The 57,671-nt window shown below is 61.6% G+C and carries 49 protein-coding genes (1 of these 49 running past the window's edge); 30 read left to right on the forward strand and 19 right to left on the reverse strand.

Annotated features, from left to right (window positions below; all coding sequences use genetic code 11):
• Window positions 1-249: 249 nt before the first annotated feature.
• Window positions 250-1,602 carry a ParB/RepB/Spo0J family partition protein gene (locus FDP28_RS19135; protein WP_144663193.1) on the forward strand — a complete coding sequence of 451 codons (1,353 nt, stop codon included), beginning with the start codon at window positions 250-252 and terminating at the stop codon, window positions 1,600-1,602.
• Between the two features lie 346 nt (window positions 1,603-1,948).
• Here the strand turns inward: FDP28_RS19135 and FDP28_RS19140 are convergent, their stop codons facing one another.
• A complete protein-coding gene (locus tag FDP28_RS19140; RefSeq protein ID WP_144663194.1) occupies window positions 1,949-2,356 on the reverse strand; it encodes a hypothetical protein in 408 nt (135 codons plus the stop codon).
• 436 nt (window positions 2,357-2,792) lie between these two features.
• Between FDP28_RS19140 and mobF the strand changes: the two genes are divergently transcribed.
• Complete coding sequence (gene mobF, locus FDP28_RS19145; RefSeq protein WP_144663195.1) at window positions 2,793-7,277, forward strand: MobF family relaxase; 4,485 nt, start codon at window positions 2,793-2,795, stop codon at window positions 7,275-7,277.
• 56 nt (window positions 7,278-7,333) lie between these two features.
• Window positions 7,334-8,740, forward strand: a complete 1,407-nt coding sequence (locus FDP28_RS19150; RefSeq protein ID WP_144663196.1) for a HEPN domain-containing protein — start codon at window positions 7,334-7,336, stop codon at window positions 8,738-8,740.
• A gap of 167 nt (window positions 8,741-8,907) precedes the next feature.
• Here the strand turns inward: FDP28_RS19150 and FDP28_RS19155 are convergent, their stop codons facing one another.
• Both FDP28_RS19155 and FDP28_RS19160 read right to left on the reverse strand, forming a co-directional pair.
• Entirely contained in the window at window positions 8,908-11,457 is a 2,550-nt protein-coding gene (locus FDP28_RS19155) for a DEAD/DEAH box helicase (protein WP_186313721.1), read from the reverse strand.
• Complete coding sequence (locus FDP28_RS19160; RefSeq protein WP_186313722.1) at window positions 11,454-13,145, reverse strand: site-specific DNA-methyltransferase; 1,692 nt, start codon at window positions 13,143-13,145, stop codon at window positions 11,454-11,456. The genes FDP28_RS19155 and FDP28_RS19160 overlap by 4 nt, the downstream gene beginning before the upstream one ends.
• Before the next feature lie 261 nt (window positions 13,146-13,406).
• On the opposite strand from FDP28_RS19160, the gene FDP28_RS19165 reads away from it, so the two are divergent.
• Window positions 13,407-14,087: a hypothetical protein gene (locus tag FDP28_RS19165; RefSeq protein WP_144663199.1), complete on the forward strand. Its 681-nt coding sequence runs from the start codon at window positions 13,407-13,409 to the stop codon at window positions 14,085-14,087.
• 327 nt (window positions 14,088-14,414) lie between these two features.
• On the opposite strand, the gene FDP28_RS19170 is transcribed toward FDP28_RS19165, so the two are convergent.
• Entirely contained in the window at window positions 14,415-15,053 is a 639-nt protein-coding gene (locus FDP28_RS19170; protein ID WP_144663200.1) for a hypothetical protein, read from the reverse strand.
• Window positions 15,054-15,330: 277 nt separating this feature from the next.
• Here FDP28_RS19170 and FDP28_RS19175 point away from each other — a divergent pair, with 277 nt between their 5' ends.
• Window positions 15,331-16,281 carry a hypothetical protein gene (locus FDP28_RS19175; RefSeq protein WP_144663201.1) on the forward strand — a complete coding sequence of 317 codons (951 nt, stop codon included), beginning with the start codon at window positions 15,331-15,333 and terminating at the stop codon, window positions 16,279-16,281.
• A gap of 86 nt (window positions 16,282-16,367) precedes the next feature.
• Complete coding sequence (locus tag FDP28_RS19180; RefSeq protein WP_144663202.1) at window positions 16,368-17,534, forward strand: hypothetical protein; 1,167 nt, start codon at window positions 16,368-16,370, stop codon at window positions 17,532-17,534.
• A gap of 1,201 nt (window positions 17,535-18,735) precedes the next feature.
• Here FDP28_RS19180 and FDP28_RS19185 read toward each other — a convergent pair.
• The 10 genes from FDP28_RS19185 to FDP28_RS19230 are packed head-to-tail and all read right to left on the reverse strand — an operon-like array spanning window position 18,736 to window position 29,790.
• Entirely contained in the window at window positions 18,736-19,317 is a 582-nt protein-coding gene (locus FDP28_RS19185; RefSeq protein ID WP_144663203.1) for a hypothetical protein, read from the reverse strand.
• A complete protein-coding gene (locus FDP28_RS19190; RefSeq protein ID WP_144663204.1) occupies window positions 19,314-20,393 on the reverse strand; it encodes a peptidoglycan DD-metalloendopeptidase family protein in 1,080 nt (359 codons plus the stop codon). Before FDP28_RS19190 ends, FDP28_RS19185 begins: the two co-directional genes overlap by 4 nt.
• Window positions 20,386-21,024: a hypothetical protein gene (locus FDP28_RS19195; RefSeq protein ID WP_144663205.1), complete on the reverse strand. Its 639-nt coding sequence runs from the start codon at window positions 21,022-21,024 to the stop codon at window positions 20,386-20,388. The genes FDP28_RS19190 and FDP28_RS19195 overlap by 8 nt, the downstream gene beginning before the upstream one ends.
• Window positions 21,021-22,844, reverse strand: coding sequence for a type IV secretory system conjugative DNA transfer family protein (locus FDP28_RS19200; protein WP_144663206.1), 1,824 nt, complete (start codon window positions 22,842-22,844; stop codon window positions 21,021-21,023). The genes FDP28_RS19195 and FDP28_RS19200 overlap by 4 nt, the downstream gene beginning before the upstream one ends.
• 13 nt (window positions 22,845-22,857) lie before the next feature.
• Window positions 22,858-24,441 carry an ATP/GTP-binding protein gene (locus FDP28_RS19205; RefSeq protein ID WP_144663207.1) on the reverse strand — a complete coding sequence of 528 codons (1,584 nt, stop codon included), beginning with the start codon at window positions 24,439-24,441 and terminating at the stop codon, window positions 22,858-22,860.
• The gene (locus FDP28_RS19210; RefSeq protein WP_144663208.1) at window positions 24,441-26,060 is read right to left on the reverse strand and encodes a hypothetical protein; all 1,620 of its coding nucleotides are present in this window, start codon (window positions 26,058-26,060) and stop codon (window positions 24,441-24,443) included. The genes FDP28_RS19205 and FDP28_RS19210 overlap by 1 nt, the downstream gene beginning before the upstream one ends.
• Before the next feature lie 3 nt (window positions 26,061-26,063).
• Entirely contained in the window at window positions 26,064-27,587 is a 1,524-nt protein-coding gene (locus FDP28_RS19215; protein ID WP_144663209.1) for a hypothetical protein, read from the reverse strand.
• Between the two features lie 3 nt (window positions 27,588-27,590).
• Window positions 27,591-28,259 (reverse strand): hypothetical protein, encoded by a 669-nt coding sequence (locus tag FDP28_RS19220; RefSeq protein ID WP_144663210.1) that lies wholly within the window; start codon window positions 28,257-28,259, stop codon window positions 27,591-27,593.
• Window positions 28,259-28,618: a hypothetical protein gene (locus tag FDP28_RS19225; RefSeq protein ID WP_260842542.1), complete on the reverse strand. Its 360-nt coding sequence runs from the start codon at window positions 28,616-28,618 to the stop codon at window positions 28,259-28,261. Before FDP28_RS19225 ends, FDP28_RS19220 begins: the two co-directional genes overlap by 1 nt.
• The gene (locus FDP28_RS19230) at window positions 28,615-29,790 is read right to left on the reverse strand and encodes a MinD/ParA family ATP-binding protein (RefSeq protein WP_144663211.1); all 1,176 of its coding nucleotides are present in this window, start codon (window positions 29,788-29,790) and stop codon (window positions 28,615-28,617) included. Before FDP28_RS19230 ends, FDP28_RS19225 begins: the two co-directional genes overlap by 4 nt.
• Window positions 29,791-30,093: 303 nt before the next feature.
• On the opposite strand from FDP28_RS19230, the gene FDP28_RS19235 reads away from it, so the two are divergent.
• The 13 genes from FDP28_RS19235 to FDP28_RS19295 all read left to right on the forward strand — a co-directional run bounded on the left by FDP28_RS19235 (window position 30,094) and on the right by FDP28_RS19295 (window position 42,015).
• Entirely contained in the window at window positions 30,094-30,426 is a 333-nt protein-coding gene (locus FDP28_RS19235; RefSeq protein ID WP_222120660.1) for an ArsR/SmtB family transcription factor, read from the forward strand.
• An 89-nt stretch (window positions 30,427-30,515) separates the two neighbouring features.
• Window positions 30,516-30,743 (forward strand): hypothetical protein, encoded by a 228-nt coding sequence (locus FDP28_RS19240; RefSeq protein ID WP_144663213.1) that lies wholly within the window; start codon window positions 30,516-30,518, stop codon window positions 30,741-30,743.
• Between the two features lie 406 nt (window positions 30,744-31,149).
• Entirely contained in the window at window positions 31,150-32,187 is a 1,038-nt protein-coding gene (locus FDP28_RS19245) for a hypothetical protein (protein WP_144663214.1), read from the forward strand.
• A gap of 272 nt (window positions 32,188-32,459) precedes the next feature.
• A complete protein-coding gene (locus FDP28_RS19250) occupies window positions 32,460-33,386 on the forward strand; it encodes a ParA family protein (protein WP_144663215.1) in 927 nt (308 codons plus the stop codon).
• A complete protein-coding gene (locus tag FDP28_RS20640) occupies window positions 33,383-33,739 on the forward strand; it encodes a ParB family protein (RefSeq protein ID WP_186313723.1) in 357 nt (118 codons plus the stop codon). Before FDP28_RS19250 ends, FDP28_RS20640 begins: the two co-directional genes overlap by 4 nt.
• A gap of 171 nt (window positions 33,740-33,910) precedes the next feature.
• Window positions 33,911-34,762, forward strand: a complete 852-nt coding sequence (locus tag FDP28_RS19255; protein ID WP_144663216.1) for a hypothetical protein — start codon at window positions 33,911-33,913, stop codon at window positions 34,760-34,762.
• Window positions 34,763-34,829: 67 nt separating this feature from the next.
• Window positions 34,830-35,750: a hypothetical protein gene (locus FDP28_RS19260; protein ID WP_144663217.1), complete on the forward strand. Its 921-nt coding sequence runs from the start codon at window positions 34,830-34,832 to the stop codon at window positions 35,748-35,750.
• A gap of 54 nt (window positions 35,751-35,804) precedes the next feature.
• Window positions 35,805-36,686: a hypothetical protein gene (locus tag FDP28_RS19265; RefSeq protein ID WP_144663218.1), complete on the forward strand. Its 882-nt coding sequence runs from the start codon at window positions 35,805-35,807 to the stop codon at window positions 36,684-36,686.
• A 412-nt stretch (window positions 36,687-37,098) separates the two neighbouring features.
• Entirely contained in the window at window positions 37,099-37,386 is a 288-nt protein-coding gene (locus FDP28_RS19275; RefSeq protein ID WP_144663220.1) for a hypothetical protein, read from the forward strand.
• A gap of 585 nt (window positions 37,387-37,971) precedes the next feature.
• Window positions 37,972-38,499: a hypothetical protein gene (locus FDP28_RS19280; protein WP_144663221.1), complete on the forward strand. Its 528-nt coding sequence runs from the start codon at window positions 37,972-37,974 to the stop codon at window positions 38,497-38,499.
• A 688-nt stretch (window positions 38,500-39,187) separates the two neighbouring features.
• Window positions 39,188-39,775 carry a recombinase family protein gene (locus FDP28_RS19285; RefSeq protein WP_144663222.1) on the forward strand — a complete coding sequence of 196 codons (588 nt, stop codon included), beginning with the start codon at window positions 39,188-39,190 and terminating at the stop codon, window positions 39,773-39,775.
• Between the two features lie 671 nt (window positions 39,776-40,446).
• Window positions 40,447-41,298, forward strand: coding sequence for a F510_1955 family glycosylhydrolase (locus FDP28_RS19290; protein ID WP_397321070.1), 852 nt, complete (start codon window positions 40,447-40,449; stop codon window positions 41,296-41,298).
• An 87-nt stretch (window positions 41,299-41,385) separates the two neighbouring features.
• The gene (locus tag FDP28_RS19295; protein ID WP_144663224.1) at window positions 41,386-42,015 is read left to right on the forward strand and encodes a vitamin K epoxide reductase family protein; all 630 of its coding nucleotides are present in this window, start codon (window positions 41,386-41,388) and stop codon (window positions 42,013-42,015) included.
• A 113-nt stretch (window positions 42,016-42,128) separates the two neighbouring features.
• Here the strand turns inward: FDP28_RS19295 and lpdA are convergent, their stop codons facing one another.
• The 4 genes from lpdA to resB form a co-directional block, all read right to left on the reverse strand.
• Window positions 42,129-43,496 (reverse strand): dihydrolipoyl dehydrogenase, encoded by a 1,368-nt coding sequence (gene lpdA, locus FDP28_RS19300; RefSeq protein WP_144663225.1) that lies wholly within the window; start codon window positions 43,494-43,496, stop codon window positions 42,129-42,131.
• 291 nt (window positions 43,497-43,787) lie between these two features.
• Entirely contained in the window at window positions 43,788-44,669 is an 882-nt protein-coding gene (gene lgt, locus FDP28_RS19305; protein ID WP_144663226.1) for a prolipoprotein diacylglyceryl transferase, read from the reverse strand.
• Between the two features lie 169 nt (window positions 44,670-44,838).
• Window positions 44,839-45,951 (reverse strand): c-type cytochrome biogenesis protein CcsB, encoded by a 1,113-nt coding sequence (gene ccsB / locus FDP28_RS19310; RefSeq protein WP_144663227.1) that lies wholly within the window; start codon window positions 45,949-45,951, stop codon window positions 44,839-44,841.
• Entirely contained in the window at window positions 45,951-47,612 is a 1,662-nt protein-coding gene (gene resB, locus FDP28_RS19315) for a cytochrome c biogenesis protein ResB (protein ID WP_144663228.1), read from the reverse strand. The genes ccsB and resB overlap by 1 nt, the downstream gene beginning before the upstream one ends.
• Window positions 47,613-47,905: 293 nt before the next feature.
• Between resB and FDP28_RS19320 the strand changes: the two genes are divergently transcribed.
• The 11 genes from FDP28_RS19320 to FDP28_RS19370 all read left to right on the forward strand — a co-directional run bounded on the left by FDP28_RS19320 (window position 47,906) and on the right by FDP28_RS19370 (window position 56,262).
• Window positions 47,906-48,517, forward strand: a complete 612-nt coding sequence (locus FDP28_RS19320) for a TlpA family protein disulfide reductase (protein ID WP_144663229.1) — start codon at window positions 47,906-47,908, stop codon at window positions 48,515-48,517.
• A 91-nt stretch (window positions 48,518-48,608) separates the two neighbouring features.
• On the forward strand, window positions 48,609-49,847 hold the full coding sequence (locus FDP28_RS19325) for a cytochrome P450 (protein WP_260842543.1): 1,239 nt from the start codon (window positions 48,609-48,611) through the stop codon (window positions 49,845-49,847).
• Window positions 49,848-49,942: 95 nt separating this feature from the next.
• On the forward strand, window positions 49,943-50,317 hold the full coding sequence (locus FDP28_RS19330) for an ArsR/SmtB family transcription factor (RefSeq protein ID WP_144663230.1): 375 nt from the start codon (window positions 49,943-49,945) through the stop codon (window positions 50,315-50,317).
• Complete coding sequence (locus FDP28_RS19335) at window positions 50,314-52,266, forward strand: heavy metal translocating P-type ATPase (protein ID WP_144663231.1); 1,953 nt, start codon at window positions 50,314-50,316, stop codon at window positions 52,264-52,266. The genes FDP28_RS19330 and FDP28_RS19335 overlap by 4 nt, the downstream gene beginning before the upstream one ends.
• Window positions 52,263-52,772, forward strand: a complete 510-nt coding sequence (gene lspA / locus FDP28_RS19340) for a signal peptidase II (protein ID WP_144663232.1) — start codon at window positions 52,263-52,265, stop codon at window positions 52,770-52,772. Before FDP28_RS19335 ends, lspA begins: the two co-directional genes overlap by 4 nt.
• Complete coding sequence (locus tag FDP28_RS19345; protein WP_144663233.1) at window positions 52,769-53,518, forward strand: cytochrome c biogenesis CcdA family protein; 750 nt, start codon at window positions 52,769-52,771, stop codon at window positions 53,516-53,518. Before lspA ends, FDP28_RS19345 begins: the two co-directional genes overlap by 4 nt.
• Before the next feature lie 50 nt (window positions 53,519-53,568).
• Window positions 53,569-54,168 (forward strand): cadmium resistance transporter, encoded by a 600-nt coding sequence (locus FDP28_RS19350; RefSeq protein ID WP_144663234.1) that lies wholly within the window; start codon window positions 53,569-53,571, stop codon window positions 54,166-54,168.
• 240 nt (window positions 54,169-54,408) lie between these two features.
• Entirely contained in the window at window positions 54,409-54,546 is a 138-nt protein-coding gene (locus tag FDP28_RS19355) for a hypothetical protein (protein ID WP_397321069.1), read from the forward strand.
• On the forward strand, window positions 54,546-55,238 hold the full coding sequence (locus tag FDP28_RS19360; RefSeq protein WP_144663235.1) for a DsbA family protein: 693 nt from the start codon (window positions 54,546-54,548) through the stop codon (window positions 55,236-55,238). The genes FDP28_RS19355 and FDP28_RS19360 overlap by 1 nt, the downstream gene beginning before the upstream one ends.
• 19 nt (window positions 55,239-55,257) lie before the next feature.
• The gene (locus tag FDP28_RS19365; RefSeq protein ID WP_144663236.1) at window positions 55,258-55,872 is read left to right on the forward strand and encodes a copper resistance CopC family protein; all 615 of its coding nucleotides are present in this window, start codon (window positions 55,258-55,260) and stop codon (window positions 55,870-55,872) included.
• A gap of 9 nt (window positions 55,873-55,881) precedes the next feature.
• Window positions 55,882-56,262 (forward strand): thioredoxin family protein, encoded by a 381-nt coding sequence (locus FDP28_RS19370; protein ID WP_260842544.1) that lies wholly within the window; start codon window positions 55,882-55,884, stop codon window positions 56,260-56,262.
• 1,384 nt (window positions 56,263-57,646) lie between these two features.
• Here FDP28_RS19370 and FDP28_RS20905 read toward each other — a convergent pair.
• Window positions 57,647-57,671 carry the end of a hypothetical protein gene (locus FDP28_RS20905; protein ID WP_260842545.1) on the reverse strand. It continues 281 nt past the right edge of the window, so 25 of the gene's 306 nt are visible here — the last part of the coding sequence; its start codon lies off the right edge, out of view — the gene reads right to left on this strand; its stop codon occupies window positions 57,647-57,649.

The raw sequence follows: 57,671 nt of genomic DNA on the forward strand, positions 1-57,671 counted from the left end.
GACGAAACCACAGCCTTCACCCCACCCGCAGAGCTCGCTGCTTGACTTCCTAAACACGTGAGATGTCTGCGTCGCTTCTTTCCTTTCGAAGATTTCCGCCACCTTGCCCAGGGGAGGAGACGCCTCCGTCGGCCCCGTAGAGCACTTCGTGCCAGCAACGAAAAACAACTGGAGGGGAAGGGGAGCTGGCCGGTCACCTGAGCCGCCCCACCCGCCAACCATTTCGGCAAAGAATGGAGCACCACCACAATGAACGCAGCACCCACACTGGAAATGCTCGATCCCACCACCCTGACCGTGGACGTTAACGTCCGCAAAGACGCAGCCCTGACGGCTGACTTCATCGCTAGCATCAAAGAGCACGGCGTCATGGAACCGGTGATCGCCCACCGCAAGGACGACGGCACGGTGCACGTGCTGATGGGCCAGCGCCGCACCCGCGCCGCTGTCGAAGCCCAGCGCACGGAAATCCCGGTGATGATCATCGAGAGCCCGGAGGAGGCCGAACGGATCGTCACGCAGGTCGTGGAGAACATCCAGCGCGCCGAACTGACCGAAGCCGACGAAGCGGACGCCTACCACCAACTGTCCCTGATCGGCGTTTCAGCGGCGGCGATCGCCAAGAAGACCGGACGGAAAAAGACCACCGTCGAGGGAGCTTTGAAAGCCAAAGCATCCGAGGCCGGGACCGCCGCCCTGGGCAGGGGATGGAGCATCGAAACTGCCTTGATCATGGCCGAGTTTGAGCAGGACGAGGCCGCGACGGCAGACCTCGAATCGGTCCTCATGGACGAACCCGACCAGCTGTTCCACGTCGCCCAGCAGATCCGGGATGACCGGGCACGCGAGGCCGCCCTCACCAAACTGATCGATGGGCTGAAGGCCGAGGGCAAAACCATTGTTGACTACGCCGGGCACTACGCCGACGAAGAGAACCTATTCGTTTCGGCAGCGAACCGGGCCGACGGGGAACCGGCCACCGACGAGGACGCGAACGCTGCCTTTGTCTCCACCGACTACCGGGGCGAGCACAGTGTCAGACTGGTGATCACTGGTTGGAAGGAACTGGGATTCACCCCGCGGCACGAACGCTACGACGGCGGTAGCAATGTCCAGAAAGGACCGATGACCGAGGAACAGAAGGCCGAACGAAAAACCCTGATCGCCAACAACAAGGCCGCAGAGTCGGCCACCATCGTAAGGCGTGAGTTCGTCAGGAACCTGTTGGCGAAAAAGCAGGCACCGAAGGGCTGGCAGCATTTCACCGCCTACGCGCTCACGCACCACCCTGAAACGGCCAGCGGCTATGACGGGAAGGTGGCCGCTGACATGGTTGGAGCGAAGTCCGACGAGACGGACCGGTGGGGATGGAACCCGTTGCGGGATCACGTGGCCAAGTCCACGGCCCGGCCCGAGTTCTCTCTGATCGCGCTGGTTTGCGCCGGGTATGAGAAGACCATCGCCAAAGACTCATGGCGGCGGCCCAGCCAGAACCACCGGGACTATCTGAACCAGTTAGTCGAGTGGGGATACACGGCGAGTGAGACCGAGCAAATGATCATCGACAGCGGAAAACCCGCCGAGGAAACCGAAGCGGCATAAGAGAACCTTGCCGGGCGGAACCCCCGCCCGGCAAGGCACCGAGCCACTAACCACATCGTCGGCCTGGAACCGTTTCGTGCGCGGGCGGTCCGCCGCTCCGGGGCGAACCACAGCAGCCACTCACCAGCGGCGGACCGCCAACAACGCACCCACCGCCCACGAAAGACACTGCCGCGGATCCCGGAGAATCCACGACACCCCACCAAACCCCTGGTTGCGATTCGTTCACACATCTTCAGCTAAGCTGAAATCAATAGGTTTCCTTTTTTGCCGAAGGACACGAAGGGCCGGCTACCAAGCCGGCCCTTCGTGTTTAAGCCTGTGAATCACTCGAGGTGAATGCCTCTCAGGCAGCCTCTGCCTCAGATTCCTCGGCACCCTCGGGAGACTCTTCCGCGGGGCTCTCGGTTGTGTCCGCTGCGGCGGACACCATATCGGCGAGCCGCTTGACCTCGGCCCCGCTCAGACCTAGACGCGCCGCCACATCCGACTTCGCAGCCCCGGAGTCGAGCATCGCTTTGACAGTACGCGCGGACCCAAGCACAGCGGCTTCGGCATCGGTTTCTGCCTTCGCCAGGATCGCGTCAGCCTTCTGTTGCGCCTCGGCACGGACCTGCTCGGCCTGCTCCTGCTGTTCAAAGAATTCTGCGGCCATTTCAATCAGGCGTTCGTGCCGCTCAGTCATTTCCCTGGCCTTGGCGCGAGCCTTCTCCCGCGCCGCCAACTGCTGTGCTGATTTCCGTGGTGTCGCCATGACTGGTTTCCCTTCCCCTGGGGTTGCCCGTGCCACGACCCTACGGCGGGCGCCGCACTTGGTGGCACGGGAGGCGGCGATGCGCCGCAATGGTCCTCGCTTACGCTCGGGCTGGTCATGCCCTGGTTGTCCACACGTGGACAGCTCCGAGATAAGGACGGTCTCTCCGCTGCCCACCCGGGGATAACCAGGGCGACGGTTCCACACAATCGAACGCACCGTGGAGAACGAAAAGCGTGTTACCCACCGCCCATTCTCATGTGCAGAACCGCATCAAACCTTGATGGCCCGATCCTACCCTTTTTCGTTCCGTTCCATTGAGCACCGCTCGCAAGCTCACATCGGCCAATTCCACAGACCCAAAAAGCGCAATATCTGTCACACCTCATGCATCATCGACAAGTGAGGCCATTTCGCCGGTAAGCTGGGTTCCGTGATGACCGTGCACAAGCTCAGTGCCGGCGACGGATACACGTACTACACACGTGAAGTCGCCAGCGGTGATGAGCTGCGCGCAGGCAACCGTGATCTGGGCGATTACTACACCGTCGACGGCAACCCGCCGGGCCAATGGGGCGGCGGCGGAGCGTCGAATCTGGACGTTTCAGGGGAAGTCACCGAAGACCAAATGGCCGCCCTGTTCGGTGAAGGACTCCACCCGAACGCCACCGCCATCCTGGCAACAGACCCCAAAGCGGACGTGGCCCTGGGCCAGCGATACCGCAGGACACAGCAAAAAGACAACGAACTTCAAGCGCGCATCAACCGCGCCACCGGCGACTACCAGCGCATGAACCACCGCGAACCAGATGCGGACAACCGGCGCCTGATCCGGACCAAAGAGGGCGCCCAGTACTTCCGCGAGCTCAACGGACGGAACCCCGCCGACAAGGAAGAACTCGGGCAGTTCATCACCGCCCAAACCAAACCAGCAGCACAAACCGTCGCCGGATACGACCTCGTGTTCGCGCCCGCGAAGTCAGCGTCCGTGCTGTGGGCCATCGGCGGTGAAGAGGCGCGCAAGGAGATCGAAGCCGCCCACAACGAGGCCATCGAAGAGACCATGGCCTACCTCGAACAGGAAGCCACCTTCACCCGCCGCGGCCGCAACGGCGTCCGCCAGGAAGACGTTGACGGCGGGCTCATCTACACCAAGTTCCGTCACTACGACTCCCGCAACGGAGACCCGCAGCTGCACGACCACATCGTGGTCTCCAACAAGGTCATGGGCGCTGACGGGAAGTGGTCCAGCCTCGACGGTCGGCTGCTCTACCAGTTCAACGTGGCCGCCTCCGAGATGTACAACAGGGTGGTCATGGAGAAGATCTGCACCCGCCTCGGTGTCGGGTTGAAGGAACGCAAAGTCACCGGTGACCGGCCCGTCATCGAGATTGCCGGCGTCGACGTCGCAGCCATCGAAGCAGCCTCTTCCCGTCGTGCCGGCATCAAACCCGTCATGGATGAACTGACCGCCGAGTTCACCGAAAAGCACGGCTACGCACCCACCAAGAAGCAACTGATTGCCCTGGCCCAGCAGGCCACCCTGGACACCCGCCCGAGCAAGAAAGAAGCCCGCCAACTCTCCGCCCTTGTCGGCGAATGGATGGAAGAACTCGGCAACATCCCCGGCGTCGTCGTCGGCCCTGCAGCCCTCGAGAAAGCACGCGCGCACCGGCACGACGCACGGGCCGAGGACGCCCAAGGAGACGGTCTTCCGTGGATGGTTGCCCACGCTGACGAGATCGATCCGATCCTCGAAGCACAAGGCGTTATTGAACGCCTGGAGCAAACCAGGGGCGTGTGGGGAGAACACCACATCAGGGCCGAAGCAACCCGCCGGCTGGGCTCCCGCCTCGGTGAAATGCCCATCCCCAAGGCACTCCTGGAACAAGTCACCGCCCGTGCCACGGACCAGTTTTCCCTGCGCATCACACCCGAAACCCGCACCCCCGACATCGACGCGCTCCGCCTAGCCAACGGCGGATCCAAGTACGGCAAACCACACTCCACCCTCTACACCTCAGTCGGGATCCTCCACAGCGAAGACCGGCTCCTCACAGCCGCGCAAAGCGTCGTCATCCCCGCCGCCACCGTCGATTCCTTTGACGCTGCGTTGGCCCGACAAGAGAAGACGTTCGACGCAGGGCAGCTGCGCATGGCCAAAGAGTTCGCCTGCAGCGACCGGCTGCTGCTGATCGGAGTCGGCCCAGCCGGTGCAGGTAAGACCACAGCACTGAAGCTCGCCGCTGACACCGTCCGTGAAGCCGGCGGCCGCGTCTTCGGACTGGCACCGACCGCCGTGGCCGCGGCCGTGATGGGAACCGAACTCGGAGCCACCGCAACCACCATTGACTCCTTCGTTCTCGCCCACACCAACGGCACCCAGGATGAGAAGAACACGCCCAAACCCGGCGATGTGATCATCATCGACGAGGCAGGAATGGTCGGAACGCAACGGTTTGCCGCTGCCGTCACCATCGCAGAGCAGCACGGCGCCGTGGTCCGTGCCCTCGGTGATGACCAGCAGCTCTCCGCCGTCGGCTCCGGCGGCGCGCTGCGCCTTTTGAAGAACACCGTCGGCGCAGTCCACCTGGAGGACCTGCACCGGTTCCGGAACGCCGACGGCACCGCGAACGAGGCAGAAGCAGCAGCCACCCTGGCCCTGCGAGAACCCCCGGTTCACGGCGTCGATGACCCTTGGACGTTCTACCGGGAGAACCGCCGCGTCGTCGGCGGGGACGCCGAAACCATGACGGCCCAGGTGTTCGAGGCGTGGCAGAAAGACACCAACGCAGGCAAGCACTCCATCATGATGGCCTTCGACAACGCCACCGTCACCGAACTGAACGCCCGCGCCCAGGCATACCGGATCGCCACCGGCGAACTCGACCCGGACACCTCGGCAGCCCTGCTGCGCGACGGGCTGACCGCCCGCGCCGGGGACATCATCGTCACCCGCGAGAACAACCGCCGCCTCGCGACCAACCGGGGCAAAGACTTCGTCAAAAACAACGACGTCTGGAACGTCCTCACCACCCACGAAGACGGTTCCCTGACCGTCCGGCACCACGGCCACCAAGGCACCATCACACTCCCCGCCGACTATGTGCGCGGCAAAACGATGCTCGGATACGCGGCAACGATCCACCGCACCCAGGGCGTCACGTGCGACACCGTGCACGCCCTGATCAGCTCGGGACTGTCCCGCGCCCTGGCCTACGTCGCCGCCTCCCGTGGCCGGTACTCCAACAAGCTCTACGGCATCGTCGGCGACGGAGAATCCATGGAGGACGTGCTGACAGCCGTGGCCGCCAACCACGACGGGAACCTCACCGCGCACGAACAGATGGATGTCGCCCGCGCCCAAGCCCGGTCCCTCCCGGACATGTCCGCTCAGTACCGGGACATCGACGCCCAGGCCAACGAGCTGCGCATGGCCAACATCGCCCGCCGTGAACTCGGCGAAGGCATCGCCGGGACGTTCACGAAATCCCCCGCCTGGGGAGCAGTGGCCACGCACCTGCGCGCGGCCGAGAACGAAGGCTTCAACCTCGCCCACCTGCTCAAAGACAGCGTGAACGAGGAAGACTTCGGAGCGTCCGAGGATCCAGCCGCCGTTCTGGCCTGGCGTATCGAGGACCGCCTCGACCGGTGGCGAGCACGCGCTGCCGAACCCGGTCGCCGGCCCCTTGAATCCATCACCGACGAAGCACTGGAACGCCTCAACCGCCGCGCAATCAGCGAGCTGATGCGCGCCAAAGCCGAAGCAGCGCGCACACCTGGTGCCGAGACCCCGGACCGGAAAGAACTCACGCGCAATTGGATGGCCGAAGGGAAAGATACGCCGTGGCAGCGGCGCCTCCACGGCCACCTCAGCGACGATGACCTGGCAGCACGGCTCCGCTCCGCACAGCAACAGGCCCGGACGGATACGACCATCAACGACCCCGCAGCGGCACGTAAAGCACAGTGGGTGGCATCGTCCCTGCACAAGGAACAATCGCTTCGGGAGCTGATGCGCCCCGATGCCCGGGCAGATGAAGCCTACGAACGCGGCGCACTGAGCAACTACCGCCGGGACGAGAACGCACCCAAGGTAGAAGCAGCCGCGCAGATCCACCGCAGGATCCGTGCTGAAATCGAACTGCGCCGCCAACTACCAGCCCCCGTCAGCATCGAGGCAGCAGCTGACCGGCTGCCGGCATGGATGGCACCGGCCGACGTCGTCACACATGACGACACCCCGGCCCTGTGGCGGACAGAACTGGCTGCCCGCCGGGAAATCATGGCCACCGAAGTCACCCGGCTTGGCGCACAGCTCGCGGCCGAAAGCCCAACCTGGGCAACTGCCCTCGGACCGGTTCCGTCCGATCCCGCGCGCCAGCAACAATGGCGGCAGCTCGCCGTGGAAATCTCCACCTACCGCGACATGTACCGGATCCCAACCAGCCAGGCGGCACCCGTCCCGGCTGACCACCAAGACAAGGGTCTTGGGTCAGAGCTCAGCCAGCGGGTCACGGCCATGCACAAGTACACGGCCCAGACCGCCAAGGAACCCTTGTCGCCGGATGACGCGTCACTCATGGCCGAGGCCGCCCAGGTCGAAGCCATCGTCAAGGAAACCCCAACACCGGCCGAAGACGTCGTTGACCACCTCCAGCAGGAACGCGGCACGGAAGCGCAGCTCAGCCCCGCCCAGGAACGCGCCGAACGCATGGCCGCACTCGCCCGCAAGGTCCGGGAGAACCGAGCCAAGCGCAAAGGACAGGAACCCGTGGGTGGGAATACTGAGGCGGTCAGGGAAGCTCTGGATCAGATCAAGGCACGCCGTGCTGAGGAGGAGGCTCGACGTGCAGAACCCCAGCAAGCGAACGACCCGGGCCCGCAACAGGACCGCCGCGGCCCTGGACATAACCTGTAGAGATGGATCCTTTTGAGGTGCTGGCCCGTCGCACCTCATAGACTCTTGGGAGCACGATGACCGACGAAGTTTTTCCTGAACACAAAGAACAACCAGGCGTCTTTTGGGTTAAGGACGGCAACGAGATTGCTGGGACGGTCGAGTATACGGAAGACGGCTACACTCTCAGGCTTACTGGCTTTTGCTTTCCACCAGCGCAAGTTGAAATCCTCGGTGATGGCGCTATTCGATACGGTAGGGCTCCGGATAAGATCGCAGCCGACTTCGCGGCCAGGGTGATTTTCGGCCGCCTCAGCGATGAATCGCTGGTCACTTTCCTGGACGCTCATATGCAGCCCGGTCCGGCCTTGCCGTTCAAGGACCGTCAGGTACTCCAAGGTCAGCGACGCCTGCACGGGGCACACATATCAGGTGAAGATGAAGAAGTTGACGGAATCCGCTGGTCTTGGCCAATTCCTGCTTCGGCGGTCAACTGGACAACAGAAACAGAGGTTGCGGGCCCCGTTCCAGGGCAGCTGGCACCGTGGACACATGACCAGAACGCCGGCCTGACTTTCATGGCCAGAACCCCGTCGCCCTTGGAAATGCTGATACAGGATGTCCAGTCGCCGGCTGCGCAGCTTCTTGGGCTCTGGACCCAAAAACAGGCGCCTCTGCCCCTGGTCACCGAGATCTTCCTTGTGGGGCCGGGGTGGTGTTCTTATGTTCACAAGGAGCAAGAGGAACAAAAGTTCCTTCGGTCGAGCGCATTAGTCCCCCTGGGAAAGCTGGGGATGGAGGAAATGGCTTCATGGCTGGTGCTAGCGGCGAAACTTAACCCGTTCCCGTACATCGCCAACCTTAAGCCAACTGTTGTGCAGGTCGATGCGCAGGTTTTAGTGACGGCGCTGGAGGGGTTGCATCGCAGGTTGCACATCAACGAGCGACCGTTTCATGAAGTGAGTGTGCGAGGGGTGGAGCGTGCCATGAAGGCCGCGCGCCTGGCTGGTGTCCACGCGCTGGTAACTGAAGGTCTGACGGATGAAAGTGTCGCGAACAAGGTTCTGCGTGACGCGCTGAGCTATGTGGACCAGCCCAGCTATCACGCAAGAATTGTTCAACTGGTATCTCCAGTGTTGGAGATTGCTCCTGGTGTGTGCGGACCGGAACTGGAGCCCTGGCTGGCGATCGTCAAGAAGATCCGCAACGACCAGAGCCACCAGTTGCTTGGGACCTTCAGTGCTGCGGAACTCGGGCCCTACTTCGTTGCCACAACCTCCTGCAAGTGGGTGCTGGTCCTTCGCATTCTCCTTGAGATTGTTTCCCCCGAGGATCTCCGGGGAGCAGTGAGGAACTCCCAGAGCTTCATGTATGCCCTTGCCAACATGGACGAAGAGCACGTTTGGGCTGAACAGGGTGCGTTGGGAACATTCACCGCAGTCGAAGCGGACAGCGATGACCATGCGAACAGCGGCCACCTTTAGGCTGTCGCCCTTCCAACAACTCCCTCAACGAGAGATGTCTGGCCCATTGTTCATGAGGCTCCGCAAACACGTCAGAGCCAGCGCCCGACCCGCATTCATGAAGGTGGCGACTACGAGGTAGTGACGTCATGGCGGCCAGACTGATGCGGACAAGGGCAGTGAGCGGTCTATTGGCCAAGTCGCTTAAGGGCCGCCCATGATCCCCGGGCAGTCTTGATATCCGATTCGGTGACTAGCAGGTATCTCCAGGTGTCTGACGTGATGCCTGACGCGTTTACCTTGTTCACGTATCGTCTTGCAGCCTCCCGCTTAGCAATGACCTCGTCACTAGTCACTTGGTTATCAGCTTTGGCCTCGATGATCCAACGAAATCCGTCCTGGGACGCCGCTACAAAATCAGCGTTGTATCGGCGTCCGGACGATGCCCATACGATGGAAAGATCGTCATTGAGCAGCCGGCACCACTCGGTTATCTCGTGAGTTTCGTCAAGGAGGATGGCCAAATCACGTTCGGGCGCGGAATCGAACCAGTTCACTGCGTGAACTGATCGTTGCCATCCCTCGTATGCCTGTCCTCGGTCGAAGGGACCGTGCCGGTTCCCGGTTACAGGTCTGGTATTCCGGCGAATCGCATTGATTGTCGAAACGGACACAACTTCCTCAAACTGGGGCGCTGACGCGAAACGCCTGTATTCCTTGTTGATTGCGTCTAGGAGCAGAGCAGTAGCCCTACCTAAGTACGCTGAAAGGAGGGTGTCCGCACCGCCGTTCAGGCCTTCAAGGAAGGCATCGAGAATTGGCTCCACGGCGCGGCGCTCGACATCACCTTGATCTTTGCGCGCCGCGACAATCCCGAGCCCGAGAACCGCGTCAGTCAAGATGGCGTGTAGCTCAGACATGGTGAAGACCAAGCCCGATGCTTCGACTCTGTCAACCGCTTCGGTCGTCCTAATTCGAGTCGACTTCATGCCCATAAACGGATCTGTGTACACCTCCGCTGTCACTACTGTGCGTCGTAGTGTGTCGTCGGGGGAGGTTTGGAGCCGTTCACCGAGTTTGCGGAACTGCTCGTGGTCAGTGATATCGGTCAGCGAAAACGTTGACTTTACCGCGACAGGTCGAAGCAGTGGAATCTGTATCGGGTGCTTCGGCGCGATCTCTGTGTTGAAACGAAAGTGCTGAGCCGCGGCTGCCTCCCCCCGTGCGTCAATGGTTGCAAGCGCCGGGGTTCCAGAAGGGATCTCAGATAGGTCTGGGGCTAAGAGTTTCCCGGCAGAGCTGGTCGACATACCGCTTCCGCCAGGTTGGTCTTGCGTCCAGCTCGGGAGTTGCGACTGTCCAGACTGGGGAAGGACAGGGGTCTCGACTGTTTCCGTCTCGCGAACCACCACTACATTTCCCTGAGAATCGGTTCTCAGAGATGCCCGAATCTTATGGTCCATGAACTGTTCGGAGAAGACGCTTTTTCGCCGCAGTAGATCCTCGTACTTGTCGTGCGCCAGGACTTCCAAGGTGTCCAGCATTTCGATACCCGTGTATTCGCCGAATGGGAGGCGCAAGCCGCGCCCCAGGACCTGTTCGGTCAGGACGTCAGACAATGACGGTTGGGTGGATAGAAGGACGTAAACGTTCTTGACGTCCCACCCTTCTTTCAGCATCTGTACCGAGATGACGATGCGGATCGGGGAATCTGAGTGCTCAATGTCCTGGAGCCGACGGAGCTCAGTCTCTTCTTTCGCGGCGGGTACTGACTTCGAGTGAACGATCAGAACGGAATCGCGGTAGCTTCCACCCTTAAAGTCCGGAGACCGCACAATATTTGCCCATTGCTCTGCTTCAGTGATGTCGCGAGCCACAACCAGCATGACCGGATTGATTCGGGGTACACCTTTTGCCTGTGACCACTGATCTGACAGTTCGCGTTTACGCTCAAGGAGCGTAGTACCGTCCAGCAACTTGGTAACGGGATCATTTTTGTCGTCGCGGCGCCCGACTATGACAGGTGTCTTGACGTATTTACCCGCGATCGCGGCAGCAAGTGGATACCGAAAGATGATCTGATCTTCGGGAGTGGACTTGTGGGGGGTGGCTGTTAGGCCGATGAGCGCCCAAGGGTGCAGTTCGCGGACCGCTGCAGAGAACTGTTTGCCGTAATATGCGTGGTGTTCGTCCGCGAAGATCACCAGGTCGGCGGCTTCTTGCATCCGCTGGTACAGGCCGGAGCCAAGCCCTTCCTGGAAATCGTGGGTGCGTCGGCCCACTTTCGTGGATGGTTTCAGCAAGGATTGAACTGTAAAGACGTACAGCTTCACTCTGGAGTCGTCCTCCATGGCCGAAGCCATGGAGGGCGTGTTGAAGTTATCAGCGGTGACCACCACCAGGGGGGCGTTCATCCCCTTCGTAATTGATTTGGGATTGCCTGGCGTGAGTTGGGCGACCGTCTTTTCGAGAATCGTTCGTGAAGGAGCTACAAGGGCAAAGTTCCGTATGCCAGGGACGAGGGCCAGATACTCCAGTGCCCCTGCAAAAATGAACGTCTTACCCATACCGGTTGCCGAGTCCACGACTCCTTCGAAGGGTGCCGAGCGCTGTTCGATGTCAAAATGGCGAAGGAGCTCGAAGGCGATGGACTCGATGGCATCACGGTTTGGCTCTCGCAGATCCAGCCGCTTGGAGACGGCCGTAAGAGCGCCGAGGTCTATGTGGACAGAATTCACCGCACAGTCTCCTTGCTTTCCCCGCCAGTCAGGACGACGCTTGGCCACTCAATGACAGTTCCGCCGGATTGAAAGGACCGCCGGTAGTCATCGAGGATCGACTGTGGGATTTTCTTAACGTTCGATCCCAGCCGTAGTTCAGCCAGTGCAGCATGGCAGTCAGGGTCAACAGCAGTCCCAAAAACAGTCAGCAGCTCTTCTTCGTCGAGCCAAGAGACAAGTAGGTCTAGAACTTCTGGGTTGAGCAGGCCGTCAACAACGGCTAGCCGCGTTTTACCTTTTCGTCCACAAAACGGGGCCCCATCGGGATCGTAGGAAAAGGATGCCTGTGCTGCTACGGCCTCTGCCAATTTGCCGGCTGTTGCCCAGGAAGCGACAACGACGCGATCATCTTCTGTTCGCTCGAACATGGACGGGTGAACATCGAGTACCCGGAAACCGCCCCCGCCAACCCATCCATTCGACTTGGTGACCCCGGAGTCATCCCTACCTTCTACTACTGCTTTCAGGCGAGGCAGTATGAAGTTCTCCACCGTGTCCGGAACGCGCTCGATGGCAACCCATCGGCGTCCAAGTTTCTGCGAGACGGCGGCAGTAGTCCCGGAGCCGACGAAGCAGTCAAGAACGATGTCACCCGGGTCCGTCGCAATTTTTACTATGCGTTCAATGAGCTGCTCCGGCTTCTGAGTGTCGAATCCACGGCGCTCTTTTGACTGCGAATTCAGCACTGTTATATCTGTCCAGAGGTCACCTACCGCGACTCCACCGTCTTTGTCCAGATAACGCTTGAAACGAGGCGTTCCACCGCCCTTAGGAAGCTGGATGTAACCAGCAAGAAGGAGTGCATCTAGTTTTTCACGCGTGGTCATGGATACGGCTTCGGAACCAAGTATTTCGGTGGCCTGAGGTGCGCGCCAATGCAGTCCTTTTGCCGTGACATCTACCCCTTGCCAAGGCTCGCCGCTGTCTCCGTTACGAATCCCCGCTGCCGTTAAATCACCGAGAGTGTAGGGGCCTCGTTCGTCTGCGGCCGAGTACTTGCTTTTCAGATACTTCTCTTCATAGGGAAGAAGTATGGGACGGAACTTTGTATCAGCGCTCTTGGCGTAAACGAGGAGCGTGTCGTGCATGGTTCCTAGGTTCCGTACGGCCGCCGACTTGCCCGTGGTCCGCCGCCAGATGACGGTGTTGCGATAGTTGTCCGCTCCGAAGACCTCGTCCATGACCAGACGTGCGCGGTGGACTTCCGAGTTGTCCAAGTGAAGCCAAACGACGCCGTCGTCTGCAAGAAGCCGATTTATTTGGGTGAGTCGATCACGCAACATCGTGAGCCAGACCGAGTGTTCCAGAGCGTCGTCATACTGTTCAAAGGCGCGGGCTGTATTGAAGGGGGGATCAATGTAGCAAAGGCGGACTTTACCAACGTACTCGTCTCGAAACTCAGGTAGTGAAGCGAGCGAGGAAAGCCCGTGGAGAGCGTCGCCTCTGATCAACAAGTTGTCACTTGCGCGTCGAGTCTCAGGTGCAGTGTCGCCGACGCTTGTCACGCTGTTGAGTAGGCGGATCTCAGCGACTCGGTGATCGTGGGGGTCAACCCACTCGAAGGTGTCACCACCATCGTGTGCCAACAGCCTACGATCTTTGTTGGTCCACGTAAGTTCGAGCCGCCCTTGATAGTGCGCCGTCATGACTCTCCTTAGTAAGTCGCCCCACCTGACGTGGACTTCTTGCTTCATCGCCTTTCGTGCTCTCACTTTGGGAAGGGAGAAGGCGAACTTTCCAACCCTACATCTGGCGGGATGAAGGGTCGTACGCTGCGGAATGGATGCATGCTCATCCAGCGCCCGGGCGCCGGGTAGCAAAAGGGAGTCTGGGAGGCCGCGGAAAGCTGAACGGCAGGTGCCTCGCCTGGAATGTTAGAGGACTTCTGGCCGTGATTTAGTATGTCCATGATTTTCGAGCTCCTTGAGACCCTTGCGGCCATCGACCCCAACGAGCAGGCCCAGCGTGCTGCTGACGCAGCTTGGGAATCCGCGCGGTGGGCATTTTGGATGCTCTTGGTGACCGTCGGCCTCTTGGTTGGTGCATTCCTTGCCGCTCTGTACGCCAAGAGGACCTGGGAAGCCACGAATGCGCAGCTCAGTATGGCCCGCCGAATGGAGACTGAGCGTGAGGCCAGCAGCGTCTCGGCCTGGCTTCAGGACGCCAAAGGGAGCGACCCCGCTGTCGAAGTCTTCGTTCGCAATGGTAACGGCGGCCCTGTCTACGATGTCGAGTGCCGGATTCTGGCCAAGAGAGCAAATCTGACTATGCCCACAGATGTGGTCCGGACTCATTCGTATGTCGCGCTCGGACCAGAGGACATGCGGGCCACCGCAGTCAACTATGCCTTCAACATGTCTCCCAACGAATACGTCTTCAGTCATAAGGACCCTAAGGATGGTGTGCGGTACACGCGGAACAAGACAACCAGTGTGTTCTTTGAATCGGACAACGAATGGAAAGTTTGGGATGGCCGGCCCGGTACGGACGGCCTAGCAGTCGACCTGACTTTCAGAGACTCCGCAGGCCGTTCTTGGCGGCGGGACTGGCACGGTCAACTTGCCCAGATCCAAGGCGAGGAAAGCTAAGTAATCAGGGCAGTCACATGTCCAGCAAAGCCGCAGCGCGCTGGATGCTGCATCTTTCCAAACTGTCAGCCCGATAAGCTATAGCCTTCCAGGGGTCACGGGGACGCCCGTAAGCCAGTAAAGCTCCCCGAAAGACCCTGATAACTACCGAAGTGAGCGGGACGGACGGAACGCAGGAGCGGGACGGCAGCGAGAGCAGGTAGGCTCAGAGTAGGGTCGTCCCCTGTAAGTGTTGTGCTGGATAGTGCAGTGCTGGTGGGGGTGGCCCTACTTCTGTATTCACCAGCACTCGGCAGTGGAAAGGGCAATACAGAGGCATCAGCTCCGCTACTGAGCGGTTCCCGGTCGATAGGATGAGCTTTCGATACTCAACGACCCAGCCTCGACCCTGTCAGCAGCGAAGCGAGGAGTGTTCGTGGCCAGCAGCTTTACCGCCTCGCCCAGATCGAGGCCCTGTATCAGCATCAGTTGGACGTTAGACGTGACATTCTGAACAGCAAGCTGCTCCGCTTCCTCCCGCCGTGTCGAGAACGACTCGTCCGACTCACCGAGCTCTCTGCTCACGTTGGCAGATAGCTTTTGTAGTTCCGCGGCTACAAGTTTCGTGAGAACCGCAATATCCTCAAGCTCTTTCTGGGCTTGCTCTGCGGTGATATTTACCGCGTCGGCTGTGGCACCAGCCGCAACCCCGTGGGCCAGATCAATAGCTGTCGAGGGGTCGACGTCAGTGACTTTTGCGTCTTCGGGGGCGTGGTCACGCGGCACGCTGGACTTTCTCTGAGTTACGCGCTTCCAAATACTCTTAGCGGCCGCCTTCATCCAAGCTATGGCTCGGGGACGGCCAGTTTCGTCCCACCACAACCTAATCTGTGGCTTAGCTTCATCAGCCACATCCTTCAGGAACTGAACGAGAAGGTCCTGAAAGAATTCGCTCCATCGACCTGCGCGGCGGTTGTCTTCCGGCATTTGGTCAGCATGTTCATGCGGAGGCGTCGGCAGCGTCGGCTGATCTTCGCGGCTCAGGGGATCCCAACGGGTGCCCTGTCGGCCAAGGTACGTTACGTTCCACCAATCGTCGGGACCTTTACGGACCTGGTATTGAGTGGGCTCTTTTCGCGGTGATTCTGTCACGTCTGCCTCCCGGGGCTGTGTCGATGCATCGGGGCGTGAAACAACGTGCCGCCCAATGCTCTGATCATAGTTTCGCCTTTGAGAATCTACTGTCATACCGCATGATGCCTCTATGGGACTTAGGGACGGCGCGTCCAACGGGCTTCGCATGCGGCTTGAGGGTGTTGGAGTCAGACCGAATCTGGCTTTCGCGATTGGTCAGGTGGCCTACCTGCCAGAGAAGAAAATTCCCCAATGGATTGCACCACCAGTCGTGTCAAGGTCAGAGGTGACCTGGCTGGTGTCCGAATATGAGAAGCAACTTCGAGCGACGCCAGCAGGTCTGGCTTCGATCGCTTTGGTCCAGGGAATGTGCACAAGGATCTTTGGAACCAACGGAGAAGCCATGTTTGTGGGCTCCTATCCTGAGTTCTCCGAAGATCGTTGGCACGAGACGGTCCAGCAATTTCCCGAATACCGCGCCGCCTCGGAGATCCTCCACCACGCTGACTCTGGACTGGAAGTAGAAATGGCCAGCCCAAGCCGGACAACCGCGATACGTCCATGTGTGCGGATCCCTGAGATCTCAGAAGTGTTGGAGCTGTCAGCCTTCGAGGAACACCAGCAATCGATGGCGGCTATGTTCGTGGAAAACGGTGGAGAGCCGGACATCCTCTGGCCTTTGGTGGACCAGTATCTCCAGCCGATGATTTTCCGATACCCGTTGAGGTCCTACATGACCAGCGAAGACGTTTCCGGGGCCTGGCTTGTAGAACGATATGTTGCCTATGTTGCTAAGGGCTTCACCCTCGCTGAACTGTCGGACCAGTTCTTTTCTTCCGGTTCCATCGGCTCCTCCGAAAACGAGGCTTTCAAAGAGTTCATCTATACCGCTGTGGCGGATTTCTACGCCCTCATTATGTGCGCGATAGAAACCGCAGGAAGGGAACAGCTCGTCGCCATAGATGGAAACGCGGTCGAGCTTGACCCGCTGGAACTGATCAGATATTGCGCCATCCTCGACGAGGTCGTATCCGCGCATGACGCAAACGACCCGCTGCGCTTGATCTTCCGAGAAAGCTGAGATGCCCTACATAGAATCCCGGTCCCGGCCTACCAGTGAGGAAGCCCCGATAGTATTTAGGCTTCCGAAAGAAAGGGCATGGTCCATTGGGGGGAATGCATGGCTTCGGCCTGAAGGACAGGCCGCTGGCTGAGCTGTACCGGACGACTACTGGACCTGTGGCCTTCATTGATGAGTCCTATAGGGAACCCCTGCATACGGATGAACGGCCGTTCTATTCGATGTCGGCCGTCATCGTCGGCCGTGACCAGGGAGCCCTTGTCAGGGATGTCCTGATGGACATTCCGGGCAGCACCTACTGGCACACCACCGAGGCGTACCGAACCCCAGCAGGGAAACGGGTCATCAAGGAGATGATCGACTACATTGCCGGTGCTGCGGAGTACAACATCGTCACGGTGCAGACCCAGATCCGCAAAGACGACCCTTCCATGAAGACCGCACGGCATGAATGCCTGGGTGCTTTGACGAAGGAGCTCACGCGTGGTTCCGGCCCAAACGCTGTACGGCTCTTGGTGGTCGAGTCCCGCAATGCCCGTGCGCACCCGGGCGGAGACGCCGATGACGCCAACGTGCTCAAGCAGTTGCGTTCTGCCGGCAGTATCGATCGTCTCGTGCATGTCCATCACACGTCCCCGAGCAGGGAGCCGCTGTTGTGGGCGGCGGATCTGAGCGTGTGGGCGTTCCGTCGGAACTTGGCTGTCGGCGATAAGCAATGGTTCGAACCGTTGCAGGATATCTCCACGGTGTTGCACGTGGACGGCGCGGATGTGTCCGTTAAACGAAGCAACCCCCATCTGCCGCAGCAAAGTCCGGGGGTCCAGCAGACGGTCTCCCATGAATCCGGCCGTGGCCGGGGCAGAGGGCCCGCTGTTGCTTCTGGATCAAGTGTAGTGTTTGACGGCTCCGAAAGCGAAGCTCTGGCTCGGATTCGGCGCATCGCCGGGGCCGCTGGGAAGACCGTGGAGCAGGAGGTGACGTTGGCCGTGGCCACCAACGAACCCCGCCGCCTGGTCGCGGCCGCGAACGCCTACCTCAGGCAGTCACGCCAACCAGGTGCGCCCGCCAAACCGCGCACGGAAGAGGCCATCGCCCAAGCAGCTCAGACGATCATGAAGCCTGAAGGATCTCAGAAGGTCAAAGCCGCGTTGGAGCAGCTGCGCCAACAACGGGCGGTTGAGGCAGGGAATCGCAGCATAGATACAACGGCGCCGAAGCAGCAAAGTGTCCACCGTCCTGGACATCAGAGATAACCCGGATGGTGGACGCGCTACGAATCATTTGACCATCCTGGAGAGAGAAGAGCCCGGTCGCACAGGTATAACCCTGACTGGCCCGGACTCGGATAGAACCGTCATGAGCCAGGCCCTTGATTATGCCGAACTGGAACATGTAAACCGGGGTCAACGACTGGCGAAGGGGACGAAACATGAAAGCTCAATTTGCGGTATTCGCCATCTGTGCCGTACTTCTGGCTGGCTGTGCCTCGTCCCCGTCGGTTTCCCCAACCACAGCGGCACCTCAAAGTAATGACTACATGGCACCCCCGAACGCCACAAACCAGTCTGCAAGCGCTCCTGAACCCTCAGGACCGGGCACGTATTTGGTGGGTATCAAAGACGCAACGGTTCTCCTGCAAGTGCCGGCAGCGCAGCAACCTGATGCCGAAACCCTGGCCGTGCTTCAACTTATTGGCGTCGTGCCAGGCTCTTGGATTAGCGCCGATATAGACAACCGTAAGGGGCAGGATTCGGCCGTTCTCAACGTTGTAGCGCTGAGTACTCCGGAGGGTAAGCGCATTGAATACAAATCCCTGCCCGTGGTGTCTAACTCAATCCAAACGTCAGGCATGGCTTCCGATCTGCAGCGCCGTTACGTGACGTGGTCGAACGCGCAGCGATCATCAGCACACGCAGGAGAGCGAGTCACGGTGTGGCTAATGTCTACCGAACCGGCCCCGGGGGAATTTGTTCGTGTGGACGCGGCCTCGGGCACTGCTGGACCGAACACGAAAGCGGTGAAGCAATCGCCTTAGCCCTTTGAGATGCGAACACGGGCCACGTCCCCCACGATGGTTCTTGGTTCGGGCCTGATGTGGGTATGGATGACATTCAAGGAATAACTGTCAGTCTGAACCTCGCGACGGCTGTGCTGAAACTCGTTTCAAAGGTCGTGGAGGTGTTGGGGTACTGCCGCGCGTGGTGGATCGCCAAGCGAAAGCAGTGAGCGTGACCCCATGTGCCCGGCTATGGAGGTGGGTTGACCGTATCCAGCGGAGATTCGCCGACCGGTGGCTGCTTGCCTGGTCGAATGCTTCTTAAGAACGGACCACCGCCCCGGTTATCAGCGATAACCAGTGCGGTGGCCTCCACTCCCTTTGACGGGGAGAGGAACGAAGGGCCGGCAGAAGGTGGGAGGGCTGCCGGCCCTCCGAGACTAAGGATGGACCTCCATTTAGGCGGGAAGGTCTTCTGTGACGTAGTCGGCCACCGACCACGCCCCGTTGCTGCGCGTGAGGACCAGGAAGATGTTGCGTTTCCGTTTGTCCGCTTTCAGGTGCTTTCCGTCAGCGTCCCGCCACGTCCATGTGGCGGTGAAGTTCCGGTAGGCCACGTCCTCGGTGTCCGTGCCTTCCTCCCCGTCGATGGGTACGCCAGGGCCGATCGACGGTTCGGAGAACGCACCCAGCGGCGCCAGCTCCAGCCACAACGCCTGTGAAGCGTTCCGCTGTGGCTCCACTGTCCGCTTGGCCAGCTCCGGGATCATCAATGGATACGCACGGACCGCGGCTGCCGTTTCCGTCTTGTCGTTCGTGACGTCCCAGCGCGTGATGAGTTCGGCGAACGCGGCAGCTACTTTGTCCGGGTTCCTCCGGTCCACCTCGAGGAGCTGTTTCACCGTGACGTCCATGGCGGCCGGTTTCGGTGTCGCCGTCGCTGTCGGTGAGGGCGCTGACGGTTGGCTGCCCTGGCCGCACCCGGCCAGGGGCAGTGCCATTGCCAGAGCGATGACGGCGAGTGTCTTGGGGAGCCTCATAGAACGCCTTTGCCTTTCAGGATGGGTGTCGGGTCAATGGGTTTCACTTCGCCCAGCTTGGGATCCACCGCACCCAGCCGGGGATCCACCGGGGCGCCGGAGTACATTTCGAAATGCAGGTGCCGCCCTGCCACGTTTCCGGTCTCCCCCTCGGTACCAAGGGGTGTGCCGGCCGATACCGTGTCGCCTTCTTTTACGCGCAGCGATCCGGCGGCCATGTGCGAGTAGGTGGCCGTGAGTTTGCCGTCGAGGCTGACACCAGCGACCCAGGTTCCGCTGCTGGACTGCAGTTCGTGGGCGATGACGATCTTCATGTCCATCACGGCCAGCACGGTTCCGCCGGCCCCTGGGGTGGAGAAGTCGATGCCGTAGTGGAAGTTCCCGCCGATGTTCAGCGTCCCGGGAGGTGTCGGCCGTGGCCCGTACCCTGAGGTGAACGTCGACCCGGGCAGCGGGTGGGACCACTTGCCGGTCAGCGCACCAATTTCAACACCGCTGGCCGGGCAGGACTCGCCGTACTTGGTCTGGGCGGTGTCCATGATCTTGTCCACGTAAGCTCGAGTCTCCGCGTATGGCGGGATGCCCTTGTGGGTCTCGACCGCGCCGGGACCGGCGTTGTAACCGGCCAGGACGAGTTTGATGATGTCCTGGTTGCTTGTCTTGGCCAGCGGAAGCAGCTGCTTGACCAGCGCTGCCATGTACCGGCCTTGGGCGGCGATCGCGTGGGCCGGGTTCCGGATGTCACCGCCTTGGCCGTAGGTGGCCCACGTGCCGGGCATGAACTGTGCCAGACCCGATGCCCCGACTGGGGAGGTGACGTTGGGATTCCAGTTGCTTTCGGCCTCTAGCTGCGCGGCGAGGACCGACGCGGGCACACCGGCGACGCCGGCGGCCTTGGACACGAGTGGCCCCCAGCCGTTGGGTACTTCTTTCTCGTTGAAGGTCGTCCCGTTGACGTTCACGCACGCGGCCGCCTGCGCCGGGGAGGCGTTTCCTCCCACGGAGATCAGCGCAACACCGACCAGGCCGATGACCACCAGGATCGGCAGGGCCAGGACGAAGAGGACCTTACGCATCGGCCGGTTCCGCCTGGTTTTCCGTCTGGGCGCCGTCGGTGTTGGTTGTGTCTTCGTCCACGAACGCTTCGAAATCGTCGCTTTCGGTGTGGAGTTCCAATCCTTGGCTGGTCGAGTCGGCGTGGCTCTGGTTCTCCAGGCAGTACTTGAAGGTGCTGCGCTGTTTGAAGGTCTCCATTGTTGGCCACAGCCCGCGGCTGAACCATTCGGTCAGCTCAAAGCTTGGCTTCTTCGACTTCGCCCCGTAGGCGGCTTTGTGGGCCACCATCAGCGCGGTCAGCAGCTCCACCGCATCGGGGTGGCGGTACCAGCAGGCCGGGATCCAGCCTTCGGAGTTGGACCAGTGCCGGAGGATCCGGTTCTGCAGCCACACGACAAAGGTGTCCAGCTCCGCCCACAGTTCCTTGCGCTGCTCGGGCTTCAGTTCCTTCCAGAACCACGGACCACCAGCGGGATAACTGGTCAGTTCCTCGAACAGGTTCGCCGCGAGCTCTTCGACGCTGTCCAGCCGGTCCAGCACTTCGGGAAGGACATCCGCCAGGCCCGGTACTTCGCCTGTCAGTTCGCCCGTGGTGGTGTCCACCCCTGCCGGGACCGGTGCCGGGTGTTCGGGGAACGGTTCGCTGCTCATGAGGCGGCTGCCAGGTTCGCTTCGGCTTCGGTTTCCTTGGCTGCGGCCTGTGCTGCGGTCTCGGCGGTGATGCCTTCCTGTTTCAGGCACCACACGCGGGAGGCTTTGAACTTTGCGCTGTCGGGCCGTTCCCACCAAGGCACGACGTTGACGACGGCTTCAATCTCGCGGTACATCAGCAGGACCTTGCCCTGGGAGAGCTTGCGGATCTCATCGACGCGCATCTTCGTGTCGAGCTGCTTGGTCTTGGAGGTGCTGACCGAGGATACCCCGTCCTTGCCGGTCGAGGATGACGTGGAGGTGTGTTCGACCCAGTGTTTGCCGATCAGATCGGAAATCTTGGTCAGGAACTTCACGTCGGAGATGCCGCCGAAGATGGTTTTCGCTGCCGCGGAATCGAAGATCGTTTCCGCGCCTTCCTCGCCCCACCGGTTCACCAGCTGTGAGTAGGTCTGGACGAACACGGAGGTGTGGATGCCGTTGCCGCCACCTTCGGACATCAGCGACGGCAGGGAGGGAAGGGCGCAGGTGTTGGCCGCTTCGTCCAGGATCACGGACAGCGGAACGTTCAGTTTCCCGGAGGCCATGGACCCGGACTTGCGGATCGCTGCCTGGACGAGGGATTCGACCAGTGCGGTCACGATCGGTGCGGTGGAGGCGTTCATGGAGACGCGAGTGAGGCAGTACAGGCTGTTGGGTGCGTCGGTGAAGGTGTTCAGGTCGATGCCGGGATCGTCTTCGGTGGCGCACAGCATGGACAGAACGTTCTCGTTCTTCATCGGGCCGGTGATCTTACCCAGGGTGGTCTTGGTGTTACCGATGGTGTCTGGGTTGTTCTGCCGGCACCATTCATCCAGGTTCCCTGCCCAGGTCTTCACTGAGGGTGACTTGGAGCGGAGGATGTTGGCCGGTTCATGTTCGGCGAAGTTCTGCGACCAGCGGATCACGTCACGCATGGAGCCGCCGACTTTGAGCGCAGCGGCGTGCAGGAACGCTTCAAGGATCATCACGCACCCGGAATCGAAGTACCGGTCAGCTGAGGACGGGGCTCCGGTCCGTGGCATGGCGTTGACCATGGCCGCGGCCCGTTCGGAGGCCACCTGGGGGTCCTCGCAGCCACCAACCATGTGCCAGCGGATCTTGTGCGGGTACTGGCTCAGACCATCGAAGTCAGCGACGTACACCGTCCCCAGGTCCTTCCGCACACCGACAGTCAGGCGCAGCACGTCAGGACGGGTGCTGGTGGTGATTACGGCACCGGCAGCGTCAGCGACCATCCCGGCGACCATGTACGTGGTCTTTCCCCACTTCGGCGGTGCCACGGTGCAGGCCGTGTCTTCGGTGCGGATCGCGATCTCGGTGCCGTCGAGGACATACACCGCAGGGGCCAGGGAGGACTTCTCCGCGCCCTCGATGCGGGACTTGAGCCCTTTGGCGGTGCTCAGGCCTTTCTCGCCCGTCTTGGCCTTCCTGCGCCGGGCCCGGAGTGCTTTGAGGCCGAACAGGGCCCCGATGTAGGCGGCGATGAGCAGCACGACCAGGATGATCCAGACGGTGAGGGGCCAGCCCCACTGATCGGCGGGGTTGCCGTTCACGGCCACCGGAGTAGTGGCCCGTCCGGGGGCTATCAGCCCGATGATTGAGCCGAGGAGCGCCTTCCAGGTCTCCATCCAGTTGGCGAAGGCCAGGCCCGTCGTCCAGACCAGGGCCACGTGCCAGAGGCCGGCGGAGAGGATGGCGAGGACAATCAGTTCACGTTCGGTTTTCTTCACTGTTGAACCGGACGGGCTGTGCTTTTCTACGGTGATGTTCTCGCTCAAGGTCTTCCCCCTTTTAGGCCACGTCCGCGTACGCGGAGTCGGTTTCGCGTAGGGCCGAGTCGGTGTTGGTCATTTCCACTTCCCAGGCGGAGCGGACGTGCTCAATTTCCACTTCGGGTGCGTCCGCGCCGGACTTGAGCAGGTGGTGGCCGTTGCGCAGGACCATGATGTCGTCCGCGGAGTCCGGGTTCAGTCCGAACGTCCTGACACACCACTGGGCTGCCTCGGGCTTGTCCTGCCGGAAGATGTGCACTGTCTGGGCCTCTTCGATCACGGCCATGCCCGGGGATCCCGGGGGCACGTCGGTGGCGCCCTTGTGGATGTTGTAGATGTTCGACAACCCCAGGCCGCGGGAGAGCTTGATGTTGGAACGCTGCTGAACGGCCAGCGGGCCGCCCAGGATGTGGCCGGCCTCTTCGTTGATCACGTTGGTCCGGATGCCCCGGTATTCGGGGCGGCGGACCGTGCCCAGCAGCCACAAGTTCGCCAAGCCCATCACCATGGGAATGGCCGGACCGGTGTCCGGCAACTGGGAAATATCGAACGAGGTCAGGGTCTTGTTCAGCCGCACGTCCTTGGACGTTTCCCCGTCAAAGATCGACCCGTAGGTTTCCAGGAGTTCGTTGAAGCAGAACCGCATCGAGATGCCCGCTTCGTGGAGCCGTTCCAGCGTGGCCGTGCTCATGCCAGCCAGAGTGGGATCGGCGGGGTTGATGACGCCAAGAAGGTCGTGCAGGTCCGCCGTGGTCGGCGTCCTGCCGTCCTCGAAATTCTGCAACATGGTCCGGTACGCCAGACGCAGTGCTTTGCGTTCCCATTCGTCCGGACCGTGACCGTCACGGATCAGGGCCGGGATGGTGTTCAGGTAGACGAGCTGGTTGTTCAGGCCGTCATCGTTCACCCCCGAGATGGCGGGGTCCATGATGTTGAAGATGACACCAGTGCCGTCCATGCGGAACTTGATGTGGTCCCCGTCGAACTCCCGCACGATGGGTGAGTATTCACCCTCGCCCTTTTCGTTCTTCTTGTCGAAGATCACGGCGCGGCGGTGCCGCAGGATCAGCGGGCGGATCACGTACACCGTTTTGGTGTACGCGGACTTACCGGCTCCGACGTCACCGACCACCAGGACGTTCGTTGAGGTGATCCGTCGCGGGACGGAGTTGTAATCGGTGAATGGGTCCTTGCTGATGGCCGTCTGGGACAGCACGTCCCGGCCCGCGGCCACGCCTTCAACACCCGTGGGAGCGGCGATCAGGGCCGTGTTCAGGATCTCGGCCTGCCGGGTTGTCGTTGGAGCGCCCTGGAACGCCGGAGCGTAGAACCCGTTCTTGGCCTTGCGCTCGTTCACCCGCAACCGGGTGCCCTGCTCCGTGTACGGGGGCCACTCCCCCGACTCCAGGACCTGGACCTCTTCGATGACCGGAGCGGAGAACGTTCTGAGGATGCCGCCCACGATCGGCACCCGCTGGATCCAGGACCCCTTCGCGCCGGGACCATCGATAACGACTGTCTGTTCCGCTTCGGGAATCAGGGGAAAGCCCAGATCGCGGGATTCGGTGATGGCTTCCTTGCTGAGTTGTTCGACCGGGCCCATCAGGCCACCTTCTCTTCCTTCTCGCCACGTCCGGCCAGCTGGTTCATCATCTTGGCTCCAAGCGTCGGTGTCGCCGGACGGGTACCCCGGTAGATGGGCCACGTGGCCCCGGCGGCCGCGGACTGGTACGTGTCCAGCCATTCAAGTTTCTGGATCCCGGCCGACTGCCCGGCTGTTTCCTCCAGGCGCCGGGCGGCTTCGGTCAGGCCGGCCTGCGTTTGGGCGGAAATGGTGATGAAACCAACCCAGTTCACGCCATGCTGACCGGTTCCCGGCATCAGGTCAGAACCCCGTGCCCTTGCCGATTTCAGGTTCACGTCCGTTGCGGGGTCCACCAGTTGGCCCTTCTTCTGCTTGGCGATCACCGCGGCCATGTCCCGCACGACGTCTTTTGAGGCCAGCTGGCGTGCCTGCTCAGCGGGCACGGTTTCGAGCTGAAAGCTCAACGTCCGTGCCCCGGAGCCGGCGTTGTGCAGCAGCGACAGCAGCCAGTACGGGGTCCGTTCCCCCGTCTCCATGTTCTCGGCGGTGATCATCGCCGTCCGGTGACCCCAGACGACCTCTTCACCGGTGATCGGGTTGGTTCCTTTGACCCAGGTGGAGTTCCACTGGTCCTGGGACGGCAGGCCCATCTGATCGGCCTTGACCCCGGAAACCATCAGCGGCGGCCGCGACGGGTTTTGCTGGTGCAGCATCATGGCCACCACCGCGCGGGCCGTCAGCGGGCGCACCGTTCCGAGCTTCGCAGCCCGCAAAGCGCGGGCAAGGGAGGAAATTTCAGCGTCCATCAATCGCCGCCAGCCGTCCCGGCCCGCACCGTACCGGGCTGCCGTGGCGTAGAAATCCGGCATCAAAGGCCAGCGGCCGACCACCAAATGCCGCTGCACGAACGTGCCCCGGCCAGTCCGTTCAAGAACCTCCTGGTAAGAGCCAACGGCTTTAGGGTGGGCATCTGCGGCCAGGTGGTCCTGAACCCACGCTTCGTTCAACGCCAGATCCGGCGGAAGGACACGGGTGAGGCCCTGGACGCCGCTGACAAGTTTGGACGCCGGGGCGAACCCGGCCAACATCGAACCAAAGCCCGCCTGCGCCTGGTCCTGCTTGCGCTGGGACTCAGCACCGCGCAGCTGCCCGGAGACTTCGAACGCCACCGACAGATATGGTTGCTCCCCGATCGGCGCATGCCAGGCAATCCCGGGCTTCCCGGTCCGGGCATCAAGCCAGCCCATGCCATCGGCCCCGTCCGGACGGGACCGGACAGCGGCCATGATCCTGGTCTTTTCGCCCTTGCTCCTGGCCAGGTCCGCCAGAGCGCTGGCCTCCTCCCACGCAGCAGCGCTGTAAGGGATGAACCGGTCCGTGCCGTCCTTCTGCCGTTCCTTCCAACGAACCCGGCGCTTACGCCGCTCCCAGTAGGAGCCGCGGTGCGTGGAGGCCGTCGCCAAGTACACGACCACGGCGGCAAGCACGCCAGCTACCAGTCCCGGCCAGCCGGTGAACATCATGCCGAAGAAGCCGCCCACAACGCACACAGCCAAACCAACCAGCTGAGTCTTGGACTTGATGCCACCAAAGAAACTCCGGTGCCCCGATTCCCCACCAATGAATCGTGTCGCCATCGTTTATCCCTCGTACCGTTCGGTTTCGTCTTCCATTCCGCCCGCCGCGTACTCTCCCCCGGCCGCACCGAGACGGGTCGCCGCCTCACCGGCCTCCTTGGCCTTCTCCGCCGCCGCCATGGCACCTGCCGCAAGGAGCGTAGGAACACCAATCGCTGCGCCGACACCGGTCGATGACTCAGCAGCACCAGCCGCGGCCATGCCCTCAGCGCCTCCGGCGGCCGCACCACTGGAGCCAGCCCCAGCCCCGGCACCAACACTCGGCTTCGGGACCCCGGCGCCGGGCGTGGCACCAGCGCTGCCCGGTTCAGGCGAAGAGCCCGTAGTCGCTGCTGCAGGAGTACCAGGGGTGGATCCCGCATCGGCCGGTGAGCCGCCGTTCAATTCCCGGAGCTTACGGACAAGCGAGCCCTCATCCGGGGACAATGCCTGATCCTGGGAAGCCGATCTCTGACCTGCCGTCGATGAATCGCCGTCGGCCGGATCGCTCCCTGTAGAGTCGCCGCGGTTCATGTTTTTCGCGTCCCGCATGCTTTGAGGCCCATACTCCTTTTGCGGAGGCGTCAGCGAGGGGCCGTTCTGGCCAGCCGCACCCGCAGGCATGACCGGAGCGAACTTCAGCAACATCATGGGAGCCAACCCGGCGATCATCAACGCGATAAAGGACGCGATGATGTTCATCAGCGTTCCCAACCCATCGCTCCACTTCATCCAGGACGCCGACGCGGCAATCATGTTGTATGCAATGCCGAGCATGAAGAACAGAAGCGGATGGCAGGCAAGAATCCCGAACCACAACAGCGGAATCTTTCGGCCGAACGAGCCGTGCTTGGCCGACGTGAACCAGACCATGCCCAGCGGGGCCATAACGCCCGAGAAATACAGAGTCACCAACATCACGGCCAGCATGATCACAACCACGAACAGGCCAATGATCATGCAGACCATCAGCAGGATGCCGACGATCACCCCGCCCGGTATCGCGGCGGCGTCGGTTTTGAGCATCGAATCCATGGTTTCGAGCATCCGCTCGGACGAGGACACGATCCCCCAGTCGATAAGGCTGTCCGAAAGGGCACCCAGAGCCTTCACGATCATGACTCCGATCAGAGGCCCGAAAATAGCGCCGCCGAAGAACAAACCGGTCTTTGTCGTTAGGACCTCAAGGAATTCTTGGCCTGCCAGGGTGCCGCGGGCCACCGCGACAAACTGAAACAGCAGTAGGAAGCCCCACACGATAATCGAAAGGGCAAAGCTGATCGCATATGCCTTAATGAACCAGTCGGCTGTCAGATCCGGTTCTGTCGCGTGGGCCAGGGCCGGGACGAGGTCCTTCGCCAAGCCCTGCGCACCTGCGCGGGTGGCAGTGAAGATGGACCCCAAAGGATCAGCCGCGAAATTCACCGCACCGCTAATGGCATCAGCGGCAGGCTTAGCAGCGTTGGCGGCTCCCACGGCAGCATCAATCAAACCGCCTACAAGCCCTCCGCCATCCGGCTTATCTTCCATCGGAATCTGCATGAACATGGATCAGCACCCCCCGGAAAACGCGGAACCATCGGCGAATAGATCGTCAAGAGTCCGCTCGGTTCCGTCGCTGCGGACCTTCCACGTGTTCTCTTCCCAGACAACCGTGACGGTGGAAGCAATCTTCTGACCGGTCGGCTTTCCATTACGGACTTCGGTCCCGCCGACGGTAACGCGCACCATGTCGGCGGTCGATTCTTCGATTGCGAACCTTCCATCAGCGAAGTTCACGGATCCGGAATTAACCCCGGGAAGAGGCTTAGCTGCCGCCAAGTTCGCGGCCAAGTTCGCTACCGTCCCCGTTGCACCCTCCGCGAGGATGGTTCCCGACACCCTGGTCCCATCGGCAACGCTCGGGCGGGGGTACTGGGCGATCCACCGGAGGACGGCGGCCGCGAATCCAACCGCTCCTGCTTCAGTGTGCGGTGCTTCCTTCTGCGCCTTCAGAAGGCCGGTGGCGTCGTTGGACTTGCCTGCGAGGCAGCCGTTGGGTGTGGTGGCGACGTCGCTGGTCGCGGACGGTGCCGCTGCAGGTCCGCTGGTTTGCGGGTTGGCCTGGTACCAAGCGGCCACTCCCCCAACCAGAGCGATTATTGCAGCGGCGGCAACAACGATCCATGCCCAGCGCGGGAATCCGCGCCGGGCAGTGATAGTCGAGCTACGGCGAACCATTAGCCCGCCACCGCGAGGATTGCCCCGACGACGACCGCGAAACCTGCCAAGAAGGCCAGACCAATGCCAGCTCCTCCGGCCTTCTTTTTACCCTCCGCGTGGGCGTGGGGGTTGTTGGCATCAGCTTTGGCCATGGCCACCAGGCCGATAATCAGGTAAACGCCGGCGATGATGATGGCCAGACCCCAGAGCACAGCGAACAGGCGCTGCCACCACTCGGTGAATCGTCCGCCCAGGGACGTGAAGTCAGGGATGCCGGGAAAGGGGTTGTCGATCATCGGTACCGGGCCGGCCTGAATGATGGCGGAGGGGTCCACGGTCGTTGACAGTTCTGCCAAGGTCGAAAGAATGACGCTCATCGGTTCTGATCCTTCTCAAAGACGTTCTGGTTGGTTTGGGCGACAACGCCAGCAGCGATGGCCGTCAAGGCCTGCCGGGTGGCCGGGGCTAGCTTGGAGAGCGTGAGCGCACCGCGTTCAGCTACATGGGAGTCGTAGGGAACCGAGTAGATGTGATCCTCAGCGATGCCCTTGTCCATGAACTGCTTCTTCAATTTCGAGGGTTTGAACTCGGGGCGTCCGTCGGACATCATCACCACGATCGCGCTCCGTGCCAGGCGGGCGGCGTCCTCGCCCTGGTGCTCCAGAAACTCCAGCAGTTCAAGGGCTTCGGACACAGCGTCCTGAGCCAGCATGGTGGGGATAACGAGTACGTCAGCTACCTCCACGGCAGCGCCGAACGGGCCGGAGCTGTACTGGTTGCCTGTGTCCATCACGCGGATCGTGAAGTGCTCGTCGACGATCGACGCAACCTTGAGGACGTTTTCCTTGGTCAGCGGCGGCCGCCACTTTGGTGTGGAGCCGATCACCGAGGCAAAGCTTGTCTGTGTCACGGTGTAACCCCGGAGCTGTGACTGTGTACGAACATCCGAGATGTTGGCGACCAGTTCACCCATGCCCAACTGAGGATCGCCTTCAGCGCGATAGGCCAGCTGGCCCTTGTCGTCCGAAGTCTCCAGGATCGCCACCGATCCACCCCGGATCGCCGCGAGAACTCCGCCAAGAAGGATCGAAAGCGGGGTTTTGCCGGCTGTGCCCTTCTTGTTGGCCACGAGCAGTCCGACAGCCCGTGTCCAGCTGGACTGTCGGATCAGATCCTCAAAGCCGCTCTGGGACGCCGCGAGGTCCCGTGCGGCCAGTTCCTTGGCCGACGGGGCAAGCTTCAACAACCCACCGAAGATCTGATTCAGGAAACCGTTGAAGCCTTCCTTCGCTGGGGCCGCCGGTTCAGCGTCCTCATCATCTGAGTCCGGCGTCGGTACCCGTTCGGATGCCGACGTCTGGACAGTCGAAGTCGCGTGCTTCGTCTTGGGCCCCCGAGTCGGAGCTGGGTCCCCCACCTCGTCCGGTTCGATAAAAGGGTCCGCAGGTTCCTCAAGAGCCTCGGTTGCCACGGACACCGGATCCGGCCGTTCTTCTGTTTCTACATACATGCCCGAGCGTCGAGCACCCGGAAAATTCAACTCTGTCATTGGAAAGGTCCCACCTTCCTAGTTCCCCAAACAAGGCTCAAATTAGCCCTGCACCTTACAAACACAGCTGTCTCCACCCGTACCAGCGAGGCCAGACAAAATGTCCATCGAGTGGAACTGTCGCGCGGCCGATTGTGCCCGAGACCGCCTGCTTTCGCATGTCACACCAGTCATAAGTGACAGGTTTCACGAGTCTGTGACGGATTTCGTCAATCAGACTCACTTAGACCATAGCGCATACTTTAACTATGCACTATGGTCTAATCATGATCACCTTGAATAAGTTGCGGCATGATAGAACCCATGCCCCGCTACGTCCGCCCCGATGTACCCACCTCCCTGGAGGCGGCCATTGACGCGTTCGGCGGCAACCATGCCAAGGTTGCCGTTCTTGGTTTCCTGGCCGAGCATGGGCCAGCCACCGCTGCGGAAGTCGCGGAAGGAACGGGACTAGGACGCCCCACGGTCAAGGCACACCTGTATCAACTCGCGGATACGGGAACGGTCACAGCCGACCCACCAAAAAGCCTTCGAGTGGAAGATAGACTCGGCAAGCGAGTTCGGTATGCGATTGTTCGCGAGGAGATCGTGAAGCACTACGAAGCTCTCGGCCGCGCCTTAAAGCTTCTGGAGTAGCCGCCAGCTTTCCCAAGTGCATCGTTAAACTGCGCGCCGCTAGCGTGTCGCTCTCCATTTCGGTCTACATACATCATTAGATTTAGGGCATGGCTGACCGACTCCCGTGGGGTACCCGGAAAGAGCCCGTCCGGCTGGGATGGGCGATTGAACGAGCGCATAAGAAGCGTCTCGATGCCCTGGCAAAGAGAGCAGGCGTTTCCAGCGCGGTGTTCTTGGAAGCCATGATCGACCACGTAGACGCGGAAGCGACACCCGAAGGACTGCCAACCTGGTGGTCTCAACAAAAGGGAGTACTGCCCATCACCGCAGCTTAAATGAAGAACGGCTCGCACTAGGCGAGCCGTTTCCAAGTATTCAAGTTCAGATCGAGTTCTTGGCGGGACCAAAATCTGAACTTTTTCGAAGCTTCCTCTAACGAGGACGCTCCCTTTTTCACACCCTTCGCAGAAAGGTCTTGTCTCCCCTATGGTACCGGCACCTTTGCCGTCGTCAATGCACACCCCCGTGCGTGTTTCCTGTCAAGCTACAGAGGACGAAGGCCCAAAGCGTCTGCTCCTGTCTTCAGACAACGTCGTAGCACTCGGGGCTGACCTCCCAGAACCCAAAGTCAACGCCCCAGCTAACGCCAGCTCTGCCCCTTTGCGGAAGCGCCGCAAGGGGCGACCTGAAAAACACAAGCCGCGGCGCGTACGAAAGGCCAAGGAGCGCAGCAACCGTGCCGTGTGGTCCGTCGTACCTGATGGATACAAGCCCGCACGACACATCATCCGATGGCTCCGCAGCATCCAGAACATTCCCGAGTACCAGCTGGCCCGGAAGGACCTCAAAGCCAACATCTGGCGCTTTGTCAACGCTCTCGCGCAATGCCCCGGGTTTGACCCCGCCAGCATGACCATGATGCCCCTCTGGCAGCGCCTCCAGGAACGCTTCGGGTTTCCTCAGAAAAGCATCTCAAACTACTTCCGGCGGCTTCGCGATTGGAGAGCCCTCGCAGTGGTGGCCACAGGCCGCACAGCAGAGTTCACACCTAAGTCCAGCGGACGCACTGACAATGAAGCGGCCATCTACGTCCTCCTGGAGCCGCTGGATGCAGGCCAGACAGAGGATGTGGAAAAAAGTAGCGTACCGGTGCCCACTAGGGCTGTTAATAACCCCCCGCACGCGCGGGAGGACGAAAGTTCAAAACTTCAAACGGAAGCGGCTCCGCCGCTCACTTCTTCAAAACGCGCCGCACAGCGTCGCGTCATCAATCACCAACTCGCCAATCGACAAGAACCTTTTTGGGATCCTCATGCGACGACAAACGCCAAGAACAAGCGTGAGCGCCGCGAGGCCGAGCGTCTAGCCTCCTTAGAGATCCAATTTAGGTCTTTATCGCTACGTCGCATCTCGACGGCGCACGTGGCCGCCATCTGCCGGCCGTTCTTCCGAGCAGATTGGACTGTTAGCGACATTCTCCACGCCATCTTCTGGAGACCAAACACTGATGCGAAGTATCACCATGACGCCGATACTGGCGTCGAAAACGTGGGAGCCTGGCTCAAGCACCGCCTCGCCAAATGGATCCGCCCCGATGGAGGTTTTTACCGCTCTCCCAGCCAAAAGCAGGCTGCGGCACAGGTGCAGCGTGCTGCCGAGCAACGAGCTGCTGAGGAACGCCGCAGCCGCGAACGGGCTGAACGAAACCAGTACACTCCCCCAGCTGGTGGTTGGCGGGCCTTACTTGCCCAGCACCAATCTGCTGCTCAGATGAGTTAGGCACCGACTTCAATGCACTCATCTTGTTCGTCGCTTGTAGCAGAGACTCCGCGCAGGTCTTGCGGCCGCTTTGTGGCACCACTGGCCCATGTGCCTCAATTTACCCCCAATACTGGCATTACAAGCAATGCCAGTATTGGTGCCTTTGAGGGAATTACTGTCAATAACAGCAATGCCAGTTTTGCTGTCTTTGACATCGTTACTGGCAAAAATAGCAGCGACACGATGCAAGTAACGATAGCAATGACAGTAAAGACAGTAGGGTAGGCGCTATGACTACTAATCAGCCCTTCGACCGGACCGGCCTGGACAGGGTCTGCGCGTTCGTCAACGGCAAGGGTGGCGTTCTGAAAACCACACTGACAGCCAACCTTGGCGGTCTCTTGGCGGTTTCTGGATGGCGCGTCCTGCTTGTCGACTTTGATCCCCAAGGTAACCTCGGGCTTGATCTGGGATACAGGCACACGTCGACAGATGATGACGGCCTGGGTATGGCGCAAAGTCTCATGTTCGGTGCTCCGTTAACGCCGGTCAAGGATGTTCGTCCGAATCTTGATGTCGTACCGGGCGGGTCACACCTGGACCAGGCAGCAGCCGGCCTGGTATCGCTTGCCGGCAAAGATGGTCGCAAGGCCAAGCTGGCATTGGCGGCCGCCTTGGCGCTGGTGGCGGACCAATACGACATCATCTTCATTGACTGCCCGCCAGGGAATGAACCTCTGCAATTGGCGGCCCTTGGCGCAGCCGCGCAAATCATCGTTCCCACCAAGACGGATCGGGGAGGGCGTGAGGGACTGTTAGGCGTGGCAAAGCGACTGGACTCAGTTATTGACGTCAACCCTGGTATCGACCTTTTAGGGGTCATCATCGCGGCGACTTCTTCTTCAGCGAGGACCGTGCAGCGTACCGTCCGTGAGGCCATCGTTGAGGCTTTCGGCAGCGAAGAAGTGCTCTTTGAGAATATGGTCCGCCACGCGGAATCGCCCGCGCAGGCAGTCCGCGAACGGGGTGTTCTTGTCCATGAGCTGGAAGAACAGGTCAACGCCGGCCCTAAGTGGTACGAGGTTCTGCGGGGGACGGCCAAAGTAGAAGCGAGTCAACCACGCTCCGCGGGCAACGTGGCGGAGGACCTCCATCGCGTGGCACAAGAGCTAGTCGCCCGATTGGAAGCCGCAGAACAAAGGAGCGTCGTCTCATGAGCCAGAAACGTGAACCCATCGGGCCTCCACCTCGCAGGCCGGCCGCGGGGGTCCAGAACTTGATTAGAGCCAATAGGCCAGCACAAGAGTCTCCCGAACGGCAGGATGAGGTGCTGCAGCCCCGAATAGGGGAGACCAAACAGGTCACCTTCTACATGCCGTTGATCGATCGGCAGCGTGCCAAGGCCGCATACCAGGCCACTAGTGGTCAAGAGATGGATGTGTCGTGGTCTGAGTTCATTACCCGCGCCGTGATGAATGAAGTGCTTCGTCGAGAGCGGGTCTACAACGAAGGGGAGCAGTTCCCCGGTGGTACCCGAAAGCTCGCGCCCGGGCGGAAGCTGGCTCCTTGAACTAACGTCAATACAACCATTGACAGTATTGCAAGTAGAATGGAAAGAATCTGAGTGTCTATATCAACGCTTTCGCGAAAGCTGCTTTGGGGCAACGCGGCCAACCATTGTTCCTGGCCCAGTTGCCGCAGGCCGCTTGCACAGGAGCTTGAGCAGACAACCGGCTCCATCGTGGTCGGCGAGGAGGCGCATATCGTCGCGAGAGAGCCTGACGGGCCACGCGGCGAATCCTCGCTGACTGCGGCAGAGCGCGATCATTACAGCAATCTAATTCTGCTTTGCCCCACTGATCACACGCTCATCGACAAGGCTCCCGAGGATCACACAGTGGAGTCTTTGCTGAAGATCAAGGAAGACCACGAAGCGTGGGTACTAGCTTCGTTGGGGACCAAGGCCGATGAGGACGACGTCCGCTGGGCAAAAATTGTTGACCAACTGCCTGCCAAGCTCGGACTGGATACTTGGGCGCGCGAGGTCAGCCCATTCTTCGACGGGAGCCCGATGAGCTTGGCCGTTGTCACTGAAGAGAGGCTTCGCGAGTGCGCGTTGTGGATTGCGACGCGACCCATGCCGCCAGGACGGCCGCGGCTCAAAGCTGCGATTGCCAATATCGGGCTCTTCTTGAACGAATTGCTCAATGAGTTCAACGTGTATGCAGAGCTCACTCCGAGCGGAAACCGGCGCATATATCCAGCGTTTTACCGGATCCCCAACTGGGATCCCGAGCTCTACAACGCTCTACTGGCGAAGTACAAAGATCGCCGTGCATACCTTTCAGACCTCGCCCTCGAAATCACGCGCTACATCAATCTGTTTGGAGACCTGGTCCGGGAGAGTTTAGACCCCTTCTTCCGCCAGGAAGAAGGGCACCTTACGGTCTTCGCTGAAGGTAGGCTACCGCTGCAGTACAACGCTCACATACCTCAGTTCTCGCTGGATGATTTGGAAGGTGCACTCGGAGCAGAGCCCCTAGGTACGTTTGGAGAATCCCGCTCGTCTCGGAACCCACGGTTCACCTGGTGAGAGCAGTAAGGGAAGAAGACTGCGTAACCCTAGTCCCATCGCTGCTGCCCCCAAGGAGTAAGAAAGCATGACACAGACTGAGTTCTATTCGGATCGGATCAACGGTCCGACTCCTCGAATCCACGAACAACTACCGGAGGCAACTTCCAAGGGCCTTCTCCATCTTTTCATCGCGACTATTGAAAAGAATTGGTTTGCCGAGAGATTTCCTGAGCAGTGCGACGATGGGAACGGGATCTGTGGGACGAACGGTGCGGCGTTGTGGAGCAACGTTCAGGCGCTCATTCCCGGACTTGAAGAGGGGGAGTACGGCGGTTTTGTCTACGAGCAAACGGACGAGGTCACGTTTGATCTAATTGAATACGCGGCTTCCCGGCTATCAAAGGCTGAAAACAGGGAATGGCATGGCTTCATGAAGCACCATGAGCTCTCCTTTGATGAGAAGGCCGGGCGTACCGCTTTTCGGGAGGAAGTGAACGCCATCCTTCACCGTGGCGGGACCATGTTTGAGCTGTCCCCTGAACTGCAAATCACTAGGACCGGAACCCCTGCTGTGCGGCAGGTCCTTGAACAGCTGACTCCGGCAAGCGGCGATGACGACCTGGACAAGCTACTTCTCCATGCCAAGGAGCTATTCATTTCCCGTAGGGAGAAGGACCGCGGCTTGGGCCTAGACAAACTGTGGGACGCCTTCACACGTCTGAAGACTGTTGACGTCCAAGGCAATAAGAAACAGAGCTCCAGTGTCCTCCTGGAGAACATCGACAATGAAGCATTCCGGCAGGTGACGAGCGCTGAAATGATGACGCTGACCAAGCTGGGCAACGACTTCATGATCCGGCACCATGAAACCGGCACCCACACAGTGCCTTGCGAAGCCTACGACTATCTTTTCGCACGGCTCGGATCACTCATTGTCTACCTACTCAAAGTAAGCGGACGTCTGGGCCAAAGACCCACTTATTCACAGGCTAAGTTCGTCCTTTGATGAGTCAGTGTTCAACCAGGCATCTCCCGTCCCACTCTTCCGAAAGAGAGCACCGTGACTGATAAACCGGCAAAGAGGAAGCAGGTCTTCGTCATTTCCCCCATCGGAAGTCCGGGCAGCCAGCCACGAAAGCACGCGGACTTGTTCCTGAAGTACATCGTTCGTGAAGCTCTGCCTGAGTCGGAGTACAACGTCGTACGGGCCGATGAGGAAGATTCACCGTATGCCATCACGGAATCAATGCTCGGACGCATACTCCAAGCGGACCTTTGCGTTGCCGACATAACCGGCCTCAACCCGAATGTCATGTACGAGCTAGCCCTAGCCCACGCGGCAGCTAAGAAGGTGGTCATTATGACCGCTGATGAGGGTCCTATTCCATTCGACATAAAGGACAGTCGAGTTGTGAAGTATGGGCTCCAAGTGGACGAAGCCCAGGAGGCAGTGAAGCAGCTCAGGGATAAAGCAACACATGTCCCGCCGCCCGGCTCCTTTGAACAGATGCTGAACCCTGTGGCTTCGGCTTTCCGGGAATGGACTCAACGGCAGCAGGTCAGTACTGCCGAGGGAGGAACTGATAAGGCCTTGGTGGCCATCGTTGAAAAGCTGGAAGAAAAAGTCGAACGCATTGATTCAAGGACCAGGCCAGCGAAAACCGGAACTTGGAAGGACGCCCCCGCACCCTCCCATGGGTCATTTCCGGACCTTCAGGATGTTGAGGGCTTGCTGGGTTTCCTGCGAATCCAAACAGAAGGACCCCACAGGGTTCTGGTGTTTGATCTCTTGAGAAGAGGAGAGGACCTGAAAGAAGCAATCGAAAAAGGCGGTCCAATCCCGGTGAAGAGCCTTACTAACTGGGCGTATGAGGTTGCGGACTTTAGGGACAATCTAGCAACACCTCCGCCCTTTGGGTTCAAATTTCAGGACCCCTCCTAAACGGCGGGTTACGGGCACCCTGGATCTCTGCGGTGACACGCCGCGAGAAGTGTGCTCACACATGTTGCACGAATCCAATGTTGACGGTGACCGAGCGGTAGGTCTGAGAGCCGAGAGGAGCTAACGATGAGCATTATCGGCCTTACTCTGACGTTGGCCAGGTTCGAGGGCGCATTCTGATGAAGAGACTAATCGTGGGTTTCAGCCTGGCGCTCTCAGGCTGGGTCTGCGCCGGGATTTACCTCATCCTGGCTGCCCAGGCCCTTGGGAAAGCCGTGAATCAGGGAAATTGGGCATTCGCTGGCGACGCAGCCTTCATGCTTGGTCTTGGTGCCGTGAGTTGGGGAGTGATGCTGTCTTTGGCAAGCCTATTAGGGATCCGGCGCCCGCGGATCATGAGAAAGAAGAGCCGATGAGCCACATCGAAACTGTGTACGTAGTGACGGACCCGCTGCCCACCGTCGAGGAATCCGTTAAGCAGCTCGCACAGCGACTCGACAAAAACCTCAAGGATCTCGTGACCGTATTTAAGGAAGCGGGGGACCAGCTGTGGACCGCTGAACCTGCCTCGCACACCGTGACGCCGGTGCCTGCCGTGGAACGGCGGCCGGCGGGGATCATTGGGCATGAGAATGTGCAGGTCACGCACTACATCGCATCTGCCCTAGTCATGGTCTCGTTCCAGGAGCAGATTGACTGAATGCGGATTCAAGCGTCGGAAACGGATTTGTTCAAGTGACGGTGGCCGCCAGAAGCAAGCTGGCGGCCACCGCTCCCGCTAGGGGATGTTGTGCCAGAACAGGCGGACAACATCAACGGCTAGCCTGATGATGTTGACTACCAGGTTCCAGGCGCCCCATGGTTCGTCACGTTTCCGTTTGGATTCCATGCCGGCACCTCCTCCCGGAGGAACAGGGCACGGTACGCACGTGTTTGTGGGCACAACAACGTTGCACCCTACGTGCGTAGGGCCATAGACTCAAAGTGTGGCGTTCGAGGCTATGTCCCTCTTACCGCACCAATGAGCGCACCGCTCAGAACAAGGACCCGAGTGCAATCGGGTCCATTGTTCTTTAACGGCACCCCAGGCTTTTGCCTGGTGATTCAAGCGTAACGGGGAAATCAGGGCTGCCTGGGTTATTAGCCCACCCAGACAATAGTCGGCACGTCGCGGCCAAACATGTTAATGACAGCAGGGACGGGGCCACCGATGCGGCGCCCTTTTCATTGTCGTAGGCACATGTCACACTTCCTGTCAGGGAACCCTGACGGGAAGGCGAGACGCGTGGGATGGACATCAAACGACTACCAACATGAGGGCTGGGTGGCGGCCGTTGCGCCCGACGGGCGGCTCACAGGGACTTCGACCGGGGCGGGAATGCTGTTCCACGGGATCACCGGGCACTACAAGCCAGCAGGCGAATTCCACCCTGACGAGGAGATCGTTCCTCACGACCTCATCATGAGCTGGCGGGGGGCCTGCACCTGTGGGTGGCAAGGAGAGCTGTGGCAAAGAGTACTCACGCCTGAAGAGGCCGATTTCGGCTCCCGGCGAGAATACTGCCAGCCAGGGGACGGAGCTTTCGTTTCCGAACATGTGGAGGAGGCTGTCCAGGATGAGTGGATGGTCCACCTCGCACCATCTGAAGCGATCCTCGGTGTCGAAGCCGCCGCCAAGGAACACCGTCAAGCCGGGCACCGACTGGACAAAACCGTCGCCGCCGCGAAGGCAGCCGGCGCTTCCTGGACCGACATCGGACGCGCCGCAGGAATCAGCCGCCAAGCCGCCCACGAACGCTGGGCCGACAAATAGCAGGCCGGAGGTGCACCCGGGTTCGAGTTTGACCCAATATCCGTCGAGGATCCACGCCACCACTACATGTTCCTGGCCCCCGTCGGAGCCTGATGGCCCGGCGAGCAGGCTAGGGGAATGGGATGTAGGTTAGGAGTCTAGGAGCTTTGTTGGACGCCCAGCCGACCCTGACTCGCTCGCCTGGTGAGTTCACCCACGCGAACGTTATGTCGTCCAGGTGCTCCATCAGGGATTCGACGCGTAGGGCATCACGGTTGTCGATCCCCACGTGAACGTGCCGCGCTTCTTCACCGGTCTCGTTGGTTAGTAACCACGTGCCGCCGCCTGGTCGGCCTGCCGGTTCGAGGACCCAATCTCCGGAATTATCAATCTGCACGCTTTGAATTGTGCCAGTACCTGAAGTTTGTGCGCGCGTGAGCACCCAACGACAGGGTGCCCACGAGGCGCGGGAAAAGGTTGCGGATGACACTGACTCGTTGCGTCAAGGTCCCAGAAAGCTCATTGGTGGCGTCTCGGAAAACTAAAGGTTTACGAGACGTAAGCGGGCCAGAGTTCTGGAATGTCGACGACGGAACGACGAGTCTGATTCCCGGGATTTTTCTCCGCCCTGGTATGCCTCGACAAGTCGTCTCACTATAAAGTGTCTCGCTTGCCCTAGGCATGGGTGTTAATGAGGCAGAATAGCGGAATGAGGATGCTCGGGTACACGCGAGTCAGCACAGCCGCCCAAGACGCGCAGCTACAGTTGGATTCATTGCAGTCTGCCGGGGTGCAACGACGGGATGTCTTCTCTGATGTGACTTCGGGGAGTAGGGCTGCTGTCGAACGGCCGGGGATGAAGAACCTTCTTGAGTATGCCGAGCCGGGAGACACCCTCGTGGTATGGCGGGTGGACCGTCTGGGCAGGTCTTTGATCGATGTGCTCAACACAGTGAACCTACTGCAGGGCAGGGGGGTGGCGTTACGTTCCCTGTCCGACGGGATTGATCCCACCACAAGTACAGGCCGGCTCATGCTCAACATGCTGGCCACCCTGGCTGACTACGAACGCGAGCTAATCACCGAACGAGTGAACGCCGGCATCGCCGCTGCTAAGGCAAACGGGACCAAGTTCGGTCGGCCTGCCGTGGATCCGTCAGTGATCGCCGGCAAACTCGCAATTGCGGAGCAGGAACGGGCTAAAGGACGTACCGCAGAACAAGCCGCCCAACTCGTTGGCTGGAGCCGGGCGACCCTGTACCGGCACCAGCAGGCCAAGTTCCGCCTCGCCCCTTAATGCTGTCGGTGAGTTCCTTGTAGAGGGCGTGGACGGGGCCTTGGACACTTGGGCTTGTCAACGGCCGTGAGGCCAGCGACGGACCCCTTTTGTGCAATGTGGAACAATCATTTTGTCCGGTAGACCGGGCTGATGGACGGGATTGTGAGGTGATCGGGGTGCTCCACGCGATACCCCGCGTCCGCCTCTGCCGTGCCACGCGCAGCATGATTGCCCTCTTATGTGGAATGGCGCTCCTGTTATGTGCGCTGGGTGGCAACTCAACTGGTATGAGTCCCAGCGGCCATGGGGCAACGATCCACCATTCCGCTGGCATGGCGTCCGCTTCGGTCTCGATGGACGATATGCCGTGTACTGCGGCACCGGAATGTCCGATACAAAGTGGACGTTCAACCCCCTCGGAGGCGGCCCCGATCCTGGCGCCAGCCAGTGTGCCCGCTTCCATGGGTTATTCCGTCGGCTTTGAGAGGGCAGAGGTCTGGGACCTCTGCTACGCCTCTCCCTCTCTGCCGCCGGACCTGTCGCAACTTTCAATCCTGCGAACGTAAGCACGGGAACCGGTCGCCGTTCTCCTGGGTGCCTTCATCCGGAGACCCCCGGCCGGCGGCCAATGGCCGCTCACCTTTTCCAGCTGTGCTTACCTTCACCATCAGGAGTTCCTCTTGTTCCGCATGCCATCTTCCCGTGCCACCGCAGCAATCGCTGTTGCCGTGGCCGGACCCCTGTTCCTTGGCGCCTGCAGCGCCCCTCAACCTGGTCCAACTTCCCCCGATAAGTCATCGACAGCACCGGCACCTGGTCACGCCCACGGAATCTACGCCAGCACCGATGGCAGCAAGGTGCTTGTGGCTACGCACAACGGGGTACTGGATTACTCCACGGGAACACCGAAACTGGTGGGCGAAGCCAATGACTATATGGGTTTCACCGGCGACGGAAACGTGTTCTACGCCTCCGGGCACCCCCGTCCCGGATCCAAGCAAATTAATCCGCTCGGATTGGTCCGCTCCGAAGACTCCGGAGCAAGCTGGACGACGCTATCAAACGAAGGGATTTCCGACTTTCACGCCCTGACCGTCACCCGGGACGGCGTGGTCGGCTACGACGGAGGACTGAAAACCACCACAGACTTCAAGTCCTGGTCACCGACAGGTGCCCAGCTCAAGGTCGCGGCTCTCGCCGGACGGCCGGAGACTTCGACTGTCCTGGCAACTACCGAATCAGGAGTTCAGCGATCGACCGATAGCGGCCGGAGCTGGGTACCTGTAGCCGGCTCCCCGATTGTCCAGTTCGCCTCCCTGGCATCCCCGGACGTCGCCGTCGGTGTTGCTCCGGACGGCAGCGTGTACACGAGCTCCGACGCAGGCTTGACCTGGACCGAAACAGGCTCGATTGCGGGTGAAGTCGAAGCGCTCTACGCGACGGCCGACACCGGCGGGGCCGTATCCGTGTGGGTCTTTGCCAGCGGAGGCCTCCAGGTCTCCCGTGACGGCGGAAAATCGTTCTCTGCCTTCCGCCCGTAGCCCCGATACCGGCGTGGCCGGGCTGTTTTTCGTTGCCGGCCACGCCGCAGGCGCCCCCTTTTCTTGCACCTGACACACAGGAGAACCATGAACAAGCTACAACCCCTTGAAACCGATGAATCCAGCATCCCGACCGCCGCCCGGGCCCGGCCGTTCGCATGGCTGCTCCTGATCACGGGTACGGTGGGATGGGCCGCATCCGCCACCCTCGTTCTTGAAAAACTGGAAAAACTCAAGAATCCCGGCCACGCAACCGTGTGCGATGTAAATCCCTGGATCTCCTGTGGTCAGGTCATGGAAACCTGGCAGAGCTCCGTGTTCGGATTCCCCAACATGTTCATCGGCATCGTGGCCTTCGCCGTCATCATCACCACGGCCGTCGGGCTGCTCGCCGGGGCCCGCTTCGGCCGGTGGTACTGGATCGGGCTGCAGCTTGGCGTCACCCTTGGGTTCGCCTTCGTGGTCTGGCTGTGGAGCCAGGCCCTGTACGCCATCGGCATCCTATGCCCTCTATGCATGATCGTGTGGGCCGCGATGATCCCACTCTTCGTCTGGGTGACCATCCGCAACCTCACCCACGGAATCATCCCGCTGCCTGCGCCGGTGTCCCGGACCATCAAGGACTGGGGCTGGATCATCACGGCCCTTCTTTACGTCGCAGTCATCGCGTCAATCTTTTTCCGGTTCCTGTACCTCATCGTCCCCTCCAACATGTAGGAGGGGACACCACCTAAATTGGTGGTTCCGGCGGCACCGGGTGGCCCTTTCACGACTCCGCGTCTGTACTGCTGGTGAGGGCTTTTGAGGGGGCCGAACCTGGCGGGCGTCGGTCAGCCGTGGGTGTGCAGTGGTTTGCCGGCCAGGGCGAGGGCCGCTTCGCCGATGGCGTCGTTCTGGGTGGGGTGGGCGTGGATGAGGCTGGCGACGTCCTCGGGGTAGGCTTCCCAGTTGACCATGAGCTGGCCTTCGCCGATGAGCTCGCTGACCCGGGCGCCGAGCATGTGTACGCCGATGATCGGGCCGTTCTTTTGGCGGATGAGTTTGATGAAGCCGGCGGTCTGCAGCATCTGGCTTTTGGCGTTCCCGGCGAGGTTGTACTCGACGGTCTCGATGCCGTCGGCGCCGAATTCTTCCTTCGCCTGGGTCTCGGTGAGGCCGACGGAGCCAGCTTGGGGCTCGGAGTAGGTTACGCGCGGGATGCCGGATTCGATGATGGGGGCAGGCTTGAGGCCGGCGATTTCTTCGGCGACGAAGATGCCTTGCTGGAAGCCCCGGTGGGCCAGCTGGAGGCCGGGCACGATGTCCCCGATGGCGTAGATGTTGCCGACGCCGGTGTGGAGCCGGTCGTTGGTGGGCACGAAGCCGCGTTCCATGGGGATGCCGGCGTCCTCGTAGCCTAGCTTCGCTGTGACGGGGCCGCGGCCCACGGCCACGAGCAGCACGTCGGCCTTCAGGGTGTTGTCGTTCTGGGTGGTGACGGTGACGCCGTCATCGTTCTGGGTGACGCCGGCGAACATGGTGTTGGTCAGGAACTTGATGCCGCGTTTGGTGAAGGCCCGCTGGAGGCCTTTGGAGAGGGATTCGTCCTCGTTGGCGATGAGGCGCGGGAGGGCTTCGATGATAGTCACGTCGGTGCCGAAGGAAGCCCAGACGGAGGCGAATTCCACACCGATGACGCCGCCGCCGAGGATGACTGCGCTCTTGGGGACGTAATCCATTTCGAGTGCCTGTTCGGAGGTGATGACCCGGCCGCCGATGTCCAGGCCGGGCAGGGATTTCGAGTAGGACCCGGTCGCCAGCACAATGTTTTTGCCCTGGTAACGGGTGCCGTTGACTTCCACCGTGTCAGCGGCGGCGAGTGTGCCCCAGCCCTGGATCAGGTCGACGCTGCGGGAAGAGACGAGGCCTTGGAGCCCTTTGTACAGGCGCGAAACGACGCCTTCCTTGAACTGTGTCACCCCGGCCATGTCGATACGGCCGAGGGTGCTCTCCACGCCGAATGCTTCACTCTCGCGGATGGTGTCGGCTATTTCTGCGGAGTGCAGCAGGGCCTTGGCCGGGATGCATCCGCGGTGCAGGCAGGTTCCGCCGAGTTTATCGCCCTCAACGAGGGCCACTTTCATGCCCAGCTGCGCCCCGCGCAGGGCAGCGGCGTACCCGGCGCTGCCGCCTCCGAGGACTACGAGGTCATAGGTCATGTTGTTCCTCCCGGTGGAGCAAGTCGAGGGGCGGTCCCGCTACTGACAAGGGTCGTGGCTACAGGGAATGGAAGGGTCGTCGTGGTGGCCTGCCTGCCCCGCCGCCATGAAAGGCACCGCCTCTACACGGCGTCCAGAGTGTGAGTCGTGTCCCGATAGTATGCTCAATGCCGATTCTTTGGGGGAGTCTTTTCCCGGACCGCATGATTTGATTTGGGGCCGGTGTGATGTTTGTCGAACGATTGTCACCTGAACATCGGGGTAGGCTGCGATACCGTTTGTTCCGGTCGTTTAGGGAGCAGGGTCCGGCACTGTGGCACCCGTTTCAACTTTGGACCGGGGACGGGATCTGAGTGTTTGGAAGAGGGCCAGGCCGGCGATGAGGACAAAACCGGACACCCACGTGTTGATGCGCACCCCCAGGATTGTGTTGGCGTAATCGGAGCGGAGCAGTTCGAAGGCAAACCGGCCGGCCGTGTAGAAAACGACGTAGAGCGAGAAAACCGCCCCGGCCCCAAGCTTGTATTTGCGGTCCAGAAACATCAGCAGGGCCGCTGCGGCCAGGCACCAGAGGGATTCGTAGAGAAAAGTCGGTTGGAAGTAACCGATGATCGCAGGTGCGCCTTCCGGCGTCGCAACTGCTTTCCCTGTAGTTGGGTCCATCGCATGGATCTGGAGTTTCCATGGCAGGTCCGTGGGTGCGCCGTAGATTTCGTTGTTGAACCAGTTTCCCCACCTACCCAAAGCCTGCGCCAGGAGCAGTCCGGGAGCGGCGGCGTCAACGAACGCAGCGAAAGGGACTCCGGTGCGGCGGGCGCCAATGGCTGCCCCGACGAGTCCGAGGGCGACGGCGCCCCAGATGCCGAGTCCGCCTTCCCAGATCCGCAGGGCACCCCAGGGGTCTTTGCCTGGGCCGAAGTAGAGCTGGCTGTCAGTGACCACGTGGTAGAAGCGGCCGCCGACGATGCCGAAGGGGACTGCCCACATCACGATGTCCAGGGCCTGCTCCTGCGTGCCGCCCCTGGCTTTGAGGCGGCGGACGGTGAGCCAGGTGCCGACAGCGATGCCTGCAAGGATGCAGAGGGCGTAGAAGTGGATCGTCAGCGGGCCGAGTTCAAAAGCGCTCATCGTTGGCGAAGGGATAAAGATATCCGGTGTGGAGAACGGTTTCATGGGTCAGCTCACTACGATTCGGTCATGGGAAGGGGCAATCCCGGGGAGGGATTCTTGTCGGCACTGCCCTTCCGGGCAGGTTGTGGTGGTCCGGCTCGGGTGATCACGGAAGCCGCCGGGGCCCGGCGTGCCTTTTGCCGGCAAGCGTGGTCGGGTACCGGCGGCGCCATTACAGGCCGGAGTAGGAGTGCAGGCCGTTGAAGAACTGGTTCACGATGGTGAAGTTGAACACCACACACAGGTAGCCGATGATCGATAGCCAGGCTGCGCGGGTGCCGGTCCAGCCGCGGGTGGCCCGGGCGTGCAGGTAGCCGGCGTAAACGACCCAGATCACGAAGGTCCAGACTTCCTTGGGGTCCCAGCCCCAGAACCGGCCCCAGGCCTTCTCCGCCCAGATCGCACCGAACATCAGCGTGAACGTCCAGCCAACGAACCCGAGTGCGTTGATCCGGTAAGAGAGGTTCTCCAGACTCAGGGCCGAGGGTACCAGGCGCATGAACCCAAGCTTGTCCTCGCGCCCGGCCGCGAGCGTCTTTTGCCGGCGTGACTGCACCAGCTGCAGCGCCGACATGGCAAACGTCAGGGTGAACAGGGCCGAGGACAATACGGCGATGGAGACATGGATAATCAGCCAGTAGCTCTGCAGCGCCGGCACGAGGTGGCCCACGGGTGTCCAGTACGCCACGGACGCGGCCACCAGCATGATGATCACCAGGCCCACGACGAAGGTCCCGAGGAAGCGCAGGTCGCGGCGGATCAGCACCAACAGGAAGACGATCGCGGCGACGAAGGCACCGGTGGTGAGGAATTCGTACATGTTGCCCCATGGCACCCGGCCCGCCCCCAGCGCGCGGGTCACTACGCCGGCGCCGTGGATCAGCGCACCGAGGACCGTGAGGGCCACCGCCACACGGGCCGGGACCCGCCGCCCGGGGACGTAGCGCATGCCCGCCCCGGCGGTGTCCCCGGCGCCGCCGGCCTCAGGTGCTGTTGCGCCGGCAGCCGAGGATGGGCGCTCCGCCCGGCCGGCCGGGCCGCTGACACTGGAGGCCGCCCGGTCCACGGAAGCGGCGGTGCTGATTCCGGCGCTGACCGGAATCCTGGCAGGTGCGGAGGCGTGGGTACGTGCGGCGGCTGCGGCTTTGAGGTCCACAGCGCGCAGGGCCTTGCTGCTGCGGGACAGATCCCAGGCGAAGGCGATGAACGCCACGGTGTAGGTTCCTGCGGCCAGGAGCATGAACAGCTCGCTGTACTGGCCCATGGCTTCGTTGATGACGGGCACTAGTGCTCCTTCGATGTTGGGGCAGGGACTGTCGCGGCAGTAGGGGCGGAGCCGCCCCGGGAGTCTTCGATATTCCAGCGGGCGGCAAGCCCGGCGCGGATTGCGGCGGCTTCGGCCGCGAGACGGTGGTCTTCCCCGCGTGCCAGCAGCCCGTATTCGATCATGGTGCGGCCGTCCTCATGCGCGCCGGCGCGGAGCCAGGCGCGGCGGCGGTTCACGTACAGGGAGATGATCAGCCCGGCGACGGCGACCACGGAGAAGATCAGGACACCGTCCTGGCCCGGGACAGTGCGGATGTCCACCCCGATGTAGCGTTTGAGCCCGTCGAAGCTGATCGAACCTTTGCCCTCCGGCAGCGTGTAGCTCTGCCCGGGCCCTAGGACAATCCCACCGGCGGGAAGATCACGGCCGTTAAGTTGGGTCAGGTTCTGCACGTCCAGGTTGTAGACGTTCTGGGGTTTGCCGGTGTCGAGCCCGAGATCACCGTAGTAGGAGTTCAGATTCAGTTGCGGGTTCAGCGGGTCCGGGTCGAAGCTGTAGGACACGCCGTCCTGGTTCTTGATGGCCGAGGGCAGGAAGAACCCGACGAAACCCAGCTGGGAGGGCGCGGCGTCCGGGGCCTTGAGGACGACGGTGGAGGTGTACACGGCGTCGTTGGGAACGGAGACGACAGGGCCGCTGAATGCGGTGTTCCCGGCTCCGTCCTTGACGGTGACGACGGGTGCGTAACCGTTGCCGACAAGGAAAATGCCGGTTCCGCCGAAGTAGACCGGTTCGTTGACTTTCAGGACCTGCTGTTGCGGGGGAGCGTCCGGGCCGTTCCGGGTCGTCACGGCCGCTTGGAAGTCGATGGGCTGGCCGAACTGCCGGGTGGATTCTCGGTCAAAACGGACGTCAAACTTGTCCAGCGTGACGGCGAACGGATCCAGCCAGGCGGACTGGAAGTTGGTCCCGGGTGTGAAGTTGTCGTAGCCGACAAGGGTGTTGACGAACGTGTCGCCTTCGATGATGATCTTTTGGCCCCGGTAGCCGAACAACCCCCCAACGGCCACGCTGACCAGCACTCCGATCAGGGCGGTGTGGAAGACGAGGTTGCCGACTTCGCGCAGCAATCCCCGTTCGGCGCCCAGCGAGGGCATCGCGCCGTCGGCGTCCCGGATATCGACCCGGTACCCGCGTTTTTTTAGTATCGCCGCGGCGTCCCGGACGGCGTCACCCGGGGCAACAGCGGCGTCCGCCGGGAGCGCGAACGTGCCATATTCAGGCAGACGGGACAGCCGCCGGGGAGTGCGGGGCGGCGCGGAGCGCACGGCTTTCCAGTGTGCGCGGGCCCTGGGGATCACACAGCCGATGAGGGAGACGAACAACAGGATGTAGATAGCCGAGAACCACGCCGAGGAATAGACATCGAAGAGCTGGAGCGCGTCGAGGATTTTTCCGTACTCCGGGCGGTCCTTGATGTACTGGGTGACCACGGCAGGGTTTGCCGGGCGCTGGGGAAACAACGAACCGGGCACCGCGACCACGGCCAGCAGCAGCAGCAAAAAGATTGCTGTCCGCATGCTCGTCAACTGGGTCCAGGCCCAGCGCAGCATCCCTGCGGGACCGAGCGGCGGGGGAACCGGCGGCGCTGCAGCGTCCGGCACGTCAGGTAGGGACATCGTTGCCTTCCAAGTTCGGATCATCAAACGGTGAGGATGCAAAACCGCATTTCTACCTTATGTAGAATTTTCGCTGGTGGGCGCCTCAGGCTCCCCTTCACCAACCACTACACATCCTGATAATATCGTTTAAAGACGATTGAACCGATTCCGGTGAACCTGAGCCCGAGGCCCTGTGTGAAACGGGGCGGGCTGGGGCTGGTTCGGCAGGTACGGGCCCGCGGCGTGGCCTTACCCCGCCCGGGACGCGGCGAGCTTGAACGATCCGGACCGACGAACGAGGAAGTCATTCTATGAACACCCCATCAGCCGGCGTCGGTCCGGCCCGGCGCAGCATTCTCACTGGCTTGGCTGTGGTGGCCTCCGCAGCCTTGGCCGCGTGCGCAGGACCGGACACCCTCGCCCAGCAGGCTGCAGCGGGAGATAACAAAAACTACGTTGCGGGGGACGGATCGGTGCAGGAGTATGGCAGAGAATCACGCGGTGCCCCGGTGTCCCTGGACGCCAATCTCTACGACGGCACCCCCGTCAGCTCCAGTGACTGGTCCGGCTCGGTCGCGGTCCTGAATTTCTGGTACGCAGCCTGTGCCCCGTGCCGCGTGGAGGCCCCGCATCTGGAATCGCTGTACCAGGAGTTCTCCCCGCAGGGAGTGAAGTTCCTCGGGATTAACGTCCGGGATGAGAAGCCGACGGCGGAAGCCTTTGAGCGGACCTTCGGCGTGACGTATCCGAGCGTGCAGGACAAGGACGGGAAGGTGCTGCTCGCCATGAGCCGTTTCGTCCCGCCCCAGGCGGTACCGACCACCCTTGTCCTGGACAAGGAGGGGCGGGTTGCGGCGAGGATTCTGGGTGGTCTCGACAAAAGCACGCTGAAAGCCCTGATCACTTCCGCACTCGAGGCCTAGGAAAAGCCGGGCTGGGTGGGTTCCTGGACTCTCCGTCCGACCGCGAAGAACTCCGGCCATGCCGGAGCGGAATGAGAGGAAGTTGACCGGCATGACAGTGAAGTTGCCTGAGGGTTCTTTGGCTCTTCTGCGTGAGGGATACACGTTCATTTCGAGCCGGTGCGACCGGTTCGGCGTCGATGCGTTCCGAACGCGGCTGATGCTGCGCCCGGTGATTTGCCTCCGCGGTGCGGAGGCGGCCGAGTTCTTCTATGGTGGTGGCCGGTTCGGCCGGGAAGGGGCCATGCCCCGCTCCGCCCAGCACCTGCTGCAGGACGCCGGCAGCGTGCAGTCCCTGGAAGGGGCCGCCCACCGGCACCGGAAACAGCTGTTCCTTGACCTGATGAACAAGGAATCGGTGGACCGTCTCGGGCAAGCCTTCGACACCGAATGGCAGGCGGCGGTGGAGCGGTGGCGGGGCAAGGGTGCGGTGGTACTCCATGAGGAGCTGCCCCGGATCCTCACCGCGGTTGCCTGTGAATGGGCCGGAGTTCCGGCAGGCCAGGCCGCAGTGGGCCACCGCGCCCGGGAACTGAGCCTGATGATCGAAAAGTCCGGCGCCCTGGGACCGGGGAACTGGTATGCGCGGTGGCGCCGCCGCGGAACCGAAAAATGGGCCGCCGACTGCCTTGACAGCATCCGCCGGTCCGGCCCGGACGCGACCAGGGATACCCCTGCCGCTGCGATCGCCTTCCACACTGACGAACACGGCAACGCCCTTCCGGTTGACACTGCGGCGGCTGAACTTCTCAATCTGCTCCGGCCCATCGTGGCTGTCGGCCGCTTCATGGTTTTTGCAGCCGTGGCACTGCAGCAGTACCCGGAATGGAAGGACATCCTGCACGCAGGCCAGGACGCGGACCTGGACTGTTTCGCACAGGAAGTCCGCCGGTATTACCCGTTCTTCCCCTTTGTCGGCGGCACAGCCCGGGAAGCGCTGGAATGGAAGGGCCAGACTTTCAAAAAGGGTCAATGGGTGCTGCTGGATCTGTACGGCACGAACCATGACGCCCGCATCTGGAAGGATCCGGAGAGCTTCGACCCTGTCCGGTTCCGCTCCTGGCTGCCGGACCCCCACACCCTTGTTGCGCAGGGCGCCGGCGACCCTGCCGCCGGGCACCGCTGTCCCGGCGAGGACATCACCGTGGACCTGATCCGACGGGCCATCAGGGCGCTGGCTGCGGAGACCCGGATGTCAGTACCTGCCCAGGACCTGAGCATCGACCTCACCCGGATGCCCGCGCTGCCCCGCAGCGGTTTCGTCCTCTCCGGGCGCCCGGGACCGCACTGACGCCTGCTCCGACACGGCACCGGGGGGACCGTTCGAACGCTGCAGAAGAGAGGCAGCGGTTGGCACATATCCGCACTTTTGGATATCATCGCTATATGACGATCGATACGAAGGGTGGCACCCGGTTGGAACCGGCCGCCGCATTGTTCCATTCCCTGGCCGACCCGGCCCGGCTTGCCATCGTGAAGCGCATCGCCCAGGGCGAGGCCCGGGTTGGAGACCTCACCCAGGTACTGGGTCTGGCGCAGTCCACGGTCTCCGCGCATGTGGCGTGTCTGCGGGACTGCGGTCTGGTGACTGGGCGGGTCGAGGGTCGAAAGGTGTTCTATTCCCTGACCCGTCCTGAACTGATCGATGTTCTGGCGCAGGCCGAAATTCTTCTGGCTGCCACGGGCAATGCCGTGAGCCTGTGCCCGGTCTACGGTGACGCTTCCTGCGATGCCGCGACCATCGAAGAGGAGGAACTGTGAGCGACGCGTGTGGATGCGGCGATGACAAGCCGGCAACAGAAGAAGGCGAGGAAGAAGCCGGGGGCTTCTGGCAGGTGACCGAGGTCCGCGCGGCCGCGGTTTCCGGCGCTCTGCTGCTGGTGGCATGGATTGCATCGCTGCTGCACGCGCCCGTGTGGGTCACCCTGCCGCTGGAGGCTGCGGCGCTGCTGGTCGCGGCGTGGACGTTCGTTCCCTCCACCCTGCGCCGGCTCGCCAAGGGCAAGATCGGTGTGGGCACGCTGATGACGATCGCCGCGGTCGGGGCGGTCATCCTGGGCCAGATCGAGGAAGCGGCGATGCTGGCCTTCCTGTATGCCATCTCCGAAGGGCTGGAGGAATACTCGGTCGCCCGGACCCGGCGCGGGCTGCGGGCGTTGCTGGATCTGGTCCCTTCCGAGGCCAGGGTGCTGCGCAACGGAACCGAAGTTACCGTTTCCCCGTCCGAGCTGGTGCTGGGTGAGACCATGGTCGTGCGCCCGGGCGAGCGTCTGGCCACCGACGGACGTGTCCTGACCGGGCGCACCTCCCTGGACACCTCGGCCCTGACCGGCGAATCAGTCCCGGTCGAGGCCGGGCCGGGAAGCGCCGTGTTCGCAGGATCCATCAACGGCACGGGCCCGCTGGAGGTCGAGGTCACCAGCACCGCGGAGAACAACTCCCTGGCCCGGATCGTGCATATTGTTGAGGCCGAGCAGTCCCGTAAGGGCCCTGGCCAGCGCCTGGCCGACTCCATCGCCAAAAAGCTTGTCCCGGGCATCCTGATCGCCGCGGCGCTCATAGCCGTCTTCGGTTTCATCGTGGGCGAACCGGTCCTGTGGATCGAACGTGCCCTGGTGGTTCTGGTGGCAGCCTCACCGTGTGCCCTTGCCATCTCCGTGCCCGTGACCGTGGTCGCCGCTGTTGGCGCTGCCAGCCGGATGGGTGTCCTGATCAAGGGCGGCGGTGCCCTGGAAACCCTCGGCAGGATCCGCACCATTGCCCTGGACAAGACCGGGACCCTGACCCGCAACAAGCCCGCCGTCATCGAAGTCGCCGCCACCGCCTCCTCCACCCGGGAGCGGGTGCTGGCCGTCGCCGCCGGCCTTGAGGAACGCAGCGAACACCCGCTCGCCCGGGCCATCCTCGCCGCCACCACGGACCGGGCCGTCGTCACCGGCCTCGACACGGTTCCGGGGGCCGGGCTTGAAGGAAGCATCGACGGGCACAGTGCCCGGCTCGGCCGGCCCGGATGGATCGCCCCCGGCGAGTTGAAGGAAACCGTCCGGCGGATGCAGGCCGGCGGTGCGACCGCGGTCCTGGTTGAGGAGCGCTCTGTCCTTATTGGTGCCATCGCGGTCCGGGACGAATTGCGTCCCGAGGCTCAGGCAGTCATTGAACGGCTGAACCGTGCCGGTTACACCACCGCCATGCTCACCGGGGACAACCGGCTCACCGCCGAGGCCCTGGGCAAGGCAGCGGGCATCACCGAAGTCCATGCCGACCTGCGCCCTGAAGACAAGGCGGAGATCATCCGCACCCTGAAAGGGCGGCAGCCGACCGCCATGGTCGGTGACGGCGTGAACGACGCCCCGGCCCTCGCGACGGCCGACACAGGCATCGCGATGGGCGCGATGGGCACCGATGTGGCCATCGAAACCGCGGACGTCGCCCTGATGGGCGAGGACCTGCACCACCTGCCCCAGGTCCTGGAACACTCCCGCCGCACCCGGCGCATCATGTTCCAGAACGTGGGACTGTCCCTTGCCCTGATCGCGGTGCTGATCCCGCTGGCGCTGTTCGGCGTTCTAGGCTTGGCGGCTGTCGTCCTGATCCACGAACTGGCCGAAATCGTTGTCATCGCCAACGGTGTCCGCGCCGGCAAGGTGACCAAGTACGGCACGATCCCGGTCGCCCGGGACACCGTCCCCAGCCTGGAAACGGCCCGGTGAGCACCCCGACACCGGTCCGGGACAGCGCCCGGTCCCGGCCGTGGATGCGGCGGGGCGGGCTGCTGGCCGGCGCGCTCCTGCTGGCAGGAGCGGACTTGATCATCAAGGCACAGGCGGAAGCGAACCTCTCCGGCGGAGAGGTGATCGAGGCCCCGCTGCTGACGATCAAGCTCCTGTACAACACAGGGGTTGCCTTCAGCCTCGGCGCCTCCCTGCCCACGGCAGTTGTCGTGGCCGGAACCGGGGTCATCGTCGCCGCGTTGCTGTCCTGGCTGACGGTCAGCGCCCCGAAGATGTCCGCGACTTCCTTCACGGGCGGGATCCTTGTTGCGGGCGGCGCCCTCGGGAACTTCATTGACCGGCTCGACGGGCGCGGGGTCGTGGACTATCTGCACAGCGGATGGTTCCCGACGTTCAACCTCGCCGACGTCTTCGTCACCGTGGGAGTCGCCGTCCTGGTGCTGGGAATGTTGCTTCCAGGTAAGGGGCAGGAGAAGGAGGCGTGAATCTGGGCGGATTCTTCGCCGAGGCCGTGCAGTCCGGAGCCCTGCTCCTGGCGGTGCCCCTGGCCGTTATTGCCGGTCTGGTCTCGTTCATCTCACCCTGTGTCCTTCCTCTGCTCCCGGGCTATCTGGGCTATGTCTCCGGTCTCGCCGGAACCGATGAGAAAGCCGCACGCCGGCGGACCACCGCCGGCGTGGGGCTGTTCATCCTCGGATTCGCCGCGGTCTTCACCCTGTACGGTGCCGCGTTCGGGACCATCGGGCTCTGGCTCGTGAGCTGGAGCGACCTGATCACCCGCATCCTGGGCGTGGTCGTCATCCTGATGGGCGTGGCCCTGTCCGGGAAAATCCCGTTCCTGCAGAGCACGGCGAAACTGTCCTGGAAACCGAACAGCGGCCTGGCCGGAGCCCCGCTGCTGGGCATCGGCTTCGGGCTTGGCTGGACCCCTTGCATCGGCCCGACCCTCAGCGCTGTCCTGGCCCTGAGCACCACCACCGGATCGGCCTGGCGCGGGGCTCTGCTGGGCTTCGCATACTGCATCGGCTTGGGCATCCCCTTTCTTCTGGTCGCCCGGGGTTTTGGCTGGGTCACCGGCACCCTGGGGTTCGTCCGCCGAAACATCAGAGCTTTCAATCTCGCAGGAGCAGCCACCCTTGTCCTGGTCGGGATTCTGATGGTCTCCGGTGTCTGGACCACCTGGATCCTGAGCCTGCAGAACCTGATCGGAACCTTCACCACACCCATCTGATCAACGAATCGCGCCTACGGACCGCCGCTACCGACTGAGAGGTACACGACATGCTTGGCACCATCGCAGCCGCGGCAGCCATGTTCGCCGCCACCAACATCGACGACATCGTTGTTTTGACCGTCCTGTTCCTGGCCTCAGCGAAAGGCCGCCCCCGCCCCTGGGAGATCATCGGAGGGCAATACCTGGGATTCATCACCCTGGTCGCCATCAGCATCCTGGCCGCCCTTGGGCTGACTCTTGTCCCGGACGAATGGGTGGGCTGGCTCGGCCTGGTCCCTCTGGGGATCGGCGTTATCGGCCTGATCCGTTTCCTGCGCCAACGCGGGGAAGAAGAGGAAGAAGGTGCCATCAACGCGGTCGGCCTGCTCAGCGTCGCCGGTATCACCATCGCCAACGGCGCGGACAACATCGCCATCTACACCCCGATTTTCCGGACCATGGCGCCGCAGGACACTGTGGTAACCATCGTGGTATTCCTGATCCTGGTCGCCGTGTGGTGCGCAGTGGGACGCGTTGTGGGAACGCACCCGAAGGTCACCGAAACCCTCGAAAGGGTCGAACACTGGCTGGTCCCTGCGGTGTTCATCGGGTTGGGACTGTTCATACTCCTCAGCTCCGGTGTCCTGCCCCGGCTGTTCAGCGCTTAAGCAGCAACGAGCCGGGACGAAACCGTACCAGGGCCAGGAGGAATCATGAAGGATGCACCGTTCGGGCTGTTGCTCGACGCCCCGGCTGAAACAAGGCAGCGCCGCCTGCAACACCAATGGGAGCGGCTGGCAGAGATGTGACGACGCACGGACCTGTTCCCCGTATATCGACCTGCATGCCTCCCTTGACGCTTCGGGAACCCTGTTCTCTCCGCCCACGTGACCGGGCAGGACCACAGCATGCCCGACGGACGTTCGGCCACCATCCTCGCGGACCTGCAGGCCTGCGTCGCCGAACACTTCGACGTGGCCATCGAGCATTCAACCTTCCAGATCGAACCCGCCGCCCACCGCGACCAGGAAAGCATCCACCACTGATGACACAAGCACCACCAAAACCCCGCCCGGCCGTCGACACCGCCAAAAAAGTCCGCATCATCGTATGGATCTTGATCGGCGCCGTCGTGGCCGCCGGGGCCATCTGGTTCGCCGTCTTCACGGCAACCAAACCAACCCCCAGCACAGCGGCACCCGTTGGCGGGGGACAGCTCGTCCGGGAGGACAGCCACCGCATCACCACCCCCGCCACCGAGAAGGCCCAGCTCGTGGAATTCCTGGACTTCGAATGCGAATCCTGCCGCGCCGCCTACCCGCTTGTGGAGGAACTGAAAAAGGAATACGGGGACCGGATCACCATCATCCACCGCTACTTCCCGCTGCCCGGGCACCGGAATTCCGGCACCGCGGCGCTGGCCGTGGAAGCCGCGGCCCAGCAAGGCAAATACGAACAGATGGTCGCCAAAATGTTCCAAACCCAACCCGAATGGGGCGAAAAGCAAGACTCCCAGGCCGCCCTGTTCCGCAACTACGCCCAAGACCTCGGCCTGGACGTGGCCCGCTACGACGCGGCAGTCGCGGACGAGAAAACCAAGGAACGCATCCGGCAGGACGTCACCGACGGCACCGCCCTCGGCGTCACCGGCACGCCCACGTTCTTCCTCAACGGCAAGAAACTCACGCTGAACACCGAAGAGCAATTCCGCCAGCTCCTCGACGACGCCGCAAAATAACCCCCGTACTGGAGCTACTATGTCCCTCCCCGCCACGCCCACCAGCAACTCCGGTCGCCGGATCCGCCTGGCCCTTGCCCTCGCAGCCGCAGCATTGTTTCCGTTTCTCGCCGTAGCACCGGCCCAGGCCCATGACTCCCTGACCTCCACTACACCAGCGAAAGACACCACGGTCACAACCGCGCCGTCCAGGGTCTCCCTGACCCTGTCCGAGCCGCCGACCGACTCAGCGTCCTTGAACACGTCCGTCATCAAGGTCACCGACAGCACCGGGGCAACGATCAGCGACGGTAAGGTCACCGTCTCCGGAGCAACCCTCTCCACAACCGTGACCAAGGGCGCGAACGGGCCCTACACAGTTCTCTGGCGGGCGGTCTCCTCCGACGGTCACCCCGTCGAAGGAAGCTACTCCTTCACCGTCCAGGACCCCACCCCCGTTGCCGCAGCCACACCGCAAGCGAGCCAACCGGCAGCCTCGGCCACGCAGACGCAGGCCACACAGCCAGCCGCTGCTGACAGCGCCCGCCCCGATGACAGCAACGGCCCAATAGTCGCGGCCCTGGCCGCCGCCGTGGTCCTGATCGTTGCCGCCGGGTTCTTCTTTTCCCAAAAGTCCCGCCGGAACGAACGATAAGGAATGACCATGAGCACTGATCATCCCGACCGCAAGGCCCCGGACCCTACGACCGCACATGATGGGAGGTATGCCCCCGTGAACATTGACGTGTTCCACATCGATGACTGCCCCAACACGATGATCACCCTAAAACACGTGGAAGATGCCCTATCCGCCCTGGGCCGATCAGACATTCCTGTCCAGCTGCGACTGATCGTGTCCCCAGCTGACACAGCCGGAACCTGCTTCGCCGGGTCACCCACGATCGCAGCAAACGGAACCGACATCTTCCCCGACGGGAGACCCGCCAGTGAACTCAGCTGCCGGGTCTATCAAACACCAGACGGACTCTCCGGAGCCCCGACCACCAACCAGATCATTGAGATGCTGAGGCATCATGACATCTGACCCGGAATTCCGATGCTCCTGCTGCGGCCGATCCCTGAAGCGGGAGAAACTTCACGCCCTCGGAGCCGAACCTGCATATATCTGCCGCAGATGTGCGTTCTGGGTTGCCTTGCGCCCACCGATGTCGAGCTGAGCACGACACCAGTCCCTCGAAATCACACACCGCCCACCGTTAAAGATCCGTCTTCAACGGTGAAAACAGCGGAAATACACGGCGCGTTGCCGGAACTACCGGATAACCCCGCCGAGGGCTACTACCAATGACAGAAGACCGAGGACGGGAAGAAGATCCCCAACTACCTCTTCTCCGAAAGCCGCTCCTGCTGGGCTTCGCCGGCCTGTACGAGTTCTTGCCGGACCCGGCCCTGCCCGAGGACGACCCCGAACGGTGGCTCCTGTCCTGCGCCGTCCTCACCACAACCACGCAGGACGCCCTGGACACGTCCATGATCGGCCCCCGGTCATCATCCCGAAAGACCGGCTCGCCGAATGGCTCGACCCGGACCGGACCGACAAGAACGACGTCCATATTTGGTCTGGATTGCCAAGAATGTTCCCGTATGGGAATTGAGATTGCATTTCTGAGTGTTTTCAAGAAGCCCCGATTGGGATTATGCTTTACATACCTCAACGTCCTTTGAGGCATGAGCGCCCCTCACATTTATAGGGGGCCTGGCTGAAAGGAGGTGGGCTGATCTGCAGAAATGTCAATCAGGAGCTGGCTAAAACGCGAGCAACCGTGCGACGCCTTGATTTGCTTAGGAAGGCACTCGGCGTCTGCACGGCTGCGGTTGTACTCGCTAGCGCAGTGAAAGACTTGATCGGCTAAGCCCATCAAGAGCGTGGTGGTCCAGTTGGAGCTGGGCCGCCACGCGGTCTTTCATCCACAAGAACCGCTCTACAGTAAGACTGTTCACACTCTCACGTGGCTACGCTGTACTCCTATACAGTATCGCAATCCTGTAATCGTGTAATCAATTTTTACCAGAAAAAATAATCACAGTGCCACATGATTAGGCATCCAGTTACGCCACTCAAAATTTTCCCGGCACTCAATAACGTGAGACAAAACTTTTTCCGTCTCTCACAAGTTGAGCTTTCATAGTGTACGGAGAATTGGCGTCGTGACTTAGCAGCTTCAAAAATCCTGACGATCCTCACCGGCAGCTAACCCGATGAAATAATAATCTTGCCTTCCACCATTCCGACGGAGTTACGGCGCCCCATTGGGGTAATCCCAAGCGAGAGGACGAGCACCGTCGAAACGTCGGCTCATCAATTACGCCCTGAAGCGGATAAGCCGCGACGGAAGGGGCAGCCTTCAGGACCAAGCCCCCGCCTCTCCAGCTCCACGGCCGCGCGGTGAAGCCCTAAAAGGCCAGCGCTACCGGTCCTGTTCCCGACGCTCC

Origin of the sequence: Paenarthrobacter nicotinovorans (assembly GCF_007670255.1) — a bacterium.
Lineage (GTDB): Bacteria > Actinomycetota > Actinomycetes > Actinomycetales > Micrococcaceae > Arthrobacter > Arthrobacter nicotinovorans_B.

Excerpts from the sequence above, each read along its gene's own strand:
- FDP28_RS20640 (WP_186313723.1), top strand. The coding sequence starts at position 33,383 with ATGAGCCAGAAACGTGAACCCATCGGGCCTCCACCTCGCAGGCCGGCC.
- FDP28_RS19165 (WP_144663199.1), top strand. The coding sequence starts at position 13,407 with ATGATTTTCGAGCTCCTTGAGACCCTTGCGGCCATCGACCCCAACGAG.
- FDP28_RS19135 (WP_144663193.1), top strand. The coding sequence starts at position 250 with ATGAACGCAGCACCCACACTGGAAATGCTCGATCCCACCACCCTGACC.
- FDP28_RS19195 (WP_144663205.1), bottom strand. The coding sequence starts at position 21,024 with ATGAGCAGCGAACCGTTCCCCGAACACCCGGCACCGGTCCCGGCAGGG.
- FDP28_RS19150 (WP_144663196.1), top strand. The coding sequence starts at position 7,334 with ATGACCGACGAAGTTTTTCCTGAACACAAAGAACAACCAGGCGTCTTT.
- FDP28_RS19330 (WP_144663230.1), top strand. The coding sequence starts at position 49,943 with ATGACGATCGATACGAAGGGTGGCACCCGGTTGGAACCGGCCGCCGCA.
- FDP28_RS19140 (WP_144663194.1), bottom strand. The coding sequence starts at position 2,356 with ATGGCGACACCACGGAAATCAGCACAGCAGTTGGCGGCGCGGGAGAAG.
- FDP28_RS19235 (WP_222120660.1), top strand. The coding sequence starts at position 30,094 with ATGCCCCGCTACGTCCGCCCCGATGTACCCACCTCCCTGGAGGCGGCC.
- FDP28_RS19290 (WP_397321070.1), top strand. The coding sequence starts at position 40,447 with ATGCCATCTTCCCGTGCCACCGCAGCAATCGCTGTTGCCGTGGCCGGA.
- FDP28_RS19205 (WP_144663207.1), bottom strand. The coding sequence starts at position 24,441 with ATGGGCCCGGTCGAACAACTCAGCAAGGAAGCCATCACCGAATCCCGC.
- lpdA (WP_144663225.1), bottom strand. The coding sequence starts at position 43,496 with ATGACCTATGACCTCGTAGTCCTCGGAGGCGGCAGCGCCGGGTACGCC.
- FDP28_RS19225 (WP_260842542.1), bottom strand. The coding sequence starts at position 28,618 with ATGAGCGTCATTCTTTCGACCTTGGCAGAACTGTCAACGACCGTGGAC.
- FDP28_RS19285 (WP_144663222.1), top strand. The coding sequence starts at position 39,188 with ATGAGGATGCTCGGGTACACGCGAGTCAGCACAGCCGCCCAAGACGCG.
- FDP28_RS19170 (WP_144663200.1), bottom strand. The coding sequence starts at position 15,053 with ATGCCGGAAGACAACCGCCGCGCAGGTCGATGGAGCGAATTCTTTCAG.
- FDP28_RS19355 (WP_397321069.1), top strand. The coding sequence starts at position 54,409 with ATGCCCGACGGACGTTCGGCCACCATCCTCGCGGACCTGCAGGCCTGC.
- FDP28_RS19325 (WP_260842543.1), top strand. The coding sequence starts at position 48,609 with ATGACAGTGAAGTTGCCTGAGGGTTCTTTGGCTCTTCTGCGTGAGGGA.
- FDP28_RS19185 (WP_144663203.1), bottom strand. The coding sequence starts at position 19,317 with ATGAGGCTCCCCAAGACACTCGCCGTCATCGCTCTGGCAATGGCACTG.
- FDP28_RS19220 (WP_144663210.1), bottom strand. The coding sequence starts at position 28,259 with ATGGTTCGCCGTAGCTCGACTATCACTGCCCGGCGCGGATTCCCGCGC.
- resB (WP_144663228.1), bottom strand. The coding sequence starts at position 47,612 with ATGTCCCTACCTGACGTGCCGGACGCTGCAGCGCCGCCGGTTCCCCCG.
- FDP28_RS19175 (WP_144663201.1), top strand. The coding sequence starts at position 15,331 with ATGGGACTTAGGGACGGCGCGTCCAACGGGCTTCGCATGCGGCTTGAG.
- FDP28_RS19215 (WP_144663209.1), bottom strand. The coding sequence starts at position 27,587 with ATGTTCATGCAGATTCCGATGGAAGATAAGCCGGATGGCGGAGGGCTT.
- FDP28_RS19350 (WP_144663234.1), top strand. The coding sequence starts at position 53,569 with ATGCTTGGCACCATCGCAGCCGCGGCAGCCATGTTCGCCGCCACCAAC.
- FDP28_RS19210 (WP_144663208.1), bottom strand. The coding sequence starts at position 26,060 with ATGGCGACACGATTCATTGGTGGGGAATCGGGGCACCGGAGTTTCTTT.
- FDP28_RS19295 (WP_144663224.1), top strand. The coding sequence starts at position 41,386 with ATGAACAAGCTACAACCCCTTGAAACCGATGAATCCAGCATCCCGACC.
- FDP28_RS19320 (WP_144663229.1), top strand. The coding sequence starts at position 47,906 with ATGAACACCCCATCAGCCGGCGTCGGTCCGGCCCGGCGCAGCATTCTC.
- FDP28_RS19160 (WP_186313722.1), bottom strand. The coding sequence starts at position 13,145 with ATGACGGCGCACTATCAAGGGCGGCTCGAACTTACGTGGACCAACAAA.
- FDP28_RS19360 (WP_144663235.1), top strand. The coding sequence starts at position 54,546 with ATGACACAAGCACCACCAAAACCCCGCCCGGCCGTCGACACCGCCAAA.
- FDP28_RS19365 (WP_144663236.1), top strand. The coding sequence starts at position 55,258 with ATGTCCCTCCCCGCCACGCCCACCAGCAACTCCGGTCGCCGGATCCGC.
- mobF (WP_144663195.1), top strand. The coding sequence starts at position 2,793 with ATGACCGTGCACAAGCTCAGTGCCGGCGACGGATACACGTACTACACA.
- lgt (WP_144663226.1), bottom strand. The coding sequence starts at position 44,669 with ATGAAACCGTTCTCCACACCGGATATCTTTATCCCTTCGCCAACGATG.
- FDP28_RS19190 (WP_144663204.1), bottom strand. The coding sequence starts at position 20,393 with ATGCGTAAGGTCCTCTTCGTCCTGGCCCTGCCGATCCTGGTGGTCATC.
- FDP28_RS19240 (WP_144663213.1), top strand. The coding sequence starts at position 30,516 with ATGGCTGACCGACTCCCGTGGGGTACCCGGAAAGAGCCCGTCCGGCTG.
- FDP28_RS19250 (WP_144663215.1), top strand. The coding sequence starts at position 32,460 with ATGACTACTAATCAGCCCTTCGACCGGACCGGCCTGGACAGGGTCTGC.
- FDP28_RS19370 (WP_260842544.1), top strand. The coding sequence starts at position 55,882 with ATGAGCACTGATCATCCCGACCGCAAGGCCCCGGACCCTACGACCGCA.
- FDP28_RS19275 (WP_144663220.1), top strand. The coding sequence starts at position 37,099 with ATGAGCCACATCGAAACTGTGTACGTAGTGACGGACCCGCTGCCCACC.
- FDP28_RS19260 (WP_144663217.1), top strand. The coding sequence starts at position 34,830 with ATGACACAGACTGAGTTCTATTCGGATCGGATCAACGGTCCGACTCCT.
- FDP28_RS19230 (WP_144663211.1), bottom strand. The coding sequence starts at position 29,790 with ATGACAGAGTTGAATTTTCCGGGTGCTCGACGCTCGGGCATGTATGTA.